The 56,568-nt window shown below is 43.5% G+C and carries 61 protein-coding genes and 1 other RNA gene (2 of these 62 running past the window's edge); 33 read left to right on the top strand and 29 right to left on the bottom strand.

Translation table 11 applies throughout. From position 1 onward, the window contains the following. Together DK188_RS13310 and DK188_RS13315 are read left to right on the top strand one after the other, a co-directional pair. Positions 1-477: the end of a DUF7133 domain-containing protein gene (locus DK188_RS13310; protein WP_111671320.1), read on the top strand. It extends 1,125 nt beyond the left edge of the window; 477 of the gene's 1,602 nt are visible here — the last part of the coding sequence; its start codon lies off the left edge, out of view; its stop codon occupies positions 475-477. Between the two features lie 49 nt (positions 478-526). Next, complete coding sequence (locus tag DK188_RS13315) at positions 527-1,273, top strand: MBL fold metallo-hydrolase (RefSeq protein ID WP_111671321.1); 747 nt, start codon at positions 527-529, stop codon at positions 1,271-1,273. Between the two features lie 69 nt (positions 1,274-1,342). Here DK188_RS13315 and DK188_RS13320 read toward each other — a convergent pair whose 3' ends face one another. From DK188_RS13320 to DK188_RS13340, 5 genes are all read right to left on the bottom strand, one after another. After that, positions 1,343-3,574: an NADP-dependent isocitrate dehydrogenase gene (locus DK188_RS13320; RefSeq protein WP_111671515.1), complete on the bottom strand. Its 2,232-nt coding sequence runs from the start codon at positions 3,572-3,574 to the stop codon at positions 1,343-1,345. Between the two features lie 173 nt (positions 3,575-3,747). Then, positions 3,748-4,545 (bottom strand): amidohydrolase, encoded by a 798-nt coding sequence (locus tag DK188_RS13325; RefSeq protein WP_111671322.1) that lies wholly within the window; start codon positions 4,543-4,545, stop codon positions 3,748-3,750. Further along, entirely contained in the window at positions 4,545-5,099 is a 555-nt protein-coding gene (def, locus tag DK188_RS13330; RefSeq protein ID WP_111671323.1) for a peptide deformylase, read from the bottom strand. The genes DK188_RS13325 and def overlap by 1 nt, the downstream gene beginning before the upstream one ends. Continuing rightward, a complete protein-coding gene (gene ruvX, locus DK188_RS13335) occupies positions 5,096-5,509 on the bottom strand; it encodes a Holliday junction resolvase RuvX (protein WP_111671324.1) in 414 nt (137 codons plus the stop codon). Before ruvX ends, def begins: the two co-directional genes overlap by 4 nt. Continuing rightward, positions 5,509-6,267 carry a hemerythrin domain-containing protein gene (locus DK188_RS13340; RefSeq protein WP_111671325.1) on the bottom strand — a complete coding sequence of 253 codons (759 nt, stop codon included), beginning with the start codon at positions 6,265-6,267 and terminating at the stop codon, positions 5,509-5,511. Before DK188_RS13340 ends, ruvX begins: the two co-directional genes overlap by 1 nt. 153 nt (positions 6,268-6,420) lie before the next feature. On the opposite strand from DK188_RS13340, the gene DK188_RS13345 reads away from it, so the two are divergent. Next, positions 6,421-8,073, top strand: coding sequence for a S41 family peptidase (locus DK188_RS13345; RefSeq protein ID WP_111671326.1), 1,653 nt, complete (start codon positions 6,421-6,423; stop codon positions 8,071-8,073). Positions 8,074-8,294: 221 nt separating this feature from the next. Next, on the top strand, positions 8,295-8,726 hold the full coding sequence (locus tag DK188_RS13350) for a VOC family protein (RefSeq protein ID WP_232825731.1): 432 nt from the start codon (positions 8,295-8,297) through the stop codon (positions 8,724-8,726). A 57-nt stretch (positions 8,727-8,783) separates the two neighbouring features. On the opposite strand, the gene DK188_RS13355 is transcribed toward DK188_RS13350, so the two are convergent. Beyond that, positions 8,784-9,515 (bottom strand): nitroreductase family protein, encoded by a 732-nt coding sequence (locus DK188_RS13355; RefSeq protein WP_232825732.1) that lies wholly within the window; start codon positions 9,513-9,515, stop codon positions 8,784-8,786. A 91-nt stretch (positions 9,516-9,606) separates the two neighbouring features. On the opposite strand from DK188_RS13355, the gene DK188_RS13360 reads away from it, so the two are divergent. Continuing rightward, entirely contained in the window at positions 9,607-11,097 is a 1,491-nt protein-coding gene (locus DK188_RS13360; RefSeq protein ID WP_111671327.1) for a DUF5687 family protein, read from the top strand. Continuing rightward, positions 11,094-11,789: an ABC transporter ATP-binding protein gene (locus tag DK188_RS13365; protein ID WP_111671328.1), complete on the top strand. Its 696-nt coding sequence runs from the start codon at positions 11,094-11,096 to the stop codon at positions 11,787-11,789. The genes DK188_RS13360 and DK188_RS13365 overlap by 4 nt, the downstream gene beginning before the upstream one ends. A 97-nt stretch (positions 11,790-11,886) precedes the next feature. Here the strand turns inward: DK188_RS13365 and ssrA are convergent. After that, positions 11,887-12,288: a transfer-messenger RNA gene (gene ssrA, locus DK188_RS13370) on the bottom strand. A gap of 273 nt (positions 12,289-12,561) precedes the next feature. On the opposite strand from ssrA, the gene DK188_RS13375 reads away from it, so the two are divergent. Continuing rightward, positions 12,562-13,704, top strand: a complete 1,143-nt coding sequence (locus DK188_RS13375) for a DNA polymerase III subunit gamma/tau (protein WP_111671329.1) — start codon at positions 12,562-12,564, stop codon at positions 13,702-13,704. A gap of 191 nt (positions 13,705-13,895) precedes the next feature. Further along, positions 13,896-14,294 carry a hypothetical protein gene (locus tag DK188_RS13380; protein ID WP_157963238.1) on the top strand — a complete coding sequence of 133 codons (399 nt, stop codon included), beginning with the start codon at positions 13,896-13,898 and terminating at the stop codon, positions 14,292-14,294. On the opposite strand, the gene DK188_RS13385 is transcribed toward DK188_RS13380, so the two are convergent. The 4 genes from DK188_RS13385 to DK188_RS13400 form a co-directional block, all read right to left on the bottom strand. Next, positions 14,291-15,283: a DUF3078 domain-containing protein gene (locus DK188_RS13385; protein WP_111671331.1), complete on the bottom strand. Its 993-nt coding sequence runs from the start codon at positions 15,281-15,283 to the stop codon at positions 14,291-14,293. The two genes, DK188_RS13380 and DK188_RS13385, sit on opposite strands and share 4 nt — an antisense overlap. 23 nt (positions 15,284-15,306) lie before the next feature. Beyond that, entirely contained in the window at positions 15,307-16,890 is a 1,584-nt protein-coding gene (locus tag DK188_RS13390; RefSeq protein ID WP_111671332.1) for a LysM peptidoglycan-binding domain-containing protein, read from the bottom strand. Positions 16,891-16,951: 61 nt separating this feature from the next. Continuing rightward, positions 16,952-17,596 (bottom strand): O-methyltransferase, encoded by a 645-nt coding sequence (locus DK188_RS13395; protein ID WP_111671333.1) that lies wholly within the window; start codon positions 17,594-17,596, stop codon positions 16,952-16,954. A 2-nt stretch (positions 17,597-17,598) separates the two neighbouring features. Continuing rightward, the gene (locus DK188_RS13400) at positions 17,599-18,828 is read right to left on the bottom strand and encodes a M16 family metallopeptidase (RefSeq protein WP_111671334.1); all 1,230 of its coding nucleotides are present in this window, start codon (positions 18,826-18,828) and stop codon (positions 17,599-17,601) included. 133 nt (positions 18,829-18,961) lie between these two features. Between DK188_RS13400 and DK188_RS13405 the strand changes: the two genes are divergently transcribed. The 3 genes from DK188_RS13405 (at position 18,962) to vapC (ending at position 20,991) form a co-directional block, all read left to right on the top strand. Continuing rightward, positions 18,962-20,251: an aminopeptidase P family protein gene (locus DK188_RS13405; RefSeq protein WP_111671335.1), complete on the top strand. Its 1,290-nt coding sequence runs from the start codon at positions 18,962-18,964 to the stop codon at positions 20,249-20,251. Positions 20,252-20,398: 147 nt separating this feature from the next. Further along, positions 20,399-20,593 (top strand): type II toxin-antitoxin system VapB family antitoxin, encoded by a 195-nt coding sequence (locus DK188_RS13410; RefSeq protein WP_111671336.1) that lies wholly within the window; start codon positions 20,399-20,401, stop codon positions 20,591-20,593. Positions 20,594-20,598: 5 nt separating this feature from the next. Next, entirely contained in the window at positions 20,599-20,991 is a 393-nt protein-coding gene (gene vapC, locus DK188_RS13415) for a type II toxin-antitoxin system VapC family toxin (protein ID WP_111671337.1), read from the top strand. A gap of 135 nt (positions 20,992-21,126) precedes the next feature. Here the strand turns inward: vapC and DK188_RS13420 are convergent, their stop codons facing one another. The 7 genes from DK188_RS13420 to DK188_RS13450 form a co-directional block, all read right to left on the bottom strand. Further along, on the bottom strand, positions 21,127-21,603 hold the full coding sequence (locus DK188_RS13420; RefSeq protein WP_111671338.1) for a hypothetical protein: 477 nt from the start codon (positions 21,601-21,603) through the stop codon (positions 21,127-21,129). A gap of 16 nt (positions 21,604-21,619) precedes the next feature. Continuing rightward, positions 21,620-22,123 (bottom strand): hypothetical protein, encoded by a 504-nt coding sequence (locus DK188_RS13425; protein ID WP_111671339.1) that lies wholly within the window; start codon positions 22,121-22,123, stop codon positions 21,620-21,622. Positions 22,124-22,276: 153 nt separating this feature from the next. Beyond that, a complete protein-coding gene (gene tsf / locus DK188_RS13430) occupies positions 22,277-23,107 on the bottom strand; it encodes a translation elongation factor Ts (RefSeq protein ID WP_111671340.1) in 831 nt (276 codons plus the stop codon). A gap of 117 nt (positions 23,108-23,224) precedes the next feature. Next, positions 23,225-23,986, bottom strand: a complete 762-nt coding sequence (rpsB, locus tag DK188_RS13435; RefSeq protein ID WP_111671341.1) for a 30S ribosomal protein S2 — start codon at positions 23,984-23,986, stop codon at positions 23,225-23,227. A gap of 38 nt (positions 23,987-24,024) precedes the next feature. Continuing rightward, on the bottom strand, positions 24,025-24,411 hold the full coding sequence (rpsI, locus tag DK188_RS13440) for a 30S ribosomal protein S9 (protein ID WP_111671342.1): 387 nt from the start codon (positions 24,409-24,411) through the stop codon (positions 24,025-24,027). Positions 24,412-24,422: 11 nt separating this feature from the next. Continuing rightward, positions 24,423-24,866, bottom strand: a complete 444-nt coding sequence (gene rplM / locus DK188_RS13445) for a 50S ribosomal protein L13 (RefSeq protein ID WP_111671343.1) — start codon at positions 24,864-24,866, stop codon at positions 24,423-24,425. 174 nt (positions 24,867-25,040) lie between these two features. Next, positions 25,041-25,751, bottom strand: a complete 711-nt coding sequence (locus tag DK188_RS13450; protein ID WP_111671344.1) for an RluA family pseudouridine synthase — start codon at positions 25,749-25,751, stop codon at positions 25,041-25,043. A gap of 417 nt (positions 25,752-26,168) precedes the next feature. Between DK188_RS13450 and DK188_RS13455 the strand changes: the two genes are divergently transcribed. Next, positions 26,169-26,972: a HipA family kinase gene (locus DK188_RS13455; RefSeq protein ID WP_111671345.1), complete on the top strand. Its 804-nt coding sequence runs from the start codon at positions 26,169-26,171 to the stop codon at positions 26,970-26,972. Continuing rightward, positions 26,950-27,333: a DUF3037 domain-containing protein gene (locus DK188_RS13460; protein WP_111671346.1), complete on the top strand. Its 384-nt coding sequence runs from the start codon at positions 26,950-26,952 to the stop codon at positions 27,331-27,333. The genes DK188_RS13455 and DK188_RS13460 overlap by 23 nt, the downstream gene beginning before the upstream one ends. Here the strand turns inward: DK188_RS13460 and DK188_RS13465 are convergent. From DK188_RS13465 to DK188_RS13475, 3 genes are all read right to left on the bottom strand, one after another. After that, entirely contained in the window at positions 27,330-28,421 is a 1,092-nt protein-coding gene (locus DK188_RS13465) for a sensor histidine kinase (protein ID WP_111671347.1), read from the bottom strand. The two genes, DK188_RS13460 and DK188_RS13465, sit on opposite strands and share 4 nt — an antisense overlap. 3 nt (positions 28,422-28,424) lie before the next feature. Continuing rightward, positions 28,425-29,114, bottom strand: a complete 690-nt coding sequence (locus DK188_RS13470; RefSeq protein ID WP_111671348.1) for a response regulator transcription factor — start codon at positions 29,112-29,114, stop codon at positions 28,425-28,427. A 151-nt stretch (positions 29,115-29,265) separates the two neighbouring features. Then, positions 29,266-30,051 (bottom strand): DUF3108 domain-containing protein, encoded by a 786-nt coding sequence (locus DK188_RS13475; RefSeq protein WP_111671518.1) that lies wholly within the window; start codon positions 30,049-30,051, stop codon positions 29,266-29,268. A gap of 181 nt (positions 30,052-30,232) precedes the next feature. On the opposite strand from DK188_RS13475, the gene recA reads away from it, so the two are divergent. Next, positions 30,233-31,261 (top strand): recombinase RecA, encoded by a 1,029-nt coding sequence (gene recA, locus DK188_RS13480; RefSeq protein WP_111671349.1) that lies wholly within the window; start codon positions 30,233-30,235, stop codon positions 31,259-31,261. Between the two features lie 65 nt (positions 31,262-31,326). Here recA and DK188_RS13485 read toward each other — a convergent pair whose 3' ends face one another. Further along, positions 31,327-32,574 carry an ABC transporter permease gene (locus tag DK188_RS13485; protein WP_111671350.1) on the bottom strand — a complete coding sequence of 416 codons (1,248 nt, stop codon included), beginning with the start codon at positions 32,572-32,574 and terminating at the stop codon, positions 31,327-31,329. A 330-nt stretch (positions 32,575-32,904) separates the two neighbouring features. Between DK188_RS13485 and queA the strand changes: the two genes are divergently transcribed. From queA to DK188_RS13510, 5 genes are all read left to right on the top strand, one after another. Beyond that, positions 32,905-33,954, top strand: coding sequence for a tRNA preQ1(34) S-adenosylmethionine ribosyltransferase-isomerase QueA (queA, locus tag DK188_RS13490; protein WP_111671351.1), 1,050 nt, complete (start codon positions 32,905-32,907; stop codon positions 33,952-33,954). 89 nt (positions 33,955-34,043) lie between these two features. Then, positions 34,044-34,721 (top strand): 2-C-methyl-D-erythritol 4-phosphate cytidylyltransferase, encoded by a 678-nt coding sequence (locus DK188_RS13495; protein ID WP_111671352.1) that lies wholly within the window; start codon positions 34,044-34,046, stop codon positions 34,719-34,721. A 137-nt stretch (positions 34,722-34,858) separates the two neighbouring features. After that, positions 34,859-35,725 carry a LiaF transmembrane domain-containing protein gene (locus tag DK188_RS13500; protein ID WP_111671353.1) on the top strand — a complete coding sequence of 289 codons (867 nt, stop codon included), beginning with the start codon at positions 34,859-34,861 and terminating at the stop codon, positions 35,723-35,725. A 33-nt stretch (positions 35,726-35,758) separates the two neighbouring features. Next, on the top strand, positions 35,759-36,796 hold the full coding sequence (locus DK188_RS13505) for a sensor histidine kinase (RefSeq protein WP_232825733.1): 1,038 nt from the start codon (positions 35,759-35,761) through the stop codon (positions 36,794-36,796). Continuing rightward, the gene (locus DK188_RS13510; RefSeq protein ID WP_111671354.1) at positions 36,793-37,527 is read left to right on the top strand and encodes a LytR/AlgR family response regulator transcription factor; all 735 of its coding nucleotides are present in this window, start codon (positions 36,793-36,795) and stop codon (positions 37,525-37,527) included. The genes DK188_RS13505 and DK188_RS13510 overlap by 4 nt, the downstream gene beginning before the upstream one ends. An 83-nt stretch (positions 37,528-37,610) precedes the next feature. On the opposite strand, the gene DK188_RS13515 is transcribed toward DK188_RS13510, so the two are convergent. Together DK188_RS13515 and DK188_RS13520 are read right to left on the bottom strand one after the other, a co-directional pair. Then, positions 37,611-37,832: a DUF2795 domain-containing protein gene (locus tag DK188_RS13515; RefSeq protein ID WP_026952747.1), complete on the bottom strand. Its 222-nt coding sequence runs from the start codon at positions 37,830-37,832 to the stop codon at positions 37,611-37,613. A 76-nt stretch (positions 37,833-37,908) separates the two neighbouring features. Then, positions 37,909-39,159, bottom strand: a complete 1,251-nt coding sequence (locus DK188_RS13520; RefSeq protein ID WP_111671355.1) for a DUF349 domain-containing protein — start codon at positions 39,157-39,159, stop codon at positions 37,909-37,911. Between the two features lie 131 nt (positions 39,160-39,290). Between DK188_RS13520 and ettA the strand changes: the two genes are divergently transcribed. Together ettA and DK188_RS21485 are read left to right on the top strand one after the other, a co-directional pair. Beyond that, on the top strand, positions 39,291-40,970 hold the full coding sequence (gene ettA / locus DK188_RS13525) for an energy-dependent translational throttle protein EttA (protein ID WP_111671356.1): 1,680 nt from the start codon (positions 39,291-39,293) through the stop codon (positions 40,968-40,970). Positions 40,971-41,344: 374 nt separating this feature from the next. Then, positions 41,345-41,500: a hypothetical protein gene (locus tag DK188_RS21485; RefSeq protein ID WP_157963239.1), complete on the top strand. Its 156-nt coding sequence runs from the start codon at positions 41,345-41,347 to the stop codon at positions 41,498-41,500. A gap of 19 nt (positions 41,501-41,519) precedes the next feature. Here DK188_RS21485 and DK188_RS13535 read toward each other — a convergent pair whose 3' ends face one another. The 3 genes from DK188_RS13535 to DK188_RS13545 form a co-directional block, all read right to left on the bottom strand. Then, positions 41,520-42,653 carry an ATP-binding protein gene (locus DK188_RS13535; RefSeq protein ID WP_232825734.1) on the bottom strand — a complete coding sequence of 378 codons (1,134 nt, stop codon included), beginning with the start codon at positions 42,651-42,653 and terminating at the stop codon, positions 41,520-41,522. A gap of 217 nt (positions 42,654-42,870) precedes the next feature. Beyond that, complete coding sequence (locus DK188_RS13540; protein ID WP_111671359.1) at positions 42,871-43,131, bottom strand: hypothetical protein; 261 nt, start codon at positions 43,129-43,131, stop codon at positions 42,871-42,873. A gap of 11 nt (positions 43,132-43,142) precedes the next feature. Next, the gene (locus tag DK188_RS13545) at positions 43,143-44,366 is read right to left on the bottom strand and encodes a metallophosphoesterase (RefSeq protein ID WP_111671360.1); all 1,224 of its coding nucleotides are present in this window, start codon (positions 44,364-44,366) and stop codon (positions 43,143-43,145) included. Positions 44,367-44,588: 222 nt separating this feature from the next. On the opposite strand from DK188_RS13545, the gene DK188_RS13550 reads away from it, so the two are divergent. After that, positions 44,589-45,899, top strand: coding sequence for a pyridoxal phosphate-dependent aminotransferase (locus tag DK188_RS13550; RefSeq protein WP_111671361.1), 1,311 nt, complete (start codon positions 44,589-44,591; stop codon positions 45,897-45,899). 40 nt (positions 45,900-45,939) lie between these two features. Here the strand turns inward: DK188_RS13550 and DK188_RS13555 are convergent, their stop codons facing one another. Both DK188_RS13555 and DK188_RS13560 read right to left on the bottom strand, forming a co-directional pair. Next, the gene (locus DK188_RS13555; protein WP_111671520.1) at positions 45,940-46,311 is read right to left on the bottom strand and encodes a four helix bundle protein; all 372 of its coding nucleotides are present in this window, start codon (positions 46,309-46,311) and stop codon (positions 45,940-45,942) included. Positions 46,312-46,380: 69 nt separating this feature from the next. Next, a complete protein-coding gene (locus tag DK188_RS13560) occupies positions 46,381-47,304 on the bottom strand; it encodes a zinc dependent phospholipase C family protein (protein WP_317046876.1) in 924 nt (307 codons plus the stop codon). Between the two features lie 223 nt (positions 47,305-47,527). Here DK188_RS13560 and rpsT point away from each other — a divergent pair, with 223 nt between their 5' ends. From rpsT to DK188_RS13615, 11 genes are all read left to right on the top strand, one after another. Next, positions 47,528-47,782 carry a 30S ribosomal protein S20 gene (rpsT, locus tag DK188_RS13565; protein ID WP_111671362.1) on the top strand — a complete coding sequence of 85 codons (255 nt, stop codon included), beginning with the start codon at positions 47,528-47,530 and terminating at the stop codon, positions 47,780-47,782. Positions 47,783-47,892: 110 nt separating this feature from the next. Beyond that, positions 47,893-48,588, top strand: a complete 696-nt coding sequence (radC, locus tag DK188_RS13570) for a RadC family protein (RefSeq protein WP_111671363.1) — start codon at positions 47,893-47,895, stop codon at positions 48,586-48,588. Then, complete coding sequence (locus tag DK188_RS13575; protein ID WP_111671364.1) at positions 48,589-49,206, top strand: DUF1684 domain-containing protein; 618 nt, start codon at positions 48,589-48,591, stop codon at positions 49,204-49,206. A gap of 106 nt (positions 49,207-49,312) precedes the next feature. Then, positions 49,313-51,727, top strand: a complete 2,415-nt coding sequence (pheT, locus tag DK188_RS13580) for a phenylalanine--tRNA ligase subunit beta (protein ID WP_111671365.1) — start codon at positions 49,313-49,315, stop codon at positions 51,725-51,727. 2 nt (positions 51,728-51,729) lie between these two features. Further along, positions 51,730-52,014 (top strand): hypothetical protein, encoded by a 285-nt coding sequence (locus tag DK188_RS13585; protein WP_111671366.1) that lies wholly within the window; start codon positions 51,730-51,732, stop codon positions 52,012-52,014. A 1-nt stretch (position 52,015) separates the two neighbouring features. After that, positions 52,016-52,300 (top strand): cell division protein ZapA, encoded by a 285-nt coding sequence (locus DK188_RS13590; RefSeq protein ID WP_111671367.1) that lies wholly within the window; start codon positions 52,016-52,018, stop codon positions 52,298-52,300. A gap of 66 nt (positions 52,301-52,366) precedes the next feature. After that, a complete protein-coding gene (gene rny / locus DK188_RS13595; protein ID WP_111671368.1) occupies positions 52,367-53,932 on the top strand; it encodes a ribonuclease Y in 1,566 nt (521 codons plus the stop codon). A gap of 62 nt (positions 53,933-53,994) precedes the next feature. Continuing rightward, a complete protein-coding gene (locus DK188_RS13600; protein WP_232825736.1) occupies positions 53,995-54,765 on the top strand; it encodes a zinc-dependent peptidase in 771 nt (256 codons plus the stop codon). Positions 54,766-54,836: 71 nt separating this feature from the next. Next, complete coding sequence (locus DK188_RS13605; protein WP_111671369.1) at positions 54,837-55,229, top strand: VOC family protein; 393 nt, start codon at positions 54,837-54,839, stop codon at positions 55,227-55,229. A gap of 43 nt (positions 55,230-55,272) precedes the next feature. Further along, positions 55,273-56,286, top strand: a complete 1,014-nt coding sequence (yiaK, locus tag DK188_RS13610; RefSeq protein ID WP_111671370.1) for a 3-dehydro-L-gulonate 2-dehydrogenase — start codon at positions 55,273-55,275, stop codon at positions 56,284-56,286. A 90-nt stretch (positions 56,287-56,376) separates the two neighbouring features. Continuing rightward, positions 56,377-56,568 carry the start of a Gfo/Idh/MocA family protein gene (locus DK188_RS13615; RefSeq protein WP_111671371.1) on the top strand. The gene runs 840 nt beyond the window's last position, so only the first 192 of its 1,032 coding nucleotides appear in the window; it begins with the start codon at positions 56,377-56,379; its stop codon lies off the right edge, out of view.

Here is a 56,568-nt window from a genome sequence, read left to right on the forward strand (position 1 = left end):
ATTTACGATCCTGCTTTGGAGGGAACGTATCTTACTGAGAAAAAAATCCCGGAAGAAAACTTCACGGAAGCCTCCCTGGAAAATGGCAAAGCATTGTTTGGTATCCGTGCTTGCTCCGCCTGCCATGCCATCGATGGAGTGACGGAATTACTTGGACCAAATTTGAAAGCAATTGGAAAAGAATTTTCTCAGGAAGAACTGCTTGAGGAAATCCAAAGTCCTTCAGCCCGGATCAAGCCAAGTATGATTGCGACGAGAATTATCCAAAAGGACGGAAAAGTACTTCTGGGTAGAATTGTCTCTACTTCAGACACCACCGTTTCGATGATTTTGGTGGGAAATCATGTGATCGAAATCCCCAAATCTGAAATCGCATCCTCTAAGGAAGACCTGAAATCCCTGATGTATGAAAATCTATTAGCGGGAATGTCAGAAGAAGAAATTCAAAATCTCCTCAATTATCTTTCAAGTCTTTGAGGAATGGTAAAACAGGATAGCTCAGCGATGAGTTAAAAAATAAAAAGATATGAAAAACCTATTCCTTACTTTATTCACTTGTTTGGTAGGCTTGGGTGCATTTGCCCAAGACCAAATCCCAACCCAAAACGGATCCATCACCATCCAGCCCATCGTTCATGGGACGCTGGTCGTCTCCTATCAAGACCTTACCATCTATGTCGATCCCTATGGCGGAGCAAAAGGCTTTGCCGGGCAAAAGCCAGCAGACTTGGTTTTGATCACTGACATCCATGGAGATCATCACAATCAGGAGACCTTGGACGGGTTGGACCTCAGCCATGCAACCCTCATTGCTCCTCAGGCTGTAGCTGAAAAACTCCCAAAAGAAAAATACAAGGCTGTTGTGGTCTTAGGAAATGGCTCATCCACTGATTATTCTGCTGCCAAAATCACTGCTATTCCCATGTACAATCTTCCCGAAACGGCCGATAGCCGCCATCCAAAAGGAAGGGGTAATGGCTATTTGGTGGAACTTGACGGAAAGAAGCTTTACATCTCCGGTGATACGGAAGACATACCAGAAATGAGAGCGTTGAAAGGTATCGATGTGGCCTTTGTCTGCATGAATTTGCCATACACCATGGATGTAGAACAAGCTGCCAGTGCAGTGGCAGAATTTAAGCCTGCTATGATCTATCCTTACCACTACCGCGGTACAGAAGGGCTAGCTGATACCGAGAAATTCAAGCAACTGGTCAATGCGGCCGCTCCCCAAGTGGATGTGCGTCTGAGAAACTGGTATCCGGCTAATTAAACTGCACCTAAAAACAAAAAAGCTGGCTAGGAGTATTCCCAGCCAGCTTTTTTTGTTTGTTGCGTTGAGTTAAATAAGCGTTTCCAAGATTTCGTTGAAGGTCTTACTAGGACGCATCGCAGTTGAAGTTTTGGCTACATCAGGTCTGAAATAGCCTCCGATATCGACAGGCTTTCCTTGAGAGCTGTTGTATTCCTCCACGATTTTGGATTCGTTAGTGGTCAAAGCTTCAGCGATAGGAATGAATTTGGCCTGAAGACCGACATCTTTTGTCTGTGCTGCCAAAGCCTCCGCCCAATAGAGAGCAAGGTAGAAATGTCCGCCTCGGTTGTCCAGCTTGCCTACAACCCGAGCAGGAGATTTGTCATTTTCGAGCCATTTGCCGGTGGCTTTGTCGAGGGTTTCACCGAGAAGCAATGCTTCCGGATTGTTGAAAGTCTGACCCAAGTGTTCCAATGAAACTGCAAGCGCCAAAAACTCGCCCAAAGAATCCCATCTTAGGTGGCCTTCTTCGGTGAATTGCTCCACGTGCTTCGGCGCAGATCCGCCCGCTCCGGTTTCAAATAGACCTCCACCATTCATCAGCGGAACGATTGAAAGCATTTTGGCTGAAGTACCCACTTCCAAGATTGGGAACAAATCCGTTAGGTAATCGCGAAGGACATTTCCGGTTACCGAAATCGTGTCTTTTCCTTCTTTGATTCGCTGGCAGGAGAATTTGGTAGCTTCCACTGGCGACATGATGTGGATCTCCAGTCCGGTCGTATCGTGATTAGGCAGATACTCATTGACCTTTTTGATCAACTGCGCATCGTGAGCCCGATCAGCATCCAGCCAGAAAACCGCCGGAGTATCAGAAAGTCTTGCTCTGGATACCGCTAGTTTTACCCAATCCTGAATCGGAGCATCTTTGGTCTGGCACATTCTCCAGATATCACCAGCTTCCACGGCATGGGAGAACAAAACAGAACCTGAAGCATCAATCACTTTGACCATCCCTGCAAAAGGAATCTCAAAAGTCTTGTCATGTGATCCGTATTCTTCGGCTTTTTGAGCCATCAAACCTACGTTTGGAACGCTACCCATGGTAGCTGGGTTGAACGCGCCGTTTTCTTTACAGAAATCAATTGTTGCTTGATATACTCCAGCATAAGATCGGTCAGGAATTACCGCCTTAGTGTCCTGAAGCTTTCCTGCCTTGTTCCACATTTGTCCTGAGGTACGGATCATGGCAGGCATGGATGCGTCGATGATGACATCACTTGGGACATGTAGGTTGGTGATTCCTTTGTCAGAATTCACCATGGCTACATCTGGGCTATCTGCATAGCAAGCGTCGATATCTGCTAGGATTTCTGCTTTTTGATCAGCAGGCAACTTCTCTAGGTTTGCCAAAAGGTCGCCAAAGCCATTGTTGACATCCACTCCCAATGAATCAAAGGTAGCGGCATGTTTTTCGAAAACCGGAGCAAAAAACACTTTTACCGCGTGACCAAAGATGATCGGGTCAGAGACCTTCATCATGGTAGCTTTCATGTGGATGGAGAATAAGACTCCTTTTGCCTTAGCGTCTTCTTTTGCTCGTTTGAGGAAAGCCTCCAAAGAAGATTTGCTCAAAGTAGCTGCGTCGATGACCTCACCCTCCATCAGTTTCAATCCTGATTTGAGCGTTTCTTTTTGTCCGTCATTTCCCACCAGTTCGATAGACACGGTAGTAGCAGCAGGGACAGTTAGGGATTTTTCACTTCCGTAAAAATCACCTTCGCTCATGCTATCCACGTGAGTTTTGGAGTCGGCTGACCACTTGCCCATGGAGTGCGGATGTTGCTTGGCGTAGTTTTTTACAGCCAATGGAGCTCTACGGTCTGAGTTGCCTTCACGCAAAACTGGGTTGACAGCAGAGCCTTTGATTTTATCGTATTTGCCTTTTACGGTTTTTTCTTCTTCATTTTTAGGTTCCTCAGGATAGTCAGGAAGCGCGTAGCCTTGGGATTGAAGTTCTTTGATCGCAGCTTTTAACTGTGGAACCGAGGCTGAGATATTTGGAAGCTTGACAATGTTTGCCTCTGGCGTAGTTGCAATTTTACCCAGTTCGGCCAGGTCATCGTTGATTTGCTGTTCTGGCTTTAAATATTCCGGAAAAGTGGCAATGATTCTACCTGATAGGGAAATGTCGCGGGTCTCTACCTGTACTCCGGCAGATTTGGTAAAAGCCTGCACGATCGGTAACAAGGAATAGGTTGCAAGTGCCGGCGCCTCATCGGTCAGCGTGTAGAGGATTTTTGGAGTTTGATTACTCATAGTTTGAAGGGATGCTAAAAAGGATTGGCCTGTTTCGCTTTTCGGGAAAGTTGGCATGAAGCCATCAGCTAAAAGAGTGAGAACAGGGTCGAAATTTCGGGCCTAAAATACGAAAATTAGGTTTGTTTCAAATTCCGCTTGTAGAAAGGAAGCGGATGATTTTTTGACTGGTACTACTTGATCTGAAATGAGTCCGAATCCCGCCAAGCGGGGAATTTAACCCGAAAATCTTCCAGCTCTGAGGCAGAGAACGAAAGGATCGCTATCTGCTCAGATTCCTCCAAGTCAGCGATTTTCTCTCCCTTGAAAGTATAGGCAGCCGAATGTCCATTGTATGGGATACCGTTACCGTCAGTTCCTACACGGTTGACACCGATGGAATAGGCGAGGTTTTCGATAGCTCTTGCAGGCAAAAGTGCGTCCCAAGCCGAAATCCGGGCTGCAGGCCAGGAGGCAACATAAAAGAGAATGTCATACCCTGCTACTCCATCCTCCCACCCATTTCTTGACCAAACGGGAAATCTCAAATCATAACAGACTTGAGGACAGATCTTCCAGCCTTTCAGATTGAATACCGGTAGTATTTTTCCGGGGGAAAAAGTCTCGTCTTCATTCGCCATTCGGAACAAGTGACGCTTGTCATAGTGCTCGACCAGACCATTTGGATCGACCCATAAAAGTCTGTTGAAAAACTTGCCTCCTTCAGCAATGATCGCACTTCCGGTGATCGTGGCTTGAGTTTGTGCTGCAAGCTGCTTCATCCATTTGCATACGGTGAGATTCATGGGTTCGGCGAGTTTGCCGGCATCCATACTGAATCCTGTCGGGAACATTTCCGGAAGGATGATCAAGTCTGCTTGATCCTTCAGGTTCCAGATTTTCTCCTCCAGCATAGCCAGATTGGCGGTTTTGTCCTGCCAATGTACATCGGTCTGAACTAATGCGATGCGGATTTCCGGGCTTTTTTCCATTATCTCAATGGATAGATCATGCGGTAATCTGTGGATATTTTGCCTTTGCTCACATCGATGAGTTTGGACTGGATCAGACGCTTTTTGAGACCTTTGAGGTAGTCGATGAATAGGATCCCTTCCAGGTGATCGTATTCGTGTTGGATCACTCGGGCTGTCATTCCGGAGAATTCTTCCTCTTTCAGATTCCAGTTTTCGTCGTAATACTCGATGGTGAGTTTCTCCGGGCGGATGATTTCTGCACGGACCTCGGGGATACTGAGACAACCCTCCTCAAAGCCATAATCGTCACCGTACTCGTCCAGGATGATAGGATTGATAAAGGCTCTTCGAATGCCTTTTTCCTCGTCTTTTTCGTCCAGCATCAGCGAGCTGTCAATGACGAAGAGGCGTACGCCCTGATTGATCTGGGGAGCAGCCAGTCCGACACCATTGGCAAAATCCATGGTGGCGTACATATCCTGAATGAGTGCTTTAATGTCTGTGCCTTCGGCGATTTCTTCCGCTTCTTTTTTCAGGATTGGATTGCCGTATGCAACTATTGGGTAAATCATTGTTTTTCTAGGTATGATTGGAGAATGATCGCCGCTGAGACTTTGTCCAGGTTTCCGGCTTTTTCTTTTCTGTCTTTCTTTTTGCTGCCCATGGTGATCATACTTTGCATGGCCATTTTGGAGGTGAATCGCTCATCCTCAAGGGCTATTTTTAATTGCGGAAAAGCTTTTTCGAGCTCTTCCTTCAGTTTCATTACTCGGGGGGTCATCTCATTATCCTGGCCGTTGAGCCGGGTAGGAAGACCTAGCACGATGGCTTCGACTTCTTCTTTGGCACAATAAGACTTCAGAAAATTGATCAACTGTCCTGTCTCGATCGTTTCTAAGGGGTTTGCCAGAATTTTCAACGGATCGGTAACAGCCAATCCAGTCCGCTTAGTTCCCAAGTCAATGGCCAGAATCCTAGCCATCAGTTGGTCTGGATAGTTTTGCGGATTTTTCGCAAAGCTTCTTTTTCGAGTTCCACAGCTTTCGGGAATAGCAATTCGTCTTCGATCTTGGCATGGATAGATAGTTCCCGCTCGAAGTTTTGAAGCTCATGGTAGAGGACTTTCATGGTAAGCGGAGCCTTTTCATCCAGGAAATAATCCTTGGTGAGGCGTCGGATGCCTTCCATCTCATCGTCATGGATCTCATGTTGATCTGCCAGTAAATGGATGGGATCTTTCTCCAAAATAGTCAAGGCATCCTGGGTTTTGAAATGCCCGTCTTCGATGTCTTGCAGGAGCTCAATCCGCTTGAATAGGCGACTTTCTTCCTCGTGTATGTGATGGATAAAATCGTCCACAAACAAAGGGAACATGATTCGCATATCTGCCAGCAAGGCCGAAAATTCCTGCTCTGGCTGAATTCCTGAAATCAGATTGGAAAGAAAGGGAAGCTCCTGTCGGACAAAATAATAGTGCTTTTTCTTCAGGTAAGCGACTAGGAGCTCGATGGGATTGAGGTAAAGCTCTTCAGGGGTAGGATCTTTTCGTTTTGCCCAGGCCTCCAATTCGGTGATAAGCACTCTGGGATTGACCTTGTGTTTTTTGCAAACTTTCTCTAATGAATCAGTGGGGTATTGGTAAAAGCTGATTCCGAAATAGTGTAAAACAGCTGCCAGAACGTAGTTTTCAGAAACTAATTCTGTTACAGTCGCTTTTTCGAAATCCTGATTCAAATTCATCAAGCAAAATTAATTTTTTTGAAAGATAAAAAGGGAATAATTGTGACCTTTATCTATTCCGTCCGTAAAAACATTCGTTAATTTTATCTAAAATCCATTTTTCCATGGATCATTTTACAGTAGTTTGAGTTATTGAATTAAAACAGAGAAAAAGTGAGCGAGACTAAAAATACAAAATCCCAAATTCGACTCCCAATAATACTTGCCTTGGCAATTTCTGCGGGTATTTGGATCGGAGCAACCTTTGCTGAACCCAAAAGCAATCAAAATGATCTACGTGCGGCATTATATAAGCTTCAGGAGATCATGACCTATATCAATCGTGACTATGTGGACAGTGTCAACACGAACGAACTGGTAGAATTTGGGATCACCAAAATGTTGGAAAATCTGGATCCTCACTCCAGCTATATTCCTGCCAGAGATGCTTCTTTGGCTCAGTCACAGCTGGAAGGAGAATTTGACGGAATAGGCGTCGAGTTTGGCATCATCCGGGATACCATCTATGTAGTGGCGCCTCTGACAGGCGGTCCTTCAGAAGCTCTTGGCATTCAGTCTGGTGATCAGATTATCAGTGTGGATGGAAAAAACGTAGCCGGAATCGGTATCACCAACCGTGATGTATTTGATTACCTCAGAGGGCCAAGAGGCTCTAAAGTTATGGTGGAAATCAAGCGAAAAAACCAGTCCGAGTTGATTCCTTACGAAATCACCCGAGATAAAATTCCTCAGTACAGCATCAATGCGTCCTATATGGTGAATGAAGAAGTAGGATACATCAAAGTGACCCGCTTTGCCGCGACGACCTATGAAGAATTCAGAACTTCACTCAATCAGCTACAGGCGCAAGGAATGAAAAAGCTGATCATTGACCTCCAAGGAAACCCAGGAGGGTATATGGGCGCAGCGATCAACATGGCTGATGAGTTGCTTGGAGACCGGGATTTGATCGTGTCTCAGGAAGGTAAAGTGGATCAATACAGTCAAAAAGCGTATGCATTCAAGCCAGGAATGTTTGAGGAAGGATCAGTCATTGTCTTGATCAATGAGGGTTCTGCTTCAGCTTCGGAGATTTTGGCCGGTGCGATTCAGGACAATGACAGAGGCTTGATTGTAGGAAGAAGATCATTTGGAAAAGGTCTGGTGCAGATGCCAATTGACTTATCTGATGGTGCTGAGTTGAGATTGACGATCGCAAGATATTTTACACCTTCAGGCAGATCGATTCAAAAGCCCTATGATTCGAACTATGGTGAGTATGAGACTGACTTGATCAATCGCTATGAGCATGGCGAGTTTTTCTCCGCAGACAGCATCAAATTCAACGACAGTTTGAAATTTGAAACCAAAAAAGGAAGGACAGTTTATGGTGGAGGAGGAATTATGCCAGATTACTTCGTCGCCTTGGATACCACGATGAATAGTACGTATGTCAACAGACTGTTCAATTCGGATTCTTCCAGAGAATTCATCTTGGATTATGTAAATAAAAACAAGAGTCAGTTTGCCAATATGAGCTTGGATCAATATTACACCGACTACAAGGTAAGCGATGCAATGCTGATGGAACTAACTGAATACGGTAAGAAAAATAAGGTGGAATTTGATGCCGCTGGGTTTAATAAATCCAAAGATTACCTCAGAGTTCTGGTGAAAGCCCACTTGGGTCGGCAGATCTATGATGACAATGCTTTCTACAAAGTAATCAACGACATCAATGAGGTGTATTTGCAAGCCCTTGGACTTTTTGATGAGGCTGAACGCATCTCGATGGCATCCAACCTGAAAGTACAAGGGGTAGAGTAATTTTCAATTTTATTCTAAAAAGAAAAAGCCAATCCGAATTCTGGATTGGCTTTTTCTTTTTAGAATAAAAGCCTATCATTAATAACTAAATCAAAAAAGGCAATGTAGTCAGGGAGAACCCAAGCCTACAATTAGTGGTGCGATTTTGATCCATGCGAAAAGATTCCCGATCCAAATCCGGGACAAGCTACGTGGCCTTTAAAAAATCAAATAATAATCTTATGAAAACCCTGTTTACACTCGTCTTCTTTTTTTCAGTCATGACCACATTTGCACAGATCAAAGTCAATCATATTGCCGTCCATGTATCCGATTTGAAGAAAAGCATGGACTTTTACCAAAATGTCCTTTCGCTAAAAGAAATCGAAGAGCCATTCAAAGATGGACTGCATGCATGGTATGATATTGGGGGAGGAGCCGCACTTCACCTGATCGAAGCACCATCGATCCCAAAAGAGGTCTCCAAGGTAAATCACTTATGCTTTAGCATTCCGGATATGGCGGCTTTTGTGGCAAATATGAATGCAAAAAATTATCCTTTTGAAAGTTGGGCCGGGGCAAAAGGTGAGATCACCAATCGTGTCGACGGTGTCAAGCAAATCTATATCCGTGATCCGGATGGGTACTGGCTGGAAATCAATGATGACTTCTGAGAAACCTATTGAAAAACCAAAAAGCTCCAAATTCAAATATTTTGGAGCTTTTCGGTTTTATTTTTCTAAAATCAGTTCTTGAGCGGGAATTCGGAATCTATTCCCATAAATTCCTTCCGGAAGCCCTTTTCCGCACCCGATGATCATACAAATTTCAGATCCTTTGGGTAGATCGAGCAGTTTTTTCACCCGCTTGGAATCAAAACCTTCCATCGGGCAGGTGTCGTAACCTACCGCCTTCATTCCTGTCATGAATGTCATCGATGCCAGTGCTGCGCTTTTGTGAACGGAGATTCTGACCTCAGTTTCTCCCACTTCCCTGACCATCGGTCGCTTCCATCCCACGGCGAATGCAATAAGTTTTTTGATCAAAGACCAACCCGGGTATTTGGAATAAAGCTTTGGGATAAGCTTTCTATAGTAGGCAAGGGCTTGCTTTTGTTTTTTGTCTGATTTGCCTTCGTAGGCAGTTTTAATGTACTGGTAGTTGGCTTCTGCTCGTGATTTCCACAGGTCTCTACGAGTCACTACGACCACTAACTCACGTGCTGTTGAAGCCGCTTTTTGTCCCATACACAGCTTCGAAAGTGCTTCTTTTAGCGGAGAGGATTCGGGCACACGGATGAAGTTGTATAGCTGCAGATTTGAGCTGTTGGGAGAAAGGATCGCTGCTTCCATGCATTTGCGCACCAACTCATGGTCAAATGGCTCCTTCTGATCAAAAATCCGGACTGACCTTCTTGCATTCACCGCCTCAAAAAATCCTGACTCCTGTATCATATTCTTCATTTATCCTTTTTTGTCTTTTACAATTTTCAGATTATTTGAATGTTTAGCCATATTTTGCAATACGTACGAAATCTGAATTAAACTCAAACTTATGTTTTTTACCCTGATCCGTTTACAATATCTGAAGAGTTTGCGCTCAACCTCTTTTGCAAAAAGCGTGATGACAAATATCCTGATGGGATTTTTGATTTTGGTACTGTTGGGGTATGTGGTGGGGTTGGGCCTCTTACTTAAGTCCATACTTGATGTCGCTGCACCTGGAGAAGATTATATTGCTTTACTCAACAGCTACATGATTTACTTTTTTCTGGGGGAGTTTCTTTACCGGTATTTCATCCAAAAACTGCCAGTCATCGAGCTTGAAAGTCTATTGCACCTACCGATCGGAAAGGGAAGAATCATTCAAATGTTGCTGGTGAGATCATTTATTTCCCCGTTGAGCATTATCGCAATTTTGCTCTTTTTGCCATTCTCTTTGGAAGTTATCAGTGCCAAATTTGGGTTTTTTGGGGCATTTACATGGATTTCAGCTATTGCGCTCACAAGCTGGACGATCCATTGGTTTATGCTTTGGTTCAAGCAGCGCTTTGAAGATAGCCTGATTGGGTTATTTGTGATTTTCTTGGTGTTGGTCTTGGGAGCTGGATCCAGCTACATGGGTTGGTTTAACCTCGGAGAAATCATGAAACCGGTTTTTGACTTCTCCCTCAGCAGTCCGATTCCATTGATCGGAATGCTGGCTGTAATGATCGGTTCATACTTTCTTTGCTATAAGTTCTATGTTTCCAATGCATACCTTGAAGATCTTTCCGAGGAAGAGGATGTTCGATTTGTCAATCAATCTATTGGTCTTTTTTCCAGATTTGGATTGGCTGGCGAATTGGCAAATTTGGAATGGAAGCTGATCATCCGACACAAAAAGAGCCGAACCTACCTGATGCTGGCGGGATTCTTTTTGCTTTATGGATTGATTTTTTACAAAAATCCCCAATATGCCACTGAGGGCTCAGGTATCAATTGGATTTTTATTTTTGTAGGGATATTCATCACAGGCATTTTCATGCTTCAATATGCCCAGCTTTTTTTGAGCTGGAACTCAGCCAATTTTGATTTTTTCTTATCTAGAAAACAGGGAATAGAATCTCTGGTGAGAGGAAAATATCTCTTGTTTATCGGAGTTTCTTTTGTTTGTTTCCTTGCCTCGGTTCCATATACATTCTTCGGCTGGCAGTTTCTTCTGCTTCACATTTGCTGTCTTTTCTTCAACATCGGAATCTTGATGCACTTGATTATTTACTTTTCCCTTTGGAAGCCAAAGCCCATGGACTTGAATAAAGGTGCGATGTTCAATTATGAAGGCGTGGGAGCTGCGCAGTTTCTGATGATATTGCCCATGTTTTTGGCACCTTACGCGGTCTATTTGCCTTTCTATTTCTTATTCAATGAATATGTAGGCCTTTTGGCTTTGGGAGTAATCGGCCTCATTGGCTTATTGGCTTTCAAGCCCTTGTCCCAAATCAATATTAATCGAGTACTCCGAAACCGTTACGAAATTTCTTCCTCTTTCCGTCAAGAACTATGATCCAGATCTCTCAACTCAAAAAGCAATACAAAGAAGCCCTTGTCCTTGATGTGGACTCGTTGGAAATCCCTTCCGGCGAATGTTTTGGCTTGGTCGGGAATAACGGAGCTGGTAAGACGACACTGTTCCGAATCATCCTTGACTTGGTCAGAGCCTCCTCAGGCTATGTGAAAATCAACGGTGAGGACGTGAGCAAAACAGAAGCTTGGAAAGCCAAAACCGGCGCCTATCTGGATGAGCACATGCTGCTGGCATACTTGACACCAGATGAGTATTTTGAAACACTGCGGGTGATCTATGGCATGTCAGTCGCTGATCTTAAAAACCACCTAGACCGCTTCACTGAATTGTTCAATGATGAGGTATTGGGAAAAAAGAAATACATCCGTGACCTCTCCAAAGGAAATCTAAAGAAAGTGGGAATCGCTGCTGCGCTGATGGGAAATCCGGATGTTGTCATGCTGGATGAGCCCTTTGAAAACCTAGATCCGAGTTCACAGATACGGCTTAAAAAGTTAATTCTTAGGGAAAAAGAAAATTCCAAAATCACATTCTTGATTTCCAGCCACGATCTGAATCATGTCACTGAGATCTGTGAGCGAATAGTGTTGTTGGAGAAAGGAAAAGTGATTCGGGACTTGCGGGAAAAAGCTGAAATGATGAGTGAGTTGGAGGCGTATTTCACAGGCTAATCCAATTGGAATCTCGTTCACTTTACTTTTACTATAGGATAGCCTAAGCCAAAAGAGCTTTAAAAATCAGAAAGCCTCCTGAATCCAGGAGGCTTTTTTGTGGAGCTGGTGGGATTCGAACCCACGTCCAGATAAGGAAACACCGTACCGTCTACATGCTTAGTCATCGGTTGTTTTTTCGACCACGCTATGCTGGATGACACACCTGAGCGAGGCTTATCGATTTGGCTTAGGCCTGCTTAATCGCATCACAGGCAGCAGTCCGATCAAGTCGACACCCCGAAATCCACCCCGAAAGGACGGGGGGCGGAGGGATGTGGCTGGGGAATCACTCTCGTGACTCAACCCTTTAAGCGATCTATCCGATTAGGTTAGATTAGGCAGCCATGGCGTAAGAAGTTTCGCCATTTATCATTCGTATGAATCTTTCAAGGCCGTACATACTCCAGCCTGCATGCGAGCCCGATCTTTACACCTACTGTCAAAACCGGTCAGCCCCATTTGTTTTGGGATGACAAAAGTAATTCAAATTTGGTTCCGTTTTTAAAAATTACGAAGTACGAAATACGATTTACGAGGCCTTGGATAGAAATTTAGTGATTCGCTCTAGGAAACCTTCTTACTTTTTAACTTTTCAACCTTCCAACTCCAATTTCAATATTCAAATCTTCCAATTTTTCAATCCTCTTAAAAATCAAAACCTTATCGAAAAACTTTCCAAAAGGCGCTTTTTCTGGTCGCCGGAATATCCACTTTTTTATATCTTGCAGCAATGGAAAACTTCGTCGTCTCGGCAAGAAAATACAGACCGGCAGATTTTAAAAGCGTCGTGGGGCAGCAGCACATCACTACCACGCTCCAAAATGCTATCTCCAACAACCACCTAGCTCAGGCATTCTTATTTTGCGGACCGCGTGGCGTGGGGAAGACAACTTGTGCCCGAATCCTTGCCAAGACCATCAATTGCGAAAACGTCACCAACAATGAAGCCTGCGGGAAATGTGACTCCTGTGTTTCGTTCCAAAACAACGCCTCATTCAATATCTACGAGCTTGATGCGGCGTCCAACAACTCCGTCGATGATATCCGCAACCTTGTGGATCAGGTACGCTATGCTCCGCAAAAAGGCCAATACAAGGTCTATATCATTGATGAAGTGCACATGCTCTCGACTGCAGCCTTCAACGCGTTTTTGAAGACGCTAGAGGAGCCTCCGAAGTATGCGATTTTTATTTTGGCTACTACGGAAAAGCATAAAATCATCCCAACTATCCTTTCCCGTTGCCAGATTTTTGATTTCAACAGAATTCAGATCAAGCACATTGCCGATCATCTGAGGGAAATAGCAGAGAAAGAAAAAGTCGATTACGAGGACGAAGCACTTCGCTTGATAGCTACCAAAGCCGATGGTGCACTTCGTGATGCGCTTTCCATTTTTGATTTGATTGTCACCTACTCTGCTGGTAAAAAAGTCACCTACAAAGAGACAATTGATAATTTAAACATCCTTGATTACGATTATTACTTCAAAGTCGTGGATGCGCTCTTGGCGGAGGACCTTTCGGCTACTTTATTGATCTTCGATGAAATTCTGAAAAAGGGCTTTGATGGTCACAACTTCATCGTTGGCCTGAGTGAGCACTTCAGAGATTTACTAGTGGTCAAAGATGAGGCGACGGTTGAACTACTTCAGGTTTCGGAAAGCGCCAAGGAGCGTTACATTCTTCAAACTCAGAAATCCTCTGTGTCATTTTTATTGTCAGCCTTGAACCTGGCCAATCAGTGCGATATCCACTACAAAGCCAGCAAAAATCAGCGGCTTCATGTGGAATTAGCCTTGATGAAAATGGCTAAACTCCCACAGGCCTTTCGCTTGGCATCGCTAGCCACTATCGAGGCAAAAAAAAAAGCCTGAGTGAACAAGCTGAGGTAGTCCCTGAGCCTACAGCAAATCCGTCTCCTATTCCTGTCGATTTTTCGAGTTCAAAAAAGACTCCGCTCAAGACCACTATAGCCATTCCTACCAGTCTTTCTCACACCAAAAAGCTGGTAGATGAAAAAGCAAGACAAACCGAAGAGGCATCGAAAGTAAGACCTCAGGAAGTAGTGGAAGTCAAACCCTCAGTCCATTCACTCACCTTGACTCAGGAACTTCTTGATGCGCAGATTGGCCTGATTCGAGCAGAATTCAAGAAGGCAGGTAAAAATCTGGAGCTCGCTATTCTGGATCAACCTATCAAAGTGAAAGCTGGTGGCGAACTAGTATTGGAAGTGGCTGGTCACGTCCAAGAGGAAATTGCCGGTAAAATGAAACCCGAACTAGTCGGATTGATCAGGCAGTATACCGGTGCAGATCGTGTCTTGATTTCGGTGGAATTGACCGAAGAGGTTGAAAGCGATGTCCCTAAGCTCTATACTAATTCCGATAAGCTGAATCACCTGCTAAAAAAGCATGGAGCCTTGGCAGATCTTCAGCGTAGGTTTGGCTTGGAAGTCGATTTTTAAAAGTCTAGAGAAATCCCAAAATTGATCAGATTTTGGAATTGGACTGCTTGTTTTGAAGTGCCGTCATCCTGCCGAATAAATACCTCCTCATCGTAAATCAAGGCAGTTTCGATTCGGGTAGAAATGAATTTGTTCACCTTTAATCTGATGATGGAGTTAAGATTGACGACCATATTTCCAAAACTTTCATAGTTTGAAAATAGGTTTAAATCGGCCTTCCAAGATACATTTTCCATCAGTTTGACGTCCACAATTCCCACCGCGAAGGACATCCCTGCCTCAGCTCTCACATGCTCTCCGGGCATCACGCCAAATGCTCCTACGTTGCTCAGGGAATCATTCATTACGATGGTAAATCGTCCGGTGAACGGAGACAAAATAACCGAAATCCTGCTTTTATCTTCGTAGGTTTTTCGGTAATTCAGACCAGTGGAAGATTGCAGGTATCCGGGAGAAAGCAAGTCTGAAATCTTGGTACGGACATCTACCTCGCTTCCCGCAGGTCGGGAATATTTAAATCCTTCCAAAAGTTGCGTTCTCGCATCCAGCTGGGTGGTGAGGTACATTACTTCGGATAACTGGCGACCATAATTGCTGACAAAAACGAAGTTGTCGTTTGTCTTTCGTGTTTCAAATTGGCGATCAGATTGCCTATTGAAACCTAGATTGATCGTCAGTTGGGTGTCCCAGACTTTAGAGTCTTTTTTGTAATTGGCAAAGAGAGAAATTCCGGAATTAAGCGCAAAAGAACTCGCTCCACCTGCCGCCCAATTGCTCAGCGTAACCTGTTGGATATTGAGGTTATAGTTTCCTCCTGTCTTCCAAAAGATCTCCTTCACCGGTTCTTCTACCAGAATCGAATCTCCCAGCATCAAGAGGGTGTCTCCATTGATCAGCACAGTATCAGGAATAATCAATCGATCCTGAGCCCACGCAGAAAAGCTCAAAATGAAAAATAGAATTCCTGAAAAAAGAAAGGATTTACGCATTCAAGGAAAATTTGACGGGCAGATCAGGGCTTGAAGATAACCAATTTCTGCCCGATGCTGATGATGTTTTGACTTCCGATATTGTTCCAGGATTTTAAATTTTCGACTGAAACTCCATATTTTCTGGAAATGGCAAAGAGCGTCTCGCCCTGAGCTACGGTATGAGTTACCCGGTTAGGTTGAGCCTCTTTCACAGGTTCATTCATAGTGTTAGGCTTGGTTTCTACCGGGGTAGATTCCACCGAAACTACAGCAGTTTTATTTTGAGGAATGGGTTGATTTACTGGTACGACAGGGATTTCCTCTCCACGTTTCCTCGGTTCCCTGAGATTCAATACCATGCCTGCCTTGAGATCTGCATCCTTTCTGATCCGATTTTTTGATTTGAGTGAGGCCAGTCGGATACCATACTTCTGAGAGATTGACCAAAGTGTCTCACCCGGTAAAACGATATGCGTCTCTACCTCGGCACTTGATTTTTTCTTTTCCGTGTAGTAGTATTTTCCAGTTTCGATTCGCTCCCCATTTTCCATGTCATTTAACCTCAAAAACTTCTTTTCCTTCACCCCTATCTCATCTGCAAATTTGCTTGGCGTGGTGGTTTTCGCTGCTAAAACCCCATCCAATTCGTTGACAGTGATCTGATTGGGTTGATTTGCTTTGGTCGTATTTCCTGAAATTCTTGGGTAAGAATTTGCCTGCTTATAAGCAGGGGAATTTTTGGCAGGTGCTGTGGAGGTTTGGGATTTTTTGGGTTTGTCTTCAGATTTAATCACAGCTGGCTCGATAGGAAGATTTCCCTCTTTGATAAAGAAGACCGTAAAAGTCCCCGAAGGGACTTTCCCATTTCCGGCCCATTTATTGAATTCTTTGAGGTGCTCTTCACTCACTCCAAATCGCTTGGAAAGCGTAGCCATGCTGACAGGCCCCTGCACTGTCATTTCCACCAGCTTTTGATTGGAAACGAATGTGCCAAACTGATTTTCATAGGCAATCTTATGCGCTAAGTATTTTTTAAAATACCAATGGGTATTGCGGTCAACTTCGATTACTTTTTTGCCTGAATACTGATTGCCAAAGTAAGCTTTGGCGCCACCAAGTCCCATCTGGTAGGAGACCAGGGCAGTCATCCAGTTATTCAGGGCGTTGTTGTGTTTTTTGAGATAAACCGCAGCTCCGCGTGAAGCAGTGGCGATATTCTTTCGCTCGTCGACCTGAGCGTCGACTCTTAAGCCTACCTCTTCTGCGGTGCCCTGTTTGAATTGCCAGAAACCTACCGCATTTGAAGTAGAGACAGCGTCGGCTATAAGGCCGCTTTCTTGAATGACTAGGTATTTCAGATCCTCCGGCACACCCTGACTTCTCAATTCGCGCTCCACGATGGGCATATAAAGATTTATTCGATCCTGCTTGACCTTGAAGTAGGTTGGATTTCGGTATTGTGCGTCGACGTCCAGCTGAATTTCCCGTTGGGCTTGAGGAGTGATTTTAACAGTCAAATCTGCGAATTCCAGTTGAGCGGGAACCTGTGGGATTTGAGCAGATACTGGAGCTATTCGGAGAAAAATGAAAAGAAAAGGAATCAGTAATATTTGCTGGGATTTCATCGAAAGGTACTTTCGTTTTATTTATCCTTGCTGTGCAAAAATGATTCCCATTTTGTTAGAATTAGAGTTTTCTAGCCATCAATACCCCGTCCCGAATTGGTAGAAGAATATTTTCTACCCGGGGATCATCTTGGACCTTTTGATTGAAATCCAAAAGTGCTTTGGTGTCCTTGTCGATTTTTTGTCCTGGTTCTACTAGAATTTTGCCAGACCAAAGGACATTGTCTGCCAGAATGATACCGCCGCTAGGTACCTTATCAATCACCAAGTCAAAATAATCTGCGTAGTAAAACTTATCTGCGTCGATAAATACCAGATCAAAAGGCCCCTCCAGTGTGGGAATAATTTCACGCGCATTCCCTAATTGGTAGTCGATTTGTTCTGCTAGGCCACTTTCTTCAAAAAATCCCCGAACCATCGTTTCCAGCTCGTCATTAATATCCAGTGTGATGAGTTTACCGCCTTTCTTTAGCCCTCTTGCCAGACAAATACCCGAATATCCCGTGTAAGTTCCAATTTCTAGAATGGTCTTGGGCTGATGCATTTTGACAAAAAACTCCAGCATTTTTCCCTGAAGATGACCAGAGATCATGCGAGGCATCAGAACTTTGGCTTGAGTTTCCCGTGTGATTTTTTTCAAAAGCGCATCTTCATCACTGGTGATGGATTCACAATAGGCCAAAAGCGCCGGATCAATAAATTCCATTTTTAATTGGGGGTGTAAATTAAATAGCTGAGCTGCACAGGATTGAAAATTTCCTGTGCGATTTCCTGAATTTGTTCGGCAGTGGTTGATCGGATTTTATCAAAAATCACATCCAATGGATCGATTTTGTCGTGATCGATTAAACTTTTACCATAAACCAACATCAAGGCGGCATAATTTTCCTCAGCCATGGCCATTTGACCGATAGCCTGTTCTTTAGCCATGTGAAGTTGAGTACTTCCGAGCTTTTTACTTCGCAGTCGTTCCATTTCCCGATGGATGATTGTCATGGATTTTTTTAGTGTTTTTTCTTCTGTGCCAAAGAAAATTCCAAAAAATCCGGTGTCGGAGAAGGCCTGATAGCTCGATTCGATACTGTAAACGTAGCCGTGATTTTCCCTGAGGGAAAGGTTCAACCTGCTGTTCATCGTAGGCCCGCCAAGGATATTATTCAGGAGGTAAAGCTTAAATCGGTTTGGGTCGTGGAGGGAATAGGCAGGTCGTCCAATAGCACAAAGTGATTGTGTCACGTCTCGGGAAATTGTCTTTCTCTTTGGGACATAATCATGGAAGCCGCTCCGGACATACAGCGTGTGTTTGGCTTGAATCTGGCTCAAGGGGCCTTCTATCGCCTTTAAAACCTTCTCAAAAGTGATGTTTCCTACGACCGAAAAGACAATCTCGGATGTGTCCAATCGGGAAGAAATGAAATCAAAGAAATCCTGCTGGGTAAATCGGGAGACTGTCTCTTCCGTTCCCAAAATATTTCGGCCCAAAGCATGATTGGCAAAGACCAATTCATCCAACTCATCCTGAATCGAATCATCCGGGGAATCTCGATACATGGCCATTTCCTCCAAGATCACTTGTCTTTCCTTTTCGATCTGCTTGGTTGGAAAAGTGCTATTGAAAGTGATATCAAACAGTAATTCGGCAGCTTTATCGTAGTGTTCCTTCAGGATGGAGGCGTAGAAGCAGACTTTTTCCTTGGTGGTGTAAGCATTGAGTTCACCTCCAAGGGACTCAAGGCGATTGATGATGTGAAAAGTTTTTCGCTTGTGGGTGCCTTTGAAAGCCATATGCTCCCAGAAATGTGCCAATCCTTCCAGTTCTTTGTCTTCATCCCTGCTTCCGATATTGAGGATAAATCCACAGTGGACGATTCGGGTATGGGTGATTTGCTGATGAACGATGCGAATCCCGTTTGGTAATTCTTTAATATTTAACTGCATGCTGATATTCTGTCTCCACGTCGGAAAATACACATAAATGCTAAAACTGTAATGATGGGAATTTAATTCAGGAAAGAACTGAATTGTTACCTTTAGGGTGAAAATAATTGGATTGAAAATTCTCCATTACTACATGAAATATATTCCACTACCCAAAGAACTCTATATCCGTAACCGCGCTAAGCTTGCTTCCAAAATGGCAAAGAATTCTGTGGCCGTATTTAATGCCAATGATATCATGCCAACCAATGCGGACGGCACGATGAAGTTTCGGCAAAATAATGACTTGTTTTATCTCTGTGGAATCGACCAGGAAGAGACCATTCTGCTGATCGCTCCTGATTGTCCTAATCCAGCCTGGCGGGAAGTGCTTTTCCTCAGGGAAACCAACGAGCATATCGCTGTCTGGGAAGGTCACAAATACACCAAAGAGGAGGCAAAAGCTGCTTCTGGAATTGAAAATGTCCAATGGCTCTCTGCTTTCGATAATATTTTTAGCTGGGTGGCAAATCTCTCTGAGCGAATCTACCTCAATACCAATGAGCATCTCAGGGCAGGGATCGTAGTGGAGACACGTGATGTCCGATTTATCAAAAGCTGCAAAGAACGCTATCCCCTACATACTTACGAGCGAGTGGCTCCAATCATGCACGGACTTCGCGGAGTGAAAGAACAGGAAGAAATCGATCAGATGCAGGTAGCCTGTGATATCACTGAGAAGGGTTTCCGCCGAATCCTTTCCTTTGTAAAACCCGGAGTAACGGAATATGAAATCGAAGCTGAGTTTATCCATGAGTTTATCCGAAACCGCAGCAAAGGATTTGCTTACGAACCTATTATTGCGTCAGGTTCCTCAGCATGTGTGCTACACTATATCGAAAACAACAAGGCCTGTCTCGATGGAGAGCTGCTGCTTATGGATGTGGGAGCCGAATACGGGAATTACAATGCAGATATGACCCGCACGATTCCGGTCAATGGCAGATTTACCAAGAGACAACGGGCGGTTTATGATGCAGTTTTAAGGGTACACAAAGAGGCTTCGAATATTTTAAGACCTGGAACTAACATTCAGGATTACCACAAAGAAGTCGGCCTGATTATGCAATCCGAATTAATCGGTTTGGGCTTGATTGATCAGACCGATATCAAAAACCAGGATCCGAACTGGCCGGCATATAAAAAATATTTCATGCACGGAACTTCGCACCATTTAGGTTTGGATGTGCATGACGTGGGGACGATGCATTATCCGATCACTCCAGGGATGGTGTTTACTGTCGAGCCGGGGATTTACATTCCTGCTGAGGGAATTGGGATTCGATTGGAAAACAATATTGTGATCCAGGAAAACGGCTTTTTCGATCTAATGCTAAACATTCCGATCGAGGCCGAGGAAATTGAGGAGTTGATGAATTCGTAAACTAATTCGAGGAAAGAGAACTTTTCCAAACTTTCAAACTTTGGAAAAATTCTTTACATAATACTTAAAACTCTCCAGAACTAATTTGGGGAGTTTTTCCTTTTTAGTGTATAGAAAAAAGTATATTGGTGTATAAACTTCATTATCATGAGAACGAACATTGAAATTAATCAGAATTTGATCGAAGAGATTATGAAGATGACCTCGATAAAAACAAAAAAAGAAGCAGTTCACCTTGCACTTGAGGAATTCTTAAGAAGACTAAAATTAAACGAATTGGCAGGCATGGCAGGGGAAATTGAATGGGAGGGAGATCTTGAGGAGATGAGAATTGAAAAGTAGTCGAGATGCAAGTTTTGGTTGATACTAGCGCATGGATTCATTTTTTCAGAGACTCTAATCCTGTGATTCGAGAGAAAGTTAGATCGTTACTTTATGAGGACAAAGCAGTGATTTGTCCAATCATCTTGCAGGAAATTTTTCAAGGCATGAAATCTGAAATGGAAGCTGAAAGAGTATCGCATTTTTTCAATTTTATCCCAAAACTGAAAATTGACCCATATTTGGTGGCTTTTGGCGCTGCTGAGATTTACAGAGATTGTAAGAAAATGGGCATTACCATCACGAAAAGTCCGGATTGTCAGATTGCATTTTTCTCCAAGTTGGAGGGGCTCCCTTTGCTCCATGATGACAGGGATTTTTTTAATATTGCCAAAGTAATCGATCTTCAGTTCTTTTAAAAAATAAAAAACCCTCTCAAAAACTAATTTGAGAGGGTTTTTAAAGTTATTCTTAAGGGAAGAATTACCCGATAGAAATTCTCTTGAATGCATTTACAGTCATTCCATTGCTTACCCCGTCGCGGTGGCTTTTGATCAAAGCACGATTTCTGTTAAAAATGGAAAATCATCAAAGGGTTGGATTAATTCTAAGAGCTGATTATCTCGTCTTACACCTGTAGGAATGTAATAAGATAAGCCGCAAAGAATTGTTTTCTTTTTCGCAGTGTACTTTAGCGAAATAATTTCTGTCTCATTTGCTTGAATTACATATTCAAAGTTAGGTTCATCAGGTATTGACAACAAGAGGGTATTGTCATAAATTCTAATATCCGCATCGGGAACAGCGAATTGACTTGCTGGATTGAATCGAATGCTTTCTCCCCTTACAAGAGTTATGTTATTTGGGTCAAGAGTTCCGTTTTCAATCAAATTGTTTCCACTGGAATCGACTAGTTTGAGGTAAAGGGAAGGGAATGCGGGATCATACCTTTCGCAGTCAACTTCATCATCTACGTTCGAACAATTGGAAAAAAGAAAACCGATTAGAATGAATATAATAAACTTTTTCATCACCTTTTGGAAGTTACTATTTTTGGATCAGCTCGATGGTAACTGGATAAAGCGGATCAATTTCTTTATCCCATAAAGTCTTTCCATTTTGGGTGATTTTAGTTAGATGTCTGGGATTCTCAGCAGAATTGAATGAAAAACTGAGTGTGTCTGCCAAGACTTGGCTCCATTGAATAAAGCCTTCAATCTCTTTTTTATTGCCATTGTACAAAAATTGGATCTGGGCTCTCAGGATTCCATTTATTTCAACTGGAGCTATTCCGAAAGGGTTGTCTAATATTTCTCCTCCTTCGACCCGATACATTTTTGCTTCTCCATTTTCTATCAGGAAAAGTCTGGTTTTACTAATGTCAACTGCTCCTTCCGTCTGAGGATCTAGTAAATTGTTTGCTTCAGAATTCTGGAGATTGACATAAAATTCCTGGGAAATAACCATGTCACAACAGTCACGCCTATCAATGCAGCCAGTAAATGATACTAAAATCAAAGCAAGGTAAAATAGAAGTTTATTTTTTTTCATGATGTTAAAACTATGTAACGCAACCATACAACAAAACGCTACTCAATATCATTGTTGTTCAAGAATATAAGCAAGAAAATAGTTCAGGGTAAATAGCAAAAACCCTCCCAGATCGCTCCGAGAGGGTTTTTTAAAGAAGTTTAATTGGGAAAATTACCCGATAGAAATTCTCTTGAATGCATTTACAGTCAAGCCTTTGCTCACACCGTCCAGGTATTGCGCGATAGACTTGGAGTTGTCTTTCACAAACTGCTGGCTCAACAAAGTATTTTCTTTGTAGAACTTCTGAAGCTTACCCATCGCGATCTTTTCAAGCATTTCTTCTGCTTTTCCTTCCGCTCTTGCTTGCTCTTTTCCGATTTCGATTTCTCTTTCGATCGTAGAAGCATCTACCCCGTCTTTGTCAACAGCTACAGGGTTCATCGCTGCAATCTGCATGGCTACGTCCTTACCTGCTTCCTCTACGTCAGTTCCAGAAGTATTCACCAATCCTACCAATACACCCAATTTGCCATTAGAGTGAACGTAAGGCACTACAGTCTCTGCAGTGATGATTTCAAAATGAGAGATATCGATTTTCTCACCGATTTTACCAGTCATTTCGACAATTTTCTCAGCTACAGTGATTGACTCGAAAGGAAGTTCCAAAACAGCTTCTTTAGAAGTCGCTCCGTTAGCTACAGCGATATCAATTAGGGTGTTCGCAAAAGTTCCGAATTCTTCATTTTTAGCCACGAAGTCAGTCTCACAAGTCAAAGAAAGCAAAGTTCCTTTAGTACCGTTTTCAGTTACTCTTGTCGCTACTACTCCTTCTTTGGTTTCACGGTCAGCTCTGGATGCAGATACTTTTTGACCTTTTTTTCTGAGGATGTCTACTGCTTTTTCGAAGTCGCCTTCCGCTTCAGTCAAAGCTTTTTTGCAGTCCATCATACCGGCACCGGTCATTTGTCTCAGTTTGTTTACGTCTTGTGCAGTGATTGCCATTGTGTGATCTGTTTATATTTTTAAACTGGATATGTTCGTTAATCTGGATAAAACAAAAAATTGAACATCGACCGAGGCCGGATGTTCAATTTTTATTAGTACTAAATCAAATGTGGATTATTCTTGTGTTTCAGCGTCCACAGCTCTTTTTGCTTCTTCCTCTTCAGAAAGTTTAGCATCGTCCTTGTCTCTTTTGCGCTCAGAAAGTCCTTCTTCGATAGCAGCTCCGAAAGCTTTTACCAAAAGAGAAACTGACTTGAATGCATCATCATTGGCAGGGATCGGGAACTCTACCTCGTTCGGGTTGGAGTTGGTATCTACCAATGCGAAAACAGGGATGCCAAGCTTTTGAGCTTCAGCGATCGCGATGTGTTCTCTTTTGATGTCCACAACAAAAAGCGCTGCTGGAAGTCTGCTTAGGTCAGCGATACCGCCCAATACACTTTCCATTTTCTCTTTGTCACGGCTCACCATGAGACGCTCCTTTTTAGCCAAGTTCTTGTAAGCGTCCTCTTTCATCAATTTCTCGAGAGAAGACATCTTTTTGAGTGACTTGCGGATCGTAGCGAAGTTGGTCAACATACCACCCAACCATCTTTCGGTCACGTAAGGCATGTTCAGACGCTGAGCTTCTGCAGCTACTAAGTCTTTGGCTTGTTTTTTCGTAGCGACAAACATGATTTTTTTGCCGGAACGAACGATTTGCTTCACTGCGTTGGATGCTTCTTCGAGGCAGGCAAGCGTTTTGTTGAGGTCGATAATGTGGATACCGTTCTTCTCCATGAAGATATATGGAGCCATTCTTGGATCCCACTTTCTCGTCAAGTGTCCGAAATGGACACCAGCATCCAGTAAGTCTTTGTATTCGATTTTTGACATGAATGAAATTGTTTTCTATTGAATGAAGTAAGTTCCGATTAACGCTTGGAGAATTGGAATCTTCTTCTTGCTTTTCTACGTCCTGGCTTCTTACGCTCGACCATTCTTGGATCACGGGTAAGGAAACCTTCTTTTTTCAATGCTGATCTGTGCTCAGCATCAAACTCACACAAAGCTCTGGAGATCGCCATTCGGGCTGCTTCAGCCTGACCTTTGATTCCTCCTCCATCTACATTGATCTGGATGTCGTAGTTGCCATCCACGCCCACTAGGGTCAATGGCTGCTTTACCACGATCTGGTGAAGATCAAATGGGAAGTAAACTTCGATTGATTTGTTGTTGACGGTGATCTTGCCATTTCCTGGAGCCATGTAAATACGGGCTACAGAGGTCTTTCTTCTACCGATTTTGTTGATCATTTCCATGATTTAGGAGATTAAAGGGTGATGGCTGTTGGCTGTTGCGCAGTATGAGGATGCTCAGCACCTTCATATACGTACAGATTGCCGTACAATTTGCTTCCCAATCGGTTTTTAGGCAACATGCCTCGTACAGCTTTCTCAACCAAGATTGCTGAAGACTTCTGCTTCAACAGTCTAGGGGTAGAGATTCGCTGTCCACCTGGGTAACCGGTATGACGCACATATACTTTTGCGTCCCACTTGTCACCCGTCAGTCTGACTTTGTCAGCGTTGATTACAATGACGTTGTCACCGCAATCGACATTAGGAGTGAAGCTTGGCTTCGTCTTTCCTCGCAAGATTTTTGCTACCTCACTCGCCAATCGTCCTAGAATTGCAGCTTGGGCATCCACTACCACCCACTGCTTTTCTACTGTGGAAGAATTGGCTGAGATGGTTTTATAGCTCAGAGTATCCACTGTGTAACTGTTTAATTTTTAGCTTGTTATTAATTTATCGACCCCAAAAAGGGACACAAAGATAGAAGTATTTTATTTTTCATCCAAACTATTTCCAATCCTAAGTCCTAATTTTCATGCGTTTAGGAATTTTCTCTGCAAATCAGCCTGGAATTTACCACTTGTTTTTCCGGTTTAACCGTTTTTCTCCAGCTGTTGGACCAGTACCTGAAAATCCTTTGGGTAAGGCGCTTCCACTTTTATCGCCTGACCATCAAGCCCCTCAAACATGATCGAATAGGCATGCAACGAAACTCGCTGCATAATCGGTAATTCTTCCGTCTCTTTTTTCAGATTGAACCTGCGCTTTAAAGAGGACAGATAAAGAATGTTTCCTCCATAGAGCGTATCACCGCATATCGGTGACTTGAGGTATGCCAAGTGAACCCGAATCTGATGCAGACGACCCGTGATGGGTTTGCATTCGACTAAGGTATGTTTATAGTAGGTCTTCAGGGTATTGAATATCGTCTGGGCAGGTTTTCCTTCTTTGCTGACTTTGGCGATTCCTTTGTTGTTGGACAGCAGGTTGCGATCTACCAGTTCTTCCTTGAATTCTTTGATGCCTTCGACCACTGCATGGTAGACTTTTTCGACCTTTCTACCTTCAAACTGCATGGCCACATGCCGGTATGCCGCTGGATTTTTTGCAATCACCAAGCATCCCGAGGTCTCCTTGTCTAAGCGATGGCAGAGTTGCGGGTCTGTGGTATGCATTCGGGCAAGATCCAGGATGTTTTGAGCCTCGTGCCGGTCATCTAAGCTGGACAGGTACGGCGGCTTGTTGATCACCAGGTAATCCTCGCTTTCAAACAGAATAAGTTTTTGAAAATCTACTTTCTTCATCGATAAATCGCTTCACTTGAAGCGGCTGCAAAAGTAGGCATTTGACGAGTCGGAAAAAAATGGGGGCTTGAATTGGGTTTGACCTTATTTTCTTTCTAGCTCTTTTATTAACCGCAAAGAACGCGAAGTAGCGCAAAGTTTTTTCATATAATGACAAGCATGTTCAAGGCAGGATTTTCAAAGAAAGCGGCTTTATGGGTTTTTGCTTTATATGATCTATAAATTACCCGTTTGGCTCGCCCTTTTCCAAGGTCACAGAGGCCGTTCGCTTCGCTCTTTGATCCTAATTGCAAGACTATTGGCGTCAGTCAGGTGGCGGGAATGACAAATCCTGGATGTAAACTACAAGGAGATATTTCTCAGCTTTCAAGCCTTTTTGAAGTTTTCAGCCTTTCTTTGCTTTCTTTCAAGTAATAAATGTCAAAGTCAAACGCCAGTTCAGTACTTCGGGAAGTCAATGTCACCCGATATGTCATGCCTCTGCGTGAAGGAGGTTCCCTGCCTGCCTTGGCTGAGGCCGACGATGGATTCAATTATGTATTGAAATTCAAAGGGGCCGGGCAGCGGGAAAAAGCGCTGATTGCTGAATTGATAGGTGGCGAATTGGCAAGGCGAGTAGGATTCAAAGTTCCTGAAATTGTCTTTGCAAATCTGGACGCTGCTTTTGGCAATTCCGAAGGCGATGAAGAAATCCAGGATTTGCTGAAAAGCAGTCAAGGATTGAATCTTGCGCTTCATTTTCTCTCCAAGGCACTGACTTTTGATCCCGGAGCCAGCCATTTAGATGAAGAATTAGCATCCCGAATCGTTTGGTTTGATGCGTGGATTACCAATGTGGATCGGACCTTTCGCAATACCAATATGCTGATCTGGAATCGGGAACTTTGGCTTATAGACCATGGAGCGTCTTTGGTATTTCATCATTCCTGGGAAAATTGGGAAAAGCATGCGTTGAGTCCATTTTCAATGGTGAAAGATCATGTTTTGCTTCCCAGAGCTTCAGCTTTGGAAAAAGCGGATGAGGCGATGAAGCAAATCATATCTTCTGAACTGATCGATGAAGTCGTGCAAATGGTGCCTGATGAGTGGATTTTAGCTTCCCGGGATACCGAAACTGCGGAAGAGGCTAAGGAAGTTTATGCTTCTTTTTTGAAAATGAGGCTGGCTAATACACAAGTGTTTTTAACTGAAGCGATCAATGCAAGGAAAGCACTTATTTGAATACGCGGTCATTCGCCTAGTTCCACGGGTGGAGCGGGAAGAGTTTATCAATGTGGGAGTGGTGATCTGCTGCAAGCGACAGAATTTTATCCAATGCCAGATCCATTTAGATAAGGAAAAAGTGCTGATGTTGGACTCTGAGGCGGATTTTGACCTTTTTAGAAACTATCTGGATTCCTTCGAAAAAATCTGCAAAGGAGAAAACCCGGAGAATCCAATTTCCCTTCAAGATGCTGCATCACGATTTCGTTGGTTGACGGCTATTCGCAGTTCCATGCTTCAGACTTCTCGTCCGCATTCAGGATTTTCCTTGGATTTGGAAGAATCCTTGGCAAGTCTGATGAAGGAGTATGTCCTTTAAACAGGAGCAGATTTTACATCCACCAAAGTATCCTTTTCCAAGTTTTTCTTATCCTTGATCAGTGGCAAGGAGAAACTAAAGATAGATCCTTTTCCTACTGTGGAACTTACCGAGATTTTGCTTTGGTGGCCTTCTAGGATGTGTTTGACAATCGCCAATCCCAGTCCTGTTCCGCCTTCTTTTTTGTTTCGGCTCTTCTCCACCCGATAGAATCGCTCAAAGATCCGCTTCAGGTCATCCGGAGGAATGCCTTGTCCATCGTCTTTGATGTCCACTTGGAGTGAACTCTTGCTGGCCTTTAGGGACACTTTCACTTCGCCTCCGTCGTGATTGTACTTGACTGCGTTATAGATTAAGTTCTGGCAGACCCGGTAGATTTTCTGGTGATCCGCCTTGGTGATGTATGTTTTTTCGTGATCGAAAGTGAATTCAATCTTTATTTTACGTTTGCTCGCTTTGTGTTCGAGTTCTTCGATGACTTCTTCAATAAGCAGTTTCAGATCAAATTCCGTGAAAATGAACTTGATCACGCCACTTTCCATCTGATTCAAGGTCAACAGATCCTGAACCAGCACATCGAGTGAATCCAAGCTTTTAGCGGCACGCTTCAAAAACTTCAATCTGACTTGCTTGTCCTCTATCGCTCCATCCAAAAGCGTATGAATATAACCCTGTGCGGAAAAAATCGGTGTTTTCAACTCGTGTGAAATATCTGCAATAAACTCCTTTCTGAATTCTGCAGTCTTTTGCAGGGTATCAATTTCCTTTTGCCTTGCCAAAGCATAGGAATTGATCACGGAGTTGATTTTTCGTAGGGGAGAAAGCGAAGACCGAAGAGACTTGTCACTGATCTCTGAGAGGTCTTTTTTCTGGATTTTTTCCAGCAAAGAATAAATATTTCCTATCTCCCGGAAGACCAAAAACTCCAGCGTAATGGTGATCAATAAGTAGGAAACAGAAAAAGAAAGACCCCAAGCCACCAACAATAACGTCGCACTGGCATCTGGCATTAAGGAGAGAAAGGCAGCCACTAGTGCCGAGATGGCAAAGGCCAAAACCAATGAAATTCCTCTCGAATTTGTCAGCATTTTTTATCCCAAATCGAACTTGTACCCTACACCTTTTACAGTAGAGATGTAGTCTTCACCGATTTTTTCGCGGACTTTTCGAATGTGCACATCGACTGTACGGGCCAGGACAAATACATCAGATCCCCAGATGTTGTGCAGCAATTCGTCTCTACTGAAAACGATATTAGGGTTTTTGGCAAGGAAATACAACAATTCAAATTCCTTCTTAGGCAGCGTGATGGTTTTGCCTGATTTATCGATGGTGTAGCTTCCCCGGTCAATGGTCAAGTCTTTGACTTTGATTTGAGCTTGTTCTTGTTCCTTTTTGGACTCTCTTCTGAACAAAGCAGAGATTCTACTCATCAGAGCCCGTGGTTTGATCGGTTTGGTGATGTAATCATCCGCTCCCACGTCGAAGGCAGCTACTTCGGAGTATTCTTCCATCCGGGCGGTGAGGAAGATGATAAAGGTATTTTTCAGTTCCGGAATTTGTCTGATTTGAAGACAGGTCTCTACACCATCCTGATTGGGCATCATGATGTCCAACAGGATCACATCTGGTTGAAACTTGGAGGCGATTTTTACGCCCTTAATTCCGTCTTCAGCAGTAGCTACTTCATAGCCTTCTTTCTGAAGGTTGTACTTTAAGATCTCTACGATATCCGGTTCATCATCTACGACCAGGACTTTGATCTTTTGCTTTTCGCTCATGGAGGAATTGCTTTAAGGTTCGGTTAAAATTAATCAATTATTGTCCATCCAAACCAAACAAAAATTGGCGAACATAGGAAGAATGAAAAGAAATGGATCGAAAATCCATCAAAATCTCCTCGATGTTAATTTGATGTTAAGTCAATGTAAATTAATTATTTCGAAGTCCTTTGGCTGAAGAGATGTCCACATTCAGGGACCCGATGAATAGATTGGCCTTGATCTTAACAGGTATTTTGTTCTGGTCTTTAGTGACCCAAACTTTCACCGGAAAGTCACCGCGGAAGAGTTTGTTTTGTGGGATCAGGGGAGAAAAAATGTAGGTATCAAACACCCCGAGACTCGTCTCGATCTGTTCGGTTCCCTCGTATATTAATTTTAGGTTATATATTTCTTTATCAAAAAAACCGTTGATCGTGATGGATTGTCCCTTCTTGAGATTGGTGAGATCCATTGATCTGAGATAATAAAATCCACTGACCAAATCCTGGACTTGCCCGGGTAAATCATACTCCTTTACTTCCTTGAGGGTACGGTTGTCCCGATCGAAAAGCTCCATTTTCGCCTTCCTGTTTTTCTGATCAAAATGGACTTTTTCGTTTTTCCGGTATTTACCCTCTTCGATATATCGGTAAGAAAGAGAAGGTAGGAGGGTGCTGGTGTCGATATGTGTGCCCCAGTTGTCATTTACCCGTCCAAATATTGTCGCAGCGCCTTTGGTCTTTCCGTAGGCATCTACTTTGTAATGGGGTCTGGAATTCTCAGTAATTGCCCGTTTGCTCACTTGAAGTTTGGCTTCAGCCAGACTAAGCCAGCCATAGGTGACGTCAAACTGCAATTCTTCCCCAAAAGTAAATGCCGAATTCCCTTGGATATTTTGACCAAAAGTTGGTGAAAGGGAAAATAAGATCAGAAGTGAAAAGAAAACAGTTTTCATTAGATGCCTGACAATACCTGACAATTTTTCGTCTATTCGAAAGGTATTACGAAAAAAAGAATCATTTGATCGATTAAAAATACGAATTTGGCACTTCGAAACAATAGCCCATGCCACCTTGGTTATGCCTTTGTCTTTCGTTAAATTCACCACCATTTGAAACTTTTATAATTTTAATACCATGAGTAATAACGCAGAAAAACTGAAAGCTTTACAGCTAACCATAGATAAGCTGGAAAAAACTTACGGAAAAGGTGCCGTAATGAAGTTAAGTGACAATAAAGTCCTGGATATTCCAGCTATTTCTACTGGTTCCTTGGGACTGGATATGGCTTTGGGTATTGGCGGGATACCTAGAGGAAGAGTGATTGAGATCTATGGACCTGAGTCATCAGGTAAAACGACTTTAACTTTACACTGTATAGCAGAAGCACAGAAAGCCGGTGGCCTTGCTGCTTTTATTGATGCGGAGCATGCTTTTGACAAAACCTACGCAGAGAAATTAGGTATCGACACAGAGAATCTTCTGATCTCCCAGCCTGACAATGGTGAGCAAGCGCTGGAAATTGCCGAGCATCTGATTCGATCTGGAGCAATTGACATTATTGTAATTGACTCTGTGGCAGCTTTGGTTCCAAAGGGCGAATTGGAGGGAGAAATGGGCGAAAGTAAAATGGGCCTTCAGGCCAGATTGATGTCTCAAGCTCTGAGAAAGTTGACCGGGGCTATCCACAAGACAGGTTGTGCCTGTATTTTTATCAACCAGTTGAGGGATAAGATCGGCGTCATGTTTGGAAGCCCTGAGACTACTACCGGTGGAAACGCGCTGAAATTCTATGCCTCTGTCCGTCTGGATATCCGTCGTGTCGGTCAGATCAAAGAAAATGCGGACAACATTCTTGGAAATAGAACACGGGTGAAAGTGGTGAAAAACAAAGTTGCTCCCCCTTTCAAAGTCGTGGAATTTGACATTATGTATGGACAAGGAATCTCTAAAGTCGGCGAAATCATCGATCTGGGAGTGGAATTAGAAATCATCAAAAAGGCAGGCTCTTGGTTCTCCTACAATGGCGAAAAATTGGGTCAAGGAAGAGATTCTGTAAAAAATCTTTTGCTTGATAATCCGGAGCTGATGGATGAATTGGAAGGTAAAATCAAATCTGCTTCCGGCCTGCTACCTACCGAACCGACTGTTTCTTTAGAAGATTAATTCAGGAAAAAGTGGACATAAAAAAAGGAGGCGAAAGCCTCCTTTTTGCATTAAAGATGTTCCAATTAGGCTGTTCGAATCGCCTCCACAGGATCCATTCGCGCTGCAAGTGTAGCAGGTACGATACCGGCTACCACACCGATGATCGAAGAAACTCCCAGTCCGAGTATGATATTGTTGAAAGATAGTATCAAATCAAGACTGCCCAACTGGACAAAACTCAGAAAGTAGACCAGCAGGATTCCTGTACCCCCACCAATCAAGCTAAGGCAAACAGCCTCAAACAAGAATTGGAAAAGAATGAAATAATTTTTTGCACCTAGAGATTTTTGGATACCAATGATGTTGGTCCGCTCCCGGACCGAAACAAACATGATGTTTGCGATACCAAAGCCGCCGACCAAAATTGAGAAGCCTCCAATGACCCATCCGGCTACAGAAATCACATCGAAGATTGATCCGATTGCGTTTTGGATAAATTCAGTTTTGTTCAGTGCGAAATTATCTTCTTGAGTAGGTTTTAGTCCTCTTTTGGCCCGTAGTAACCCGGTTAATTCGTTTTCCAAAGCCACTAAGCCAATGTCAGTATCGAGGCCTTTGGCGGCGATTGTCGGCTCCAAACCATTTCTGCCCGTGTAGTACATTTTGTTGAAGGCACCATAAGGAATCAGACAAGCCTCGTCTTTGGAGGGAAGATCAAGAAATCCCTCTCCCTCTTCTTCAAAAATCCCCACTACAGTAAACTTCATCCCTTTGATTTTCACCTCTTTGCCGATAGCAGGTTGGTTTGGGTATAGGGTGTTTGCAATTTTTTTACCCAGAATGGCCAAGTTTCGGGAAGCGTTGATTTCAGATTCTGTGAAGTATCGTCCTTCTTCCAGAGCAACTTCAAAAACATCCTGATAGGTGTATTCCACACCCGTCAATGCCATTCCCTCAAATGCGTTGCTTCCTGCTTGAATTGTAGCAGTGGCAGAAGCAGAGATAGTGACGGCAGAGGCATTTTTGACTCGTTCTTCAATAAATCGGTATTCGGCTAAAGTACCGGGAGGACGTTGGAAATACTTCCACCAAGGATAATCCTGGGGACCATTTGCAAAGGGGAATCGATCCACCCGCATCACATTTGTGCCCAAAAAGGCGAATGAGGATTTGATTTTTCCCTCCAATGAATCGACCAAGGTAAATACCGCAATAATTGCGAAAATGCCCACTGTGACCCCTAAAAGAGACAAAATGGTACGAGTCAGATTGGATTTTAGCGCCGTGACGGCGAAGCGGAAACTTTCCCAGGTTAATTGGAAAAACAGCATGCTCAGAATAGTTGGTTAAAACAATTTGTCAAGTTAGCTGATTTTGGACATTATTGTTATTAACTTTGCATTTTTTAAAGCATTTATCAGAGTCTCAAAATCTAATTAAGATTCAAAAGCTCCCATATGAAATCTAGCAGCTACGTGAGGTCAATTAAATTTGTTGATCGAGGGTGCATGATTACGTTTGGCTCAAGAAAGAAAAATATAAATACATGAAATCTAGTATGTCTCACTTGTCACTTGTAAAGTTGATGATTTGCGATGCGAGATTCTCCCGATGAAATATCGGGATAGGCTATCTGACCATTAAAAATAAATTATAAACAGATGAAATTATCAGACTTCAAATTTGACGTCCCTAAAAAACTGATTTCTCTCTATCCTACTGAAAACCGAGATGATTCACGTCTAATGGTAGTGCACCGGAAGACAGGTCAAATCGAACACCGAATATTCAAGGATATCCTTGAATATTTTGAAGAGGGGGATGTTTTCGTGACCAACGATACCAAAGTTTTTCCGGCCCGATTGTATGGGAACAAGGAGAAAACAGGCGCCAAAATTGAAGTTTTTCTACTCAGAGAGCTTAATGCGGAGCTAAGACTTTGGGACGTACTGGTAGATCCTGCCAGAAAGATCCGAGTCGGCAATAAACTATATTTCGGAGATTCAGATCTAGTAGCTGAAGTGATTGACAACACTACTTCTAGAGGTCGTACGATCCGTTTTCTGTTTGACGGCAATCACGAAGAGTTTGAAAAAACGATCGACACCCTCGGAGAGACACCGCTTTTAAAGGAGATTATTGAACGAAATATCGAGCCTGAAGACAGAGAGCGATATCAGACTGTTTTCGCTAAAAATGTAGGTGCCGTAGCCGCACCGACTGCAGGTCTTCATTTTACTCCACAATTATTGAAAAGACTGGAGTTGAAAGGTGTCGAAGTGGCCCCGATTACACTTCATGTAGGCTTGGGTACTTTCCGTCAGGTCGATGTGGAAGATCTGACCAAACACAAGATGGATTCAGAAAATTATTCCATTCCATCAAAGACTGTTGATCATGTCAATGCCGCATTGGATGCTAAAAAGCGTGTGGTCGCTGTGGGTACCACTTCACTAAAAACAATCGAATCCTCAGTCACTGCTGGGGGAAGATTGAAGGAAAGCAGCGGATGGACTGATAAATTCATCATCCCGCCTTATGATTTCAAAATCGCAAACGCATTGATTACCAATTTCCACTTGCCTGAATCGACCTTGCTGATGACCGCATCTGCATTCGGCGGCTACGATTTGGTGATGAAAGCTTACAAGGAGGCAATCAAAGAAAAGTACCGGTTCTTCTCCTATGGAGATGCGATGCTGATTCTCTAAAATATAAAGCTCCGAAAGGGGCTTTTTTTTTAACTTCAATCTCGAAAATTATTAACACTCATGGTGAGATCAGTTTTTGAAAGAATTCTATGAAAAAAGCAGCAGTCTTGGTGGCTGGCGGGAAAGGGAGCCGCATGGGAGGTCCTGTTTCAAAGCAATATTTGCCGATTGGCGGAAAACCAGTCTTGATGCATACGCTTCAGCGGTTTCATGATACGGATCCGGCAATTTTTTTAATCTTGGTTTTGCCTGAGCCGGATTTTTTGATTTGGGAAAAACTCTGTTCGCAGCATCAGTTTTCTATTCCGCACCAGGTCATTGGGGGTGGAAGCTCCCGATTTCAGTCTGTAAGAAATGGACTAGATGCACTTCCTTTTGAGAAGGGATTGGTCGCAATTCATGATGGAGTTCGTCCTTTTGTAAGTTCAGAGGTGATTCTAGCAAGCTTTGCTGAGGCAGCCAATAGCGGAAGTGCCATTGCAGTGGTTCCTTTGAAAGACTCCATCCGAAAAGTGGATACAGGTGGATTGAGTACTTTTCAGGAGCGACAATACTTCCGACTGGTCCAGACTCCGCAGACTTTTCAGATTCGCAAAATCAAAAAAGCGTTCCAAGTTGAAGAACTGAGCGAATTCACCGATGATGCCACCGTCTATGAATACCAGGGCTGGCAGGTCAGCCTCATCCCGGGCAATCCGGAAAACATCAAAATTACCACTCCAGAAGATCTGGACTACGCGGATTATCTGCTCTCCCGTGGGGAATAAAATCGGGGAAAACCCCTTTTGGATTTTTACCGACATTTTCTCCGACTTCACCGACTTTTTCTTTGGCTTGGCCTATTGTCCATTTCACAGGTTTTGCGGCTCGTGTACATTTGATCAACATTTAAATACACTTAGCCATGAACGATTTTAAACGAAAAAACAACGACGGGAATATTGCCTTTGGGTTTATCATTCTCGGAATAGGTATCATTCTCTTTTTAAGAAAAGCCGGGATTTTCATTCCCGATTGGGTTACTACTTGGCCAATGATTTTGATCGCGATCGGGACATTCTCGGTGATCAAACATGAATTCAGAAGTTTCTTTGGATTCTTGATGTTATTCCTTGGAGCGTATTTTCTCTTGAGAAATGAATTCAATTTTGACTTTGGACTTGGACAGTTCATCTGGCCTTTGGGATTGATCGCCTTGGGGATTTACCTGATTTTGCAAAAACAACGGGAAAACAAAGTGCTGGATGATGTTCGTAGAGATTGGGAGAAAAAGCGCAAAACAGATACCGGTTATTCTAAAATCTATGTCGAAGAAGCCAAAGTAGTGGATGAGAATTCAGAGGGTTCTTCAGCAACAGGTTCGTCATCTTTCGCCCAAGGTGCACAATCAGCCACTGGATCTGGATTTACCCGTACCACTGGGACAGCTTTTGCCGATAGGCTGAATATCGATGCGATATTCAGTGGGGTAAACCGAAAGCTGATGACCAAAGACTTTCAGGGAGGAAAAATCACAGCAGCTTTTGGCGGCGTGGATCTTGATCTGACCTCTACTGATTTCAATGGAGTAATCACGATACAAGTCGATATCATTTTCGGAGGTGTAAAAATGATCGTACCGCCACACTGGGACATTCGCACCGAGGTGACCAATATCGCCGCTGGGATCGAAGATAAGCGCTACTTCAGAGAGGGTGGAGTTGATCCCAATAAAGTCGTGGTTCTCAAAGGCACAATTCTCTTTGGGGGTTTGGAAATCAAATCCTTTTAACGACCTTCAAACCAGCTAAAAACCACTACCAACTTGTTTTTTAACGCTTTTTCAAATCCTAAATTAGGAAAATGGATCATCCCCGGAACCGGAGTCATCTGGTTTCTGGGATGTTTTCTTTTGTTGTGGAGCTATGAAATCGAGACCGAACCTGCGCTGATTGACGCCTTGGTTTTTGCGCTGTGTTTTCTTGGAGGTATTTTCGTCCTAGATCGCGTTTTCAGCCTTTTTACACCCAAAGGGAAAAACTTGTGGTTGCTTTTCGCTGTGCCATTATTGTTGAGTTGGATAGGCGTGGTGGCACATCGCTACGCGCTGACTTGGTGGCTGGATGACATAGAATACCTTGACTTTCTAAGTTCGAGTTTTTACCTCAGGTGGTCGGTTTTGGCTTTAGCTTTTCAGCTGATTTCGGTTTTGGCTTTGGTCATGTCTCAACTGGAGCTTCAGGAAGAAGTCAGAAAACGCGAAGCACAAATGCTCCAACTTTCAAAAGAGGCCGAACTGGCTCAACTCCGGCAGCAGTTGCAACCGCACTTTCTGTTCAACAGCCTCAATTCCATCAATGCGCTGGTAGTCACTCAGCCCAAAAAAGCCCGTGAGATGGTGTTGCAGCTTTCTGAGTTTTTGCGCGGGACAATTCGAAAAGATTCCCAAAAATGGATCACTCTTGAGGAAGAGCTGAATTATCTGAAGATGTATCTGGACATCGAGCGGGTTCGATTTGGGCATAGACTAGAAGTTGAATTTTGCTTGGAAGAAGATTTCTATCAGGTAAAACTTCCCCAACTGTTGATTCAGCCGCTAGTTGAAAATGCAATCAAACATGGTCTCTATGGAGTCACTGGAGAGGTTAAGATTGAGATTACCGGAAAAAAGGACGGAAGTTATTTTGTTTTGGAAGTGATCAATCCCTTTGACCCTGAATCTACCCCTGCCGAGGGAACTGGTTTTGGACTGAATTCGGTGGAAAGAAGGTTATTTCTCTTGTTTGGTCGAAAAGATTTGATAGAATCAGAAGCTGTGGCCAATGTTTTCAAAGTCCGACTTAAAATCCCCCAATTTTCATGATTAAAACGATAATTATCGACGACGAACCCTTGGCAGCAGGAATCATTCAGGAGTTTTTGATGCAGTTTCCTCAATTCGACGTGGTGGAAGTTTGTCAGGATGGATTTCAAGGATTGAAAGCAATCCATCAGCATAAACCTGATTTGATTTTTCTGGATGTTCAAATGCCTAAAATCACCGGATTTGAAATGTTGGAGCTGTTGGATGAGCCTCCGGCTGTAATTTTCTCCACAGCATTTGACCACTATGCCTTGAAAGCTTTCGATGCCAAGGCTTTGGACTACCTCCTGAAGCCTTTTTCGGAAGAACGATTCAAGCAGGCAATTGACCGTTATTTGACAAGTAGAGGAAGCGATGTGGCCCAAAATGAGGCTGATGAAGGCCTATCGCATATGGCGGAGAAAAGCAACAGGTTAGTCGTCAGAGTTAAAAACGACATCAAGATTATCCCAATTATTGATGTGATTTATTTTGAAGCAGAAGACGATTATGTGGCAATTCATACCATCGGAGGGAAGTATTTAAAGAAGATGACGATGAAGACTCTGGAAGAAAGTCTGGATCCAGCCAAGTTCGCCAGAGTCCATCGTTCTTTCATCATCAATCTGAATGGCATCACAGGAATAGAGCCTTATGAAAGAGACACCTATTTGGTTAAGCTCCGAGCTGGTGAACAGATTCCAGTCAGCAAAACAGGTTACGCTCGACTCAGGCAGGTTTTGGGGCTCTAGGTTCGTTTCAACACTCCAAGGGTTCAAAACCTTTGGAGGGATAGGTGAAAAAAAAGCCTCGGATTTCCGAGGCTTTAGTTTTTTTAATATTCGTCTTCGTTGAAGAAGAAATCATCCTTGGTAGGATAGTCAGGCCAGATTTCTTCGATGGTCTCATAAGGCTCGCCGTCATCTTCGAGCTCTTGGAGATTTTCCACTACTTCCAGTGGAGCGCCGGAGCGGATAGCGTAGTCGATAAGCTCATCCTTGGTCGCTGGCCAGGGTGCGTCCTCCAGATAGGATGCTAGTTCAAGTGTCCAGTACATAGTGTTTATTTTAAAAGGTATTCTTCGATTTTTTAAAGTTGCAAGATTAGTGAATTTTTGGATAAGTAGTGTCTACTTAAATTCGGGGAGAAAGTTGTTTCAAAATGTAGTTTTTTACATCTATTTTTCGCTTCAGCCCAGACAGTTTTTTCCGCATCATCATTTCAAAGTCAGGAGTCTGTACTCGGAAGTTGTCCGAATTGTTTTGCATGGTATCCAATTCACCTTGGTCCCGATGGAGTAAATCCTTGATAATCGAGGACTTAATCTGATTTTGCTCTTGTAGAGAAAGTGAGTCAAAGTCAGAATATTTATTATGGGCGAGTTTTTCGAGGAATGCTTTTTCGAAAATAATATCCATGAAAAACTGATACGAACGTGCCGGGAGGTTGGCCTCTTTTGGTTTTCGCATGGGAAGTTTTTTCCAGTCTTCCTGAATGGCTTTGGCTCGGGTGGTGATGGCATAGGTGCTCGGTTGATGCGCCATCTTTTTTAACTCGTCCACCATTTCATCGATTTTTCTCAAGATCTCTCGGGGATGCATTTGCGGCCCGGGATTAAGGCCCCGCTTGTATCGTGAGAATATTCTGTTGTTCAGCTTGGAAAACTCATCCCAAAGGGGCTGTCGCTTTTCAGCGGGTACTTTTCCTGCCTCTTTCCATTCTTTTTGGATTCGCTTGCTGATTTCAAAAGCCATTTTGGCATCTGGTAGGTCATGTGCTTCTCTGGCTTGAACGACCAAGGCCTCATAGACTTTGATGTTTTCTTCAGCTTGGAGTGCCATTCCTTCGAAAAAATGCCTTCTATTTTCGAAAAATGTCTGGATCGAATCATTGAATTCCTGCTCGATCTCTTCATGAATTTCTTTGTCGACAGGACCGGTTTTGATCCAGCGCATTTTTAGTTCCTTGAAAAATTCTGCGGTGTTTTTCCAATCCGTATCGTTTTTCATTGCCTCAGCTTCCAGAATCAGCGCCTTTTTCACTTCCAGATTTTTAGAGCGGTTGGCTTGGATGATCTCATTCAGAAATTCCTCCTGCGCATTGAGTTCCTCGATCAGCGGAATGAAGTCACCAAGGGCGTCAGATTCGTACAAAGAATCCCGCAAATGAATCAACTTCATCAGGAAAGAGCCCTTGTTTTGGTTTTCCTCAATATCGGATTTCAGCTTGGCAACTTTATCTTTGATTTGCTCAAAACGAGCTTCGAAATAACTGAGCGTAGAGGCTTCATCTTCTTTAACTTCACCGATTTCTCGGTCACTCCGCCCTAAAAAACCCTTCAAATAGACTTTTCCGTCTTTGATATATCCATAAGGATGCTCCATTTCAATTCAATAGGTTATAGGTGGTCGTTTTCAATTTTTCGCAAAATAATCATTTAGCCCTCACTTATCCTAAGAAAGCCATATTTTTGCCATCTTGCTTCTAACACATATTCAACGATTAAAATAGCACTATGAGCGCAGAAAAAATCATCTTTTCTATGGCTGGGGTTTCAAAAATTTACCCCCCGCAGAAAAAAGTACTCAAAGATATTTACCTCTCATTTTTTTATGGCGCAAAAATTGGCGTTTTGGGTCTAAACGGTTCGGGAAAGTCCTCCTTGCTCCGAATTATCGCCGGAATGGACAAAGAATTTCTCGGCGAAGTTGTCTGGTCTCCGGGGTACACTGTAGGCATGCTAGAGCAGGAACCGAAGCTTGATCCGACCAAAACAGTGAAGGAAGTCGTCGAAGAAGCCGTTGCTGATACGGTCAACTTGCTGAAGGAATTTGAAGAGATCAATGAGAAATTCATGGATCCGGACCTGATGGAAGATCCAGATGCCATGGACAAGTTGATCACGCGGCAGGGAGAGGTGCAGGAGAAGCTTGACGCAGCCAATGCATGGGAACTGGATGTCATGCTGGATAAAGCAATGGACGCCCTACGACTGCCTCCAAGCGATGCCAACGTGGCGAATCTTTCAGGTGGAGAAAAAAGACGCGTTGCGCTTTGCCGTCTGCTGCTTCAGGAACCGGACGTGTTGCTACTCGATGAACCGACCAACCACCTGGATGCTGAATCGGTGCATTGGCTGGAGCAGCATTTGCAAAATTACAAAGGCACCGTCATTGCCGTGACACACGATAGATACTTCTTGGATAATGTCGCGGGTTGGATTCTCGAACTGGACCGTGGCGAGGGGATTCCATGGAAAGGAAATTATTCCTCTTGGCTAGACCAAAAGCAAAACCGTCTGAAGCAGGAAGAAAAAACCGAATCCAAGCGTCAGAAAACTCTGGAGCGTGAGTTGGAGTGGATCAGAATGTCTCCGAAAGCCAGACAATCCAAAGGTAAAGCCCGACTTTCTGCCTATGATAAATTGGTGGGAGAGGAGTCCAAAGAAAAAGAAGCAAAACTGGAGCTTTTCATTCCTCCAGGACCGAGATTGGGTGCCAAAGTCATTGAAGTAAACAACGTGTCCAAGGCTTTTGGAGACAAATTGCTTTTCGAAAACTTGAGTTTCTCCCTGCCTCAAGGTGGAATTGTGGGAATCATCGGGCCAAACGGCGCCGGAAAATCCACGCTTTTCAAATTGATTACCGGACAGGAAAAAGCCGATTCAGGAAACTTCGAGGTTGGAGAGACGGTAAAGCTGGCCTATGTAGATCAGGAACACGATTCGCTAGACCCGAATAAGACAGTTTATCAATTGATTTCCGATGGCAATGAACTGATGAAGTTGGGCAACAAGGAAGTGAACTCCAGAGCTTATGTGTCCAAGTTTAACTTTGCAGGTTCGGATCAGGAGAAAAAAGTCGGAGTACTCTCAGGTGGAGAGCGAAATCGGGTTCACTTGGCCATCACACTGAAAGAAGGCGGGAACTTGCTATTGCTCGATGAACCTACCAACGATCTGGACGTGAATACACTTCGATCTTTGGAGGAAGCCTTAGAAAACTTCGGGGGTTGTGCGGTGATTATTTCCCACGACAGATGGTTCCTGGATCGTATTTGTACGCATATTTTGGCTTTTGAGGGCGATTCTCAAGTGTATTGGTTTGAGGGCAACTTCTCCGATTATGAGGAAAACAAGAAGAAGCGACTGGGCGATGTGACGCCGAAGCGGATAAGGTATAAAAACCTCAAGTAATTTGGGCGTCATTGCGAGGCAAGAAGCAATCTTAGTTTAAATTCAGAAAGCTAAAATCAAAAAGCTGAAACTGAACCCCTCGAGGAAAAATCTTCGAGGGGTTTTGTTTTTTACTGTGATTTGATAATTTACTTCAAAATTAGTTTTTGATCTGATGGGGAAGAAGCAATTGTATTTTCACCTAAGAATTTTTTTTGCAGCCGTGGTGGTTGGTTTTTGGTCTATTTGGGAAAATGGACTGATTCCTAAAGGCAGAAACCATCCAAATTTTTCAGCCTTGGCAATGGCTTTATTGGTGATTGGTCAAATTGTAGGAATTAAGGCTTATCAAAGTAAGAGGAAGAATCAAGAATAGAACATTCATTAGGTAGAAAATGAGAAAGAAACCTATAGACAAATTGTATGGTCTCCCGGCTATCTTGATTCTTGTCCTACTTTTGGGAAAGTATTTGGATCTTTTTCCTGTTCCAAATTGGCTTGTGGGAGGAGCCTTAATTTTGGGAGCATTGACTTTTTTGGAGAAGCGATGAGACAGAAAAAAAAGGAAGTTTAGCCCACTCCAAAAAACTCCTTCGCCGGTTGCATCATCCATTTCCAAACTGGCATCACGGTTAATCCATCCAGCAAATCCTCCTGATTCCATGTCAGCAAAACCCCTTTTGGAGCTTGTGTTTCTGATAATGCAGCTTTTAATCCTTTGATTTCCCGTTGTAGATTGTCGGAGTTCAGTTCCCAGCATACCTGGGCTGCCCCGATGATTTCCTCATTCCATTTGATTACAAAATCACATTCGGAATCTTTGTTTTGGAAATATTGGATCTCTTTGAAAGACCTGCGGAGATGGAGGTAGACGTAATTTTCCAGCTTTCGACCCAGATCCTTGCTGAACGATAGCGAGTTGGCCGAGGCTAAAGCAGGGTCAACGCAAAATGCTTTTTTGGGATTGGCCAGTTGCTTGCGGATCGATGGGGAATATATCGGGATTAAATCAAACAAGTAGCTTTCTTCTAAGTAATCGCAGTAGTCGATCACCGTGCGAACAGATTTGATTTCCAGTAGACTGCCCATTCGGGAGTAGCTGAAGGGTTTGCCGACATTGGAACAAAGAAATACGCCCAGTCGAATGAGTGAAGTTTCATTACTGATGTTTCTTCTCACAGCCACATCACGGGTAAGTATGTCTCGAAAAAGGGTTCTTAGGTAATCTTGATCTTGATTTTGCAAAAACTCAGGAAAACCACCTGTGAGGAAGTAGGTTTGGAAGGTTTCTTCCCCGGGAGATAAGCTTTTGAAAAGCAAAAACTCCGTGTAGCTGAAGGGGAACAACTCGATTTGCTTGTATCGTCCTGTCAGACGAGTACCCAATTCCCGGCTGAGCATGCTGGCATTTGAGCCCGTGATATATAATTTTTCGCCTTTTTCATGGAGGGACCGCGCAAAGATTTCCCATCCCTCTACACTCTGTACTTCATCCAATATAATGGAGGTTTTGCCAAGTTGATCTCTCAGCAGTTCCAATTTTGGGAAATCCACTGCCTCAAAATCCACCAATCGGGGATCTTCAAAATTCATATAAAGTCCCAATGCATTAGAAGGAAGGCTTTTACGGATCAAAATACTTTTCCCGCAACGCCTAACCCCGCTTACCACCAAGATTTGATTGGTTTGTACGGGTATAGTCATTTCCCTAGCTATAAGCTGTTTTTGAAGAAAATTCCGGTTTTGCTCCTCGATTATCTGGGAAAGAAGGTCGATTTGTATCATTTAAATCACTGTAAATCAATACAAATATAAAAGCTTGTGTTGGAAATACAAGATATCGTGTATTTGTAATACAAGCTTTTAATTCTGATTTTACTGATTAAACTTTAAAATTGATACATCTGAGGTAGGTCGGTGTTCAAAAAATTTGATCTACAAATTCGATTCCTTTTATTTTTCCGCTTTCTAGAACATCAAGTACAATAGTCCCTTCCACTTCATGCTCTAAAACTATAGATTCTTTTATCTGCCCTTCATCTGGGATTAAATAAAGGTATTTTCGGCGTAGGAATTTTTGCCAATCAGATTTTCCTAATTGTTCAATAAGGTCAATCCTGTTAGGCTCCTGTTCTATGATCAAATTAATGATCAAAGTGATGTCAAAATATGGATTTTTCATTTTTAAGACCTTTAAACTAACTTCCTCTTCAACGTCAGTACCGTAATCTCCGGCCAGATACCCACTCGCCCTGGAAATGCCAAAAACCCAAAACCTCGGTTCACATGGAGATAGCGTCCGAATTCTTCATAAAGTCCTGCCCATTTTGGGTAGCGAAGCGAAGCGGGGCTCCATTTGATCCATCCCGGAATCTCGATCCCAAACTGCATTCCATGGGTATGCCCGCTCAGGGTGAGGTGGATAAATTGGGAGAAGTTTTTCACCTGCTCGTCAAAGTGTGAGGGGTCGTGGCTCATCAAGATCTTAAAACTCTGATCGCTTAAGTTTACCGCTGCTTTAGACAGGTCTCCATACTGCGCAAATCCTTTACCCCAATTCTCCACGCCGATGAGATCTATGGTTGTTCCTTCTTTTTGGAGTTTGACGCTTTCATTGCGCAGCAGTTTGAATCCCAGTTCGGCATGGACTTGGAATAAGCGCTGCAGGTTTGCAACCTTAGCTTCCTTGCTCGGCCAATTCATGTAGTCCCCATAGTCATGGTTGCCAAGGATGGAATATTTGCCCATCGGTGCTTTCAGCTTTTTGAAAGTTTCGATCCAGGGCTCCATCTCACCCGAATGGTTATTGACCAAATCTCCGGTAAATAAGATGACATCGGATTTTTGCTGATTGATCAGGTCTATGCCGTATTCCAGTTTCTTTTTGTCATCAAAGCTACCTGAGTGGATATCTGAGATCTGGGTGATGGTGAATCCATCAAACTCCTCCGGCAGGTCATCGAATTCCAGCGTATGGGTGATGACTCGGTAGCGATACTTGCCAATCAAAACCCCATGAAGGATTCCCAAAAAAGGAATGGAGGATAAGATCAAGGCCGTTTGGCTCACAAACTTCCTGCGGTCTGGCAGAAAGTCGCCTTGTCGATTTTCTCCAAAAGAATAAAATATTCCAGTAAAAAAGCGGAAGATATCTTCACCAAACAGGAAGGCCAGAATGATCAGCTTGGGCAGGATAGAGAGGACCAAAAGCGATACGAGTCTGCCAAAATTCAGGCTGACATTCCCTCTGTCGAAGGTCAGGAAAACATATATCGTAAAGAGATAAATGGGGATGGAGAAGACCCAAAACCCAGTTTTAATCCAGATTTGAGTAGGAAATAGGGTTTTAAACGCTTGGAAGGAATACCAGTCGATCAGACCGATAAAGAGAAGGAAGAACAGGATGCGGAAAAGCATTGGACCAGTGTAGGTGTATGGTGTAAGGTTGGAAACACTAAAAATACCTGAACGGGAAGTGGAAAAGCAAGTTGAAAAACCTCAAGTATTTGGAGATTGGAAACTGAAATTTTCATTTATTCTATAGGATCGAGGTTTTTGCTTTTTGGTAGGGGACAGCAATTTCAAATTGCTTTTCCTTTACTTTGTACCGGAATTTTTTCCAAACCAGCCTATTGACCTATGAGACAGCTACTCCTTAGACCCGGAGCAGAAGAATTGAATTACGAGATTCGCGGCATTGTTAAGAAAGCCCGTCAAATCGAAGCATTGGGATATTCTATGACTTGGGAAAACATCGGTGACCCAATCCAGAAAAGCAATCATGTACCGGATTGGATGAAATCGATCATAGCCGATCTACTCAAGGAAGACAAAACCTACGGTTACGCAGATTCAAAAGGAGTGTTGGAAACGCGGAAATTCCTTGCTGCATTGAACAATGAAAAGGGTGGAAACCAAATCACAGCAGAGGACATCCTCTTTTTCAATGGATTGGGTGATGCGATTGCAAAGTTGTACCAATTTCTAATACCAACGGCGCGTATCATCGGGCCTTCGCCGGCTTATTCCACACACAGCTCGGCAGAGGCAGCACATGCCAATACCGCACCGATCACCTACAAACTAGATCCGGACAATCAGTGGCTCCCGGATATGGAGGATCTTTACCTCAAAGTCAAATACAATCCATCCATTGTTGGCATCCTGATTATCAATCCAGACAACCCAACAGGAATGGTCTATCCAAAGGAGGTCTTGGAAGGATTTGTAAAAATCGCCGATGAATTCAACTTGCTTCTGATCGCTGATGAAATTTATCAAAACATCACCTACAACGGCATCAAAGCGGTAGCTTTGGCTGAAGTCATCGGCAATCGGCCGGCGATTTCGCTGAAAGGTATTTCCAAAGAATTTCCATGGCCTGGAGCACGATGCGGTTGGATGGAATTCTACAACCGTGACTCTTCCAAGGAGTTTGCGAAGCTTTGCCAGACTTTGGAGAACGCAAAAATGATTGAGGTTTGCTCCACGATTTTGCCGCAATTGGCAATTCCCAGAATTATGAGCCATCCGGACTATCATGCCTATCGTGAAGAAGCCAATGCTCAAATCGGTAAGCGGAGTGACTGGATGCGTGAGATTTTGGGAGAGATCCCCGGAATTAAGTTTAATCCTACCCAAGGCGCATTTTACAATACCATCGTTTTCGATGAGAAATTATTGACTTCCAATCAAAGCTTGCCGATCGAGGATGAGAAGTTGAAAAGCCTTCTAGATTCTTGGCTTAGTGATGCTGAGATGCCTTTGGATAAGCGATTTGTCTATTATCTATTGGCTGCTGAGCGAATCTGTGTGGTGCCGATTTCTTCGTTTTGTTCGGATCTTAGGGGATTTCGGGTAACTCTTTTGGAGGAAAATGAAGCTGTTTTTAAGGACACGTTCAGAAGGTTGGGAAGGGCGATTGAGAAGTATTTGAAGTCAGAAAGCTAAAAGTTTTCAGTTTTCAGTCGCAGTAAGCAGTTTGTCGAATTCATGCCTTATTTTCTCCAAATCTATCCGGATTTTCCATCATATAATTTAGTAATCTTCCGATTTCAACTACATCCTGATCGAGTTCATTAAAGGTAGCCTCATCAATGTATTTGCATACTAACGAAAAATTTAGCCAGACTTGAGTTTCTGTGTTTTCCATATCTGAATCACTCAGTTTGGAAACAAAATGTGCTGGATACCTTCTTTTTCGGTAGCCTTCACCAATATTTGTGCACATGGATCTGCTCGACCTTCTTATTTGGTCAGTTAAAGAAAATTTCTCTTCTCCTGGAAAGGTTTTGCTTATTTCAAAAATTCGCATGGCCAGTTTAAAAGCTTTTTTGTAAACAATTAAATCTCGATAATCCATAATCTTAGGTTGTGTTTGCCTACTGTCCACTGCCACTGCCTACTTTTAAATACTTCAGCTTTCATACTTTCAATGCTCCCTGACTTTCAATTTCGGATCAGGTGTCAATTTTTCTTCTTCAACCACAGCTTCGTCTAACGAATTTAGATCGGGCTGACCTGCATTGATCCAAGCTGTATACCAAAAGTCAGCAATCATTTTGATCGAGCGCTTCATTTGCCGTTCAATCTGATTGTCCATTGCAGCGGCATAAGCTTCTGTAAAATCCCTGGAATAAACCCGAACGGTCAGGCCATTCCGCTCCTCGTAGCTGTATTTCTGATCTTCAGGGAAGTCTTGGCTGAGCTCTCGCTCGATTCTCAGGACACTATCCACTTGAGCATGAGCATGCGCAACAGCCTCCCAAATGGCATGTTGGGGCTTTTCCACATATTCCGCTTTTCCGACCCAAAGCGAATAATCCTTTGCCATCAATTCCGGGATTCGACTTTCCCAAAACCCATGGATTCCCTCTTGTCCCGTTAATTGGCCGTTGTAATTTTTGGTAGTGTGTAGAGGCACATTGAGGTCGCCGAGATAATGTCCTAGGTCAGCAGACAAACGGAGAATGGCCTGAGAATTCTTCTCTTCAAATGCTTTTGTCAAATTAATCATCGTCAGATAGGCCGACCAAGGTCCGATACCGTTTTGTCTGAGGGAATCTTCGGGGATCAATTCGATGGCTTCAAACCAGTATTTCGGTAGAACAAAGAGCGCACTGTCTCCATAATGATCCAAATCGATGTAATGCTTTTCCGCCTCGCCTTCGACAGCATACCTTCTTCGATCCGGATTGACCGATTTTTCGGTAACAAACTGGATATGAACTTTATAAAAGCCAATCAACTCAGGAGGGAGCGAATAGACAGCCTGTTGATTGATCAGGGAATGCGCATAAAATCCCCAGTCCTCTGCGGGGGGAGGCAAAAAAAGAAAGCCAAATGCCCAAATCATAAAAAACTTCATTTTTGAAAATAGTCAAAACAAATATCTTTTCTGTGATGAATTGAGCTATATTTGCAGTCTGTTTCCTGCTTTTGGCCAAATAAGTTGATCGAAGAAAAGCAAGTACTCAAAGGAATGTTTGAAATTCCTTTGGCAGAATTAATAATTTACAATAACTTTGCACTCCAATTCGGAATAGGGGAACGTAAAGAATTTTATTTAAAAACGAGATATGGCAAATCACAAATCAGCTCTGAAAAGAATTCGTGCCAACGAAGCGAAGCGTTTGAGAAACAGATATCAGGCTAAGACCACTAGAACTTTCATCAAAAGATTGAAAGCGGCGACTGACAAAGTTGAGGCTATGGAGCTTTATAAGAAAGTGTCTTCTATGTTGGACAAGCTGGCTAAGAAGAATGTCATTCACAAAAACAACGCTAGTAACAAGAAATCAAGATTAGCCAAATTCGTTAGCGCGATTGGTTAATTTCTTTAAGACTACAATGCTAAAACCCTGTCAAAAGCAGGGTTTTTTTTATGTCTTTTTCTGATTAGTTTTAATTACACTTTTTTCAAATGCTTTTTAAAGAACTGTCTATGAGTCAGCCTACTTCGATAAAGATATCCGAACTCGCCGAAGAAGATCGCCCCAGGGAGAAACTTTTACTCAAAGGAAAATCTTCACTTTCAGACGCCGAATTGATCGCCATTTTGATAGGTTCGGGTACACCTACCATCAGTGCCGTGGACCTGTCACGCATGATTCTCAGAGATGTGAACCATGATTTGGCCTCGCTTGCAAGAATGTCAGTGAAAGACTTGATGAAATTCAAAGGAATCGGCGAGGCAAAAGCCATTTCGATCGTAGCAGCATTGGAGCTCGGACGCAGGCGCAAAGAACAGGAACCTCAAGTGAGACTGAAAATCACAAGCTCCCGTGATATCTATGAGTTGATGAAGCCGGAGCTTTACGATGAAATTGTGGAACATTTCTACCTGATTTTACTATCCAGATCCAACTATGTAATCAAAAAGCAACTCATCAGCCAAGGTGGGACTGCCGGGACGGTCGTTGACCCAAAAATCGTATTTAAAGTCGCTTTGGAGCAGTTGGCACAGTCGGTGATACTTGTTCACAATCATCCCAGTGGCACCATGAGTCCCTCGGAACAGGATAAGAAACTGACCGAAAGACTGGTCAAAATCGGCCGTGATTTGGATTTACCCATCTTGGATCATGTTATTTTTGGAGATCGTGGCTATTTTAGCTTCGCCGATGAAGGCATACTATAAATGAAACAAAGTTACATTTTACTGATTGCGGTTGGACTAGTGGTGATTGCTGCGGTAGCTTACATGTTTACCGCTGCTGAGAGCCCGGAAGCTTATGTTGAGAAGATTGAAAAAGAGCGTGAGAGGCAGTTTAAGTTTATCCGATTCAATATTGAATCCCCTTTGACTGAGGAGCAAAAACGAACTTTCACAAAGCTGACTTTTTATGAAATCGATCCGGCTTACAAGGTCAAAGCGCGAATCATTCCAATTGAGAACAAGAAAGTTCGGGAAATACCATTGACTGATGGCTCAACCCAACGCTACATTGAGCATTCATTTGCGGAGTTTGAGTTGGGCGGAAAAACCAACAAACTGCTTCTGCTCCAGGCAATGGATGAAGCGGATAAGCGAAACTTTTTCTTGGCTTTTGCAGATGCGACAAGCGCAGGGGAAACATATGGAGGAGGTCGATATCTCAATGTCCGCCAGGATGGGAAAACCTCCATCACCTTGGATTTTAACCTGGCTTACAATCCTTATTGTGCCTACAATCCCGACTACGCTTGTCCGATTCCTCCCAAAGAAAACCTTTTGGAAATTGCGGTGGAAGCCGGGGAGAAAAATTACAAGGAATAGTCTAGCCCTTCTGCAATTCTTCTAAATTTGTCAATCAGTTTTTGAAAAGGTGCCGGAGCACCTTTTTTGTTAGTAATCAGGATCAATTACCTGCTATTAAAAAGTTATGAAAATCTCGATAAACCGCCTTAAAAAATACATTGCTCTCACTGAAAGCCCCGAAGAAATTGCCGCACTCTTGACCCGATCAGGTCTGGAAGTGGAAGGCGTGGAGGAGTTTGTTTCGCTACCTGGCGGATTGGAAGGAATCGTGATCGGAGAAGTGTTGACTTGCGAAAGACATCCAGATGCCGACAAGCTGAGTTTAACAACAGTTGATATAGGAGCGGGTACACCTTCACAGATCGTCTGCGGTGCACCGAATGTCGCCAAAGGTCAAAAGGTCGTAGTTGCCACTGTTGGAGCCAAGTTGTATCCGACTTCAGGTGAGCCTTTCGAGATCAAAAAAGCAAAAATCAGAGGACAGGCCTCCGAGGGAATGATTTGTGCTGAGGACGAAATCGGTCTGGGGACTTCCCATGCAGGCATCATGATCTTGGATACCGATCTTCCTAACGGAACTCCCGCTTCGGAATATTTCGAAGTTTCACAGGATCAGGTATTGGAGATTGGGCTGACGCCAAATCGAGCAGATGCCGCATCGCATTTGGGAGTAGCTAGGGACTTGAAAGCTTTGCTAGGCAGAGCAATTTGTCTTCCTGAGGAAAAGGAACTTTCAGTAGAAAAATCCGGCTCAGCCATTTCTGTAGAAGTGCAAAACCCGATTGACTGTCCCCGCTATGCTGGTGTTGTGTTGACCGACTTGAAAGTTGGTCCCAGCCCCCAGTGGCTTCAAAACTTCCTCAGATCATTGGATCTCGAGCCGATCAATAATGTGGTCGACATCACCAATTTCATTTTGCATGACTTGGGTCAGCCGCTTCATGCTTTTGATGCAGACAAGATTTCCGATGGAAAAATCATCGTAGGAAAGCTGCTTAAAGGAACGCCATTTGTGACATTGGACGGCAAGGAACGTAAGCTTTCCGGAGAAGAACTGATGATCTCTGACCCTCAAGGAGGACTTTGTATCGCAGGCGTTTTCGGAGGAAATCATTCAGGAGTGAGTGACCAGACGACTTCTATTTTCTTGGAATCCGCTTATTTTTCACCTGATGTGATCCGAAAAGGTTCGCAATTCCATGGGCTGAAAACAGACGCTTCGTTTCGATTTGAAAGAGGAACAGATCCGAATATGCCAGTTTATGCGCTGAAGGCTGCGGTGAAATTGCTTCAGGAGATTGCCGGAGGGAAAGTTGCATCAGAAATCATCGATCTATATCCGGAGCCTGCACAGGATTTTGTAATTGAAGTGAGCTACGGCCATATCAACCGCCTCATCGGAAAGAAAATCGCTCCTGCTGAAGTGAAATCCATTTTGGAAAGTCTGGACATCAACGTAGAAAATGAGACTGAAGAAGGATTCACCGCGATTGTGAAGCCTTATCGAGTGGATGTCACCCGAGAGGCTGATATCATTGAGGAAGTGCTTAGAATTCACGGATTCCATCAAGTGGAGCTGTCTGAAAATCTTCGCACGGACTATCTCGCCGAGCATCCGGTCAAAGACCTAAATAAGCTGCAGTATCGAATGACTGAAATGCTTGCTGGTCAGGGATACTTTGAATTGATCACCAATAGCCTGACCAAGCCAGTGTATGCTGAAAAATCCGGCTTTTTGGATCCTGCCTCGAACGTAGAAATATTCAACAAGCTCAGCGAAGATTTGGGCGTGATGCGTCAGACCCTACTTTTCAATGGCTTGGAAGTTTTGGCACATAATATCAATAGACGTCAGACTGATCTCAAATGCTTTGAATTTGGTACAGTATATCAGAAGACGGCTGAAGGCTACAAAGAGGGAAGGCGTTTGGCAATTTTCCACTCAGGTAATCGTTCTGCTGAAAGTTGGCTTGAGCCAGCTAAGCCTTTTGGAGTGCCGGATATGCTAGCCACCGCTGAGCGGATTATGACTCGATTGAACATCCAGATTTCCAAAGTGACCAAAATTGAAGAATCTCCTTTTGAAGTAGGATTGAGTCTTAAGATTGGAGAGAAAGAAGTGGGCAAAATCGGACTCGTAGACGAAAAACTACTGAAGTTGGCCGAAGTCAGACAGGAGGTTTGGTTTGGGGAATTCGATTGGGATCTTTTGGTGAAGAAAGCTACGGGGCTGAAGAAATTCGAGGAAATCTCCAAATTCCCGGAAGTTCGGCGCGATCTTTCCCTTGTGATCGACAAGTCAGTCACTTATGCTGAAGTTGAGCAAGTTGCCAATAAGGTAGGAGGAAAGCTTCTGAGAAGAATCGGAGTATTCGATGTCTATCAGGGAGACAAGATAGATTCGGGCAAGAAAGCCTATGCACTGAGTTTTTACCTTCAGGATCAGGAAAATACACTTACCGATAAGGTAATTGAGAAAACAATGAGTAAATTGATTCAAGCCTTCCAGGATCAGGTAGGCGCTATCATCAGAAGCTAAAAATGATTCACGAAGAACTGCAAAAATTGGAAAAACTGGCGGTACAAGTCAGTAAAAAACTGGAGTCAGTGACCGCTGAGAATGAGCAGCTAAGAGCTCGATTGGCAGCGCTGGAGCGGGGAATTGAAGACAAAGAGCAGGAAATCCATCATTTTAAAAATAAGATTAAAATTAGTAACATTGTGGACAACCGACCGGTGAATCCAGAGGATGCCACCGAAATGAGTGACTTAATCAATAATTATATACAAGAAATTGATCATTTGATCACATACCTTTCCGAATGATATGGAGACGCTGGCCATCAGAGTGAAAATCGGAGAAAGGGAGTATCCCATGCGAGTCAAGCCTGAAGATGAGGCCAAGATCAGACATGCTGGGAAGCTGATTAATGAGAAATTGAGGAAATATAAAGCCGAATTTGGTTTGGATGATTTTCAGGATTTGCTTGCCATGGTCGCTTTTGACTGCATGGTGGAATCGCTGGAGACCAATGAGGTCAATGCTGAAGACAGCGAACATGTTCGCAGTAGTCTTGCTCATATTTCAGCTTTGCTGGCCAAAGCTGTTTGATTATTGATATCCACTTATTTCTGGGATTTTCGGAGCCGGTTAGGTAGTATAACTATATAAATACCTATGGCAGACGTACTATTTATCATCCTGGCCGCTTTGGCTGGATTAGGTGGAGGAGCCGCTTTGGCGGGATTTTTCATCAAAAATAAAAATGCGAAGTTGGAAGAGGAGACCAAAGAAAGGGTCAAATCCATGCTTCGGGAGGCTGAACTTACAGCCGAAACAATCAAAAAAGACCGAATTCTTGAAGCAAAGGAAAAGTACCTCAAGTTAAAGTCGGAGTTTGATGAGGAGATGAATACTAAAAAGAACCTCATCATCACCAACGAAAATAAGGTCAAGCAGCTGCAGAGCCAAGTTTCGAAAGAGCAGGAAGCACTCAAGCGCAAGGAAGCGGAACTCGACAGCAAGAAAGAAAACTTAAACGCACAGCTTCATTCGGTTCAAGTTAAAAAAGAAGAACTAGACCGAATCACCAACCAGCGGATCGCAGACCTGGAAAAAGTAGCTGGTCTGACACGCGAGGAAGCCAAGGAGCAGATCATCAATATGCTGACCGAAGAGGCGCAATCCAAAGCTTCTTCTCAAATCAAAGATATCCTCGATGAAGCGAAGTTGACTGCTACCAAGCAAGCGAAAAAGATTGTCTTGGATACCATTCAGCGTACAGCTACAGAGCATGCCGTGGAAAACTGCGTGTCTGTATTCAACATCGAAAGTGACGACATCAAAGGTAAAATCATCGGTCGTGAAGGTAGAAATATCCGAGCGCTCGAAGCTGCTACCGGAGTCGAGATCGTAGTAGATGATACCCCTGAGGCGATCATTATTTCCGGATTTGATCCGGTCAGAAGAGAGATTGCGAGACTTTCCCTTCACAGGCTGGTTCAGGATGGTCGAATCCACCCTGCCAGAATTGAAGAGGTGGTTGCAAAAACGGAAAAGAACATCGAGGAAGAAATCGTCGAAATCGGCGAGCGTACCTGTATCGATTTGGGAATTCATGGTCTGCATCCCGAATTGATCCGAATGGTCGGACGAATGAGATTCCGCTCCTCCTACGGGCAGAACCTGTTACAGCACTCTCGTGAGGTAGCAAAACTGGCGGCAACTATGGCTGCTGAAATGGGACTAAATGCCAAACTGGCTAAGCGCGCAGGATTGCTCCATGATATTGGAAAGGTCTGGCCAGAAGAACAGGAACTACCACACGCGGTGTTGGGAATGGAGCTCGCAAAACGATACAAAGAGCATCCTGAAATCTGCAATGCCATCGGGGCTCACCACGATGAGATCGAAATGACGTCGATGATTTCACCGATCGTTCAGGCTTGTGATGCGATTTCCGGATCCAGACCAGGAGCACGCCGTGAGATCATGGACAGCTACATCAAGCGTCTCAAAGAATTGGAAGAATTAGCCCTTGCTTTTGACGGAGTCAACAAATGCTTTGCGATGCAAGCAGGTAGAGAACTTCGAATTTTGGTAGATGCAGATAATGTCGATGATCAGCGGGCAGGCAAGCTTTCTTTTGATATTTCTCAGAAAATTGAAAAAGAAATGCAATACCCAGGCCAAATCAAAGTGACGGTGATCCGTGAAATGAGAGCTGTCAATTACGCCAGATAATTTCACATTTGGATGAATACAAGATGGCAATTACCTTTAGGTAGTTGCCATTTTTGTTTTGTATGAAACCAAACTACTATTTAGCCAGCCGGGTCTCTTGGTGGATGGAGCAAGCCCGCTTTTTATTGTTCAAGAGGAGCCTGACAGCTTCGGACTTGGGTTTTCTTGAGCGGAATTTCCCTTTTTATTGTAAATTAAATCCTAGGCACAAAAAGGAATTTTTGGTCAAGTTGGAGATGATTCTATCGTCAAAGAAATTTGTCCCAAGAGGTGGACTGGAGGAGGTTTCATCTGAAATGGAAGTGCTCATCAGTGCCACCATTGCGATGGTTACCTTTGGTTGGAAGCGTCTTCGACTCGCCCACTTTCATACGATCCTCGTTTATCCCAACGCTTATTTCAGTACCTCAAACAAAACCTATCACAGGGGGGAAGTCAATCCCAGATTTGGGTTGATTGTTGTTTCTTGGCGCTGCTTCGTGGAGGGATTTTTGGATACCAAAGACGGGGTGAATCTTGGAATCCATGAGATTGCTCACGCGCTCAAACTGGCAAATCAAATTGAATCAGACGGAGAAAAGGAGTTTGAACCTCATGCATGGGCGAAATACAAAAGCTTGGTACCTTTCGAACTGGAAAAAGTAAGAACTGGGGAAAATTCCCTTTTCCGCGAAGCGGCCACACTCAATGAGCATGAGTTTTTTGCGGTTGCGCTGGAGAATTTCTTTGAGCGGCCATGGCAGTTCTTCCACGAGAGACCGGAGCTTTACCAGGCGATCGTCCAATTGCTAAAACAGGATCCGAGAGTTTGGGAAAAACCGGAAGGTCATTGAAACTTGTCTTTTTTAGCTGACTATAATCCTTCTTGACTTTATCTCCTCAGAACATTAGCTAAACTCTCCCAATGAAATTCGAACACTTTGCACTCAATGTCCCCAATGCATCCGAAATGTCGCTTTGGTATGAAACTCACCTCGGATTGGCCGTGGTGAAAAAGATGACTGAATCGCCATTTATGACTTTTCTCGCAGATGACAGCGGGACGATCATGCTGGAAATCTACAGCAATCCCAAGGGCGAAACGCTTGATTTCAATAGCTACCATCCTTTGGCAGTCCATTTGGCATTTGTGTCAAAAGATCCAGCTAAGGACAAAGCTCGACTGATAGAAGCTGGTGCTATCGAAATTAGTGATGATAATTTGCCGGACGGCTCACATTTGGTCATGCTTCGTGATCCTTGGGGTGTTTGTATTCAGTTTTGCAAAAGAGCTGTTCCGATGTTGAAAGCCAACTAATCGAATTTCGGAATTCCGACCTTTTTTCTCGTTCTTGAAACCTATGAAGGACGTCCTGATTCCCTTTGATGAGTTAGTTTCTGCCCTTAAGCAGATTTTGTTGCAGGTTGGTTTCGAAGAAAGTCGGGCAGATCGATGCGCCACACTTTTTGCGAAAGCAGATCTGGATGGAGTCCGATCCCACGGAATCAATCGCTTTCCACTTTTTCTGGAATTCATCGAAAAGGGATATGTCAAACCGAAAAATTCTCCCACACTGTTCAGTGAAATCGTGCTTTTTGAGCGCTGGGATGGAAATTTGGGACCGGGAAATTTGAATGCCGAGTTTGCAATGGACCGAGCGATCAAGCTTTCCCGAGAATTTGGGATCGGTTGTGTGGCTTTGGCCCAAACCAATCATTGGATGCGGGGAGGGAATTTTGGTTGGCAGGCTGTCGAGGCCGGATGTATCGGAATTTGCTTTACCAATACCAAGCCTAATATGCCTGCTTGGGGCGGAAGTGAACCGATCCTCGGGAATAATCCGCTTGTAATCGGAATTCCCAGAAAGGAATCGCCTGTGGTGCTTGACATGGCGATGTCCCAGTTCGCCTATGGACAAATGAGTTTGTACGCTCAAAAAGGTGAGAATTTGCCTTTTGAAGGAGGGTTTGACTTGAAAGGAAATCTAACTAAAAACCCAACCGAAATACTTGAAAATCACCTAGCCTTACCGATGGGTTTGTGGAAAGGAGCGGGGCTTTCTTTGGTTCTGGATTTATTGGCCAGTGTTTTTTCCGGAGGAAATTCCACGCACGAAGTGGATCACAATGGCGATGAATATGGGCTTTCTCAGGTGTTTCTATGCTTTGATCCAATTAAGTTGGGATTGGCGGAATGGATGGAGACCAAGATTGACAGCGTCCTTGATAATCTGAAAAATTCTGCCGTTTTTGAAGGGGAAGCAGTTCGGTTTCCCGGGGAAAAAGTCTTGGAAACCCGAGCCAGAAACCTGGAAAATGGAATTCCTGTGGCAGAATCCACTTGGGCAAAAATCCTTAAACACGTAGAGAAATGAAATCGAGCCTGAATATAGGAATCTCACTTGGTAGGATAACTACAATAAATGCGAGATTCCATGTGACTTTTAAAAAACAATTGTAATCACATGAAAATTGGAATCATCGGAACTGGATCAATTACCGGAAAGCATGCGCAGGCAATTGCTGAAATTGAAGGAGCGGAATTGGTTGCTTTGTACAATCCCAATCCTGAAAGTGCCGCCAAAGCCAAAGCTCAGTTTGGGCTTCTTGTTTTGACAGATCTTGAAGAATTTTTGAAGGTTCCCGACATGGAAATC

Source organism: Algoriphagus litoralis, from assembly GCF_003259255.1.
GTDB classification, from domain to species: Bacteria; Bacteroidota; Bacteroidia; order Cytophagales; family Cyclobacteriaceae; genus Algoriphagus; species Algoriphagus litoralis.

Coding starts and splice junctions, on each gene's coding strand:
- DK188_RS13315 (WP_111671321.1), top strand. CDS start 527: ATGAAAAACCTATTCCTTACTTTATTCACTTGTTTGGTAGGCTTGGGT.
- DK188_RS13320 (WP_111671515.1), bottom strand. CDS start 3,574: ATGAGTAATCAAACTCCAAAAATCCTCTACACGCTGACCGATGAGGCG.
- DK188_RS13325 (WP_111671322.1), bottom strand. CDS start 4,545: ATGGAAAAAAGCCCGGAAATCCGCATCGCATTAGTTCAGACCGATGTA.
- def (WP_111671323.1), bottom strand. CDS start 5,099: ATGATTTACCCAATAGTTGCATACGGCAATCCAATCCTGAAAAAAGAA.
- ruvX (WP_111671324.1), bottom strand. CDS start 5,509: ATGGCTAGGATTCTGGCCATTGACTTGGGAACTAAGCGGACTGGATTG.
- DK188_RS13340 (WP_111671325.1), bottom strand. CDS start 6,267: ATGAATTTGAATCAGGATTTCGAAAAAGCGACTGTAACAGAATTAGTT.
- DK188_RS13350 (WP_232825731.1), top strand. CDS start 8,295: ATGAAAACCCTGTTTACACTCGTCTTCTTTTTTTCAGTCATGACCACA.
- DK188_RS13355 (WP_232825732.1), bottom strand. CDS start 9,515: ATGAAGAATATGATACAGGAGTCAGGATTTTTTGAGGCGGTGAATGCA.
- DK188_RS13360 (WP_111671327.1), top strand. CDS start 9,607: ATGTTTTTTACCCTGATCCGTTTACAATATCTGAAGAGTTTGCGCTCA.
- DK188_RS13365 (WP_111671328.1), top strand. CDS start 11,094: ATGATCCAGATCTCTCAACTCAAAAAGCAATACAAAGAAGCCCTTGTC.
- DK188_RS13375 (WP_111671329.1), top strand. CDS start 12,562: ATGGAAAACTTCGTCGTCTCGGCAAGAAAATACAGACCGGCAGATTTT.
- DK188_RS13385 (WP_111671331.1), bottom strand. CDS start 15,283: ATGCGTAAATCCTTTCTTTTTTCAGGAATTCTATTTTTCATTTTGAGC.
- DK188_RS13390 (WP_111671332.1), bottom strand. CDS start 16,890: ATGAAATCCCAGCAAATATTACTGATTCCTTTTCTTTTCATTTTTCTC.
- DK188_RS13395 (WP_111671333.1), bottom strand. CDS start 17,596: ATGGAATTTATTGATCCGGCGCTTTTGGCCTATTGTGAATCCATCACC.
- DK188_RS13400 (WP_111671334.1), bottom strand. CDS start 18,828: ATGCAGTTAAATATTAAAGAATTACCAAACGGGATTCGCATCGTTCAT.
- DK188_RS13405 (WP_111671335.1), top strand. CDS start 18,962: ATGAAATATATTCCACTACCCAAAGAACTCTATATCCGTAACCGCGCT.
- DK188_RS13410 (WP_111671336.1), top strand. CDS start 20,399: ATGAGAACGAACATTGAAATTAATCAGAATTTGATCGAAGAGATTATG.
- vapC (WP_111671337.1), top strand. CDS start 20,599: ATGCAAGTTTTGGTTGATACTAGCGCATGGATTCATTTTTTCAGAGAC.
- DK188_RS13420 (WP_111671338.1), bottom strand. CDS start 21,603: ATGAAAAAGTTTATTATATTCATTCTAATCGGTTTTCTTTTTTCCAAT.
- DK188_RS13425 (WP_111671339.1), bottom strand. CDS start 22,123: ATGAAAAAAAATAAACTTCTATTTTACCTTGCTTTGATTTTAGTATCA.
- tsf (WP_111671340.1), bottom strand. CDS start 23,107: ATGGCAATCACTGCACAAGACGTAAACAAACTGAGACAAATGACCGGT.
- rpsB (WP_111671341.1), bottom strand. CDS start 23,986: ATGTCAAAAATCGAATACAAAGACTTACTGGATGCTGGTGTCCATTTC.
- rpsI (WP_111671342.1), bottom strand. CDS start 24,411: ATGGAAATGATCAACAAAATCGGTAGAAGAAAGACCTCTGTAGCCCGT.
- DK188_RS13450 (WP_111671344.1), bottom strand. CDS start 25,751: ATGAAGAAAGTAGATTTTCAAAAACTTATTCTGTTTGAAAGCGAGGAT.
- DK188_RS13455 (WP_111671345.1), top strand. CDS start 26,169: ATGTCAAAGTCAAACGCCAGTTCAGTACTTCGGGAAGTCAATGTCACC.
- DK188_RS13460 (WP_111671346.1), top strand. CDS start 26,950: ATGCAAGGAAAGCACTTATTTGAATACGCGGTCATTCGCCTAGTTCCA.
- DK188_RS13465 (WP_111671347.1), bottom strand. CDS start 28,421: ATGCTGACAAATTCGAGAGGAATTTCATTGGTTTTGGCCTTTGCCATC.
- DK188_RS13470 (WP_111671348.1), bottom strand. CDS start 29,114: ATGAGCGAAAAGCAAAAGATCAAAGTCCTGGTCGTAGATGATGAACCG.
- DK188_RS13475 (WP_111671518.1), bottom strand. CDS start 30,051: ATGAAAACTGTTTTCTTTTCACTTCTGATCTTATTTTCCCTTTCACCA.
- recA (WP_111671349.1), top strand. CDS start 30,233: ATGAGTAATAACGCAGAAAAACTGAAAGCTTTACAGCTAACCATAGAT.
- DK188_RS13485 (WP_111671350.1), bottom strand. CDS start 32,574: ATGCTGTTTTTCCAATTAACCTGGGAAAGTTTCCGCTTCGCCGTCACG.
- queA (WP_111671351.1), top strand. CDS start 32,905: ATGAAATTATCAGACTTCAAATTTGACGTCCCTAAAAAACTGATTTCT.
- DK188_RS13495 (WP_111671352.1), top strand. CDS start 34,044: ATGAAAAAAGCAGCAGTCTTGGTGGCTGGCGGGAAAGGGAGCCGCATG.
- DK188_RS13500 (WP_111671353.1), top strand. CDS start 34,859: ATGAACGATTTTAAACGAAAAAACAACGACGGGAATATTGCCTTTGGG.
- DK188_RS13510 (WP_111671354.1), top strand. CDS start 36,793: ATGATTAAAACGATAATTATCGACGACGAACCCTTGGCAGCAGGAATC.
- DK188_RS13515 (WP_026952747.1), bottom strand. CDS start 37,832: ATGTACTGGACACTTGAACTAGCATCCTATCTGGAGGACGCACCCTGG.
- DK188_RS13520 (WP_111671355.1), bottom strand. CDS start 39,159: ATGGAGCATCCTTATGGATATATCAAAGACGGAAAAGTCTATTTGAAG.
- ettA (WP_111671356.1), top strand. CDS start 39,291: ATGAGCGCAGAAAAAATCATCTTTTCTATGGCTGGGGTTTCAAAAATT.
- DK188_RS21485 (WP_157963239.1), top strand. CDS start 41,345: ATGAGAAAGAAACCTATAGACAAATTGTATGGTCTCCCGGCTATCTTG.
- DK188_RS13535 (WP_232825734.1), bottom strand. CDS start 42,653: ATGACTATACCCGTACAAACCAATCAAATCTTGGTGGTAAGCGGGGTT.
- DK188_RS13540 (WP_111671359.1), bottom strand. CDS start 43,131: ATGAAAAATCCATATTTTGACATCACTTTGATCATTAATTTGATCATA.
- DK188_RS13545 (WP_111671360.1), bottom strand. CDS start 44,366: ATGCTTTTCCGCATCCTGTTCTTCCTTCTCTTTATCGGTCTGATCGAC.
- DK188_RS13550 (WP_111671361.1), top strand. CDS start 44,589: ATGAGACAGCTACTCCTTAGACCCGGAGCAGAAGAATTGAATTACGAG.
- DK188_RS13555 (WP_111671520.1), bottom strand. CDS start 46,311: ATGGATTATCGAGATTTAATTGTTTACAAAAAAGCTTTTAAACTGGCC.
- DK188_RS13560 (WP_317046876.1), bottom strand. CDS start 47,304: ATGATTTGGGCATTTGGCTTTCTTTTTTTGCCTCCCCCCGCAGAGGAC.
- rpsT (WP_111671362.1), top strand. CDS start 47,528: ATGGCAAATCACAAATCAGCTCTGAAAAGAATTCGTGCCAACGAAGCG.
- radC (WP_111671363.1), top strand. CDS start 47,893: ATGAGTCAGCCTACTTCGATAAAGATATCCGAACTCGCCGAAGAAGAT.
- DK188_RS13575 (WP_111671364.1), top strand. CDS start 48,589: ATGAAACAAAGTTACATTTTACTGATTGCGGTTGGACTAGTGGTGATT.
- pheT (WP_111671365.1), top strand. CDS start 49,313: ATGAAAATCTCGATAAACCGCCTTAAAAAATACATTGCTCTCACTGAA.
- DK188_RS13585 (WP_111671366.1), top strand. CDS start 51,730: ATGATTCACGAAGAACTGCAAAAATTGGAAAAACTGGCGGTACAAGTC.
- DK188_RS13590 (WP_111671367.1), top strand. CDS start 52,016: ATGGAGACGCTGGCCATCAGAGTGAAAATCGGAGAAAGGGAGTATCCC.
- rny (WP_111671368.1), top strand. CDS start 52,367: ATGGCAGACGTACTATTTATCATCCTGGCCGCTTTGGCTGGATTAGGT.
- DK188_RS13600 (WP_232825736.1), top strand. CDS start 53,995: ATGAAACCAAACTACTATTTAGCCAGCCGGGTCTCTTGGTGGATGGAG.
- DK188_RS13605 (WP_111671369.1), top strand. CDS start 54,837: ATGAAATTCGAACACTTTGCACTCAATGTCCCCAATGCATCCGAAATG.
- yiaK (WP_111671370.1), top strand. CDS start 55,273: ATGAAGGACGTCCTGATTCCCTTTGATGAGTTAGTTTCTGCCCTTAAG.